The organism is Gordonia sp. (in: high G+C Gram-positive bacteria) (genome assembly GCF_020438995.1).
In the GTDB taxonomy this organism is placed as follows: domain Bacteria; phylum Actinomycetota; class Actinomycetes; order Mycobacteriales; family Mycobacteriaceae; genus Gordonia.
Genome location: NZ_JAGQTN010000068.1, coordinates 1 through 57,671, shown reverse-complemented (window position 1 = coordinate 57,671; position 57,671 = coordinate 1). Strand labels below are relative to the sequence as shown.

The window sequence follows — 57,671 nt, the reverse complement described above, 5'->3', positions numbered from 1 at the left end:
ACTACGAGTTCGCCACCGCGTTCGGCCTGCCGATCATCGAGGTCATCGGCTCCGAGCAGGGCGTCGAATCCGAGGCGTTCACCGGCGACGGCCCGCTGATCAACTCCGGCTTCCTCGACGGCCTGCGCGTCGACGAGGCCAAGGCGAAGGTCGTGGAGAAGCTGGAGGCCGACGGAGTCGCCACCGGCACAGTGCAATACAAGCTGCGCGACTGGCTGTTCGCGCGTCAGCGGTATTGGGGCGAGCCGTTCCCCATCGTCTACGACGATGCCGGGCGCGCCCACGCACTGCCCGAATCGATGCTGCCGGTGGAACTTCCGGAGGTCGAGGATTACGCACCGGTCTCGTTCGATCCCGATGACGCCGACTCGGAGCCGTCGCCGCCGCTGGCGAAGGCAGGCGAATGGGTTGAGGTGGAACTGGATCTGGGCGACGGCCCACGAAAGTACCGCCGCGACACCAACGTGATGCCGCAGTGGGCGGGCAGCTCCTGGTACCAACTGCGCTACATTGACCCCACCAACGAAGAAGCGTTGTGCGCCAAGGAGAACGAGGCGTACTGGATGGGTCCGCGGCCCGCCCTGCATGGCGACAACGATCCGGGCGGTCTGGACCTGTACATCGGCGGCGTCGAGCACGCGGTGCTGCATCTGCTGTATTCGCGGTTCTGGCACAAGGTGCTGTTCGACCTGGGCTACGTCACCAGCGCCGAGCCGTACCGGAAGCTGTTCAACCAGGGCATGATTCAGGCCTTCGCCTACACCGACTCCCGCGGCGTCTACGTGCCGGCCGAGGAGGTCACCGAGTCCGGCGGTAAGTTCTTCTACAACGGTGAGCAGGTCAACCAGGAATACGGAAAGATGGGCAAGTCGCTCAAGAATTCCGTTGCCCCCGACGACATCTGCCGCGACTACGGCGCCGACACCCTGCGCGTGTACGAGATGTTCATGGGCCCGCTCGATCAGTCCCGGCCGTGGGCCACCAAGGACGTCATCGGCTCCCAGCGTTTCCTGCAGCGGGTGTGGCGTCTGGTCGTCGACGAGGAGTCCGGCGCGGTCCGCGTCTCCGACGCCGAGCCCTCGCAGGACACCGTCAAGCTGCTGCACAAGACGATCGCCGGTGTGCGCGAAGACTTCTCGGAGCTGCGAGACAACACCGCCGTCGCCAAGCTGATGGAACTCACGGGCCACCTCACCAAGTTCTACGCCGACGGAGCCCCGCGCAGCGTCGTCGAACAACTGGTGACGATGCTCGCCCCGCTGGCCCCGCACATCGCCGAAGAACTGTGGCACCGCCTCGGCCACGACGGCCTGCTGGTGCGCGGCCCGTTCCCCGAAGCCGACCCGGCCCTGCTCGTCGAGGACACCATCGAGATCCCGGTCCAGGTGAAAGGCAAGGTGCGCAGCCGCATTCAGGTCCCCGCCGACGCCGACGAAACCACCCTCCGCGAAGCCGCCCTGGCCGACGACAAGATCGCCGCCCTCCTCGACGGCGAACCCCGCAAGGTCATCATCGTCCCCGGCCGCCTGGTCAACATCGTCCCGTAGATGCGGGCTCTGGTTTTGGGCCCTGCCCGACATCAACCTCGCTGAACACAGGTAAGACCGGGCTCGGTGCGCGATGATGACCGGCATGGAGAATTGTGTGTTCTGTGGCATCGTCAGCGGGCATGTGCCCGGCACCAAGGTGGCCGAGGACGATCTGACGCTGACGTTCATGGATATCAACCCCGCCGCCGACGGCCACATGCTGGTGATCCCCAAGTTCCACTCCGAGGATCTGCTGGAGATCGACGCCGAGGACCTCACCGCGGTCACCCTGTCCGCGCAGCGCGTCGCGAAGGCCGCGATGTCCGAACTCGGCGCCGACGGGGTCAATCTGCTCAACTGCTGCAAGGCCCCCGCCTGGCAGACGGTGTTCCACTTTCACCTGCACGTCATCCCACGCTACGCCGACAAGACCAAGGACCGCCTCACCCTCCCCTGGCGCCCCGGAATCGGCGAACGCCCCGCTGTCCTCGCCGAACTAGGCGCCCGCCTACGCTCAGGCCTGAACTGACCCGACAAAAACCGCCCTCATGCGGGGGACCGATGCAGATATGGAGTAAGTCCCCGCACGAGGGAGGTTCTTGTTCGCGGCTACTTGGGTGGCAGAGTGCCGGCGTGGTCCCAGCCCAGCCGGACCCACTTTCCGAGCCCCTTTCCGGCCAGGCCGGCCTTGTCGACGTGGACCCAACCCTTGATCTCCCGGCCCGACATCACCATCGGTTCCACGTGGTCACAGCCGAGGATCTCCTCGGTCTGCTCCCGTGGAACCCGCACCATGATGTGCCCTTCGCGGTTGGCGGCAACTGCCATGTTGCCGTTGCGCAGAAAGGCGAGACCGCCGAACATCGCCTTCTCGCTGACGCCGGTCTCCCCGGTCAGCACGTCGCGGATGCGGTCGGCGAGATCCTCGTCGTAGGCCATGCCCAACGCTAGCGCCGGATAAGTACGCCAGAAGGGTTGGCAAGTAACTTACTCAGCAGTAAGATGACGGCCATGTCGATCAACCTTGAGCTCCCCACGAAGCTGGCTGCGGCCGTGGAGCAGTCCCACGCGGTGGGCGAGCACATCTTCCGGCCCGTGTCCCGTAAGTACGACAAGGCCGAGCACGAAAACCCCACCGAGCTCGATGACCTGGGCAAACTCATCAAGGAATCCAAGAAGAAGCGCGCCGAGACCGCCGGCAAGCCCGACGAGGGGCCGTCCAAGAACGGCGTCAACATGATCTCGGTGCTCAACACGCTCGAGACCAGCTGGGGCGACGTCGGCCTGACCCTGTCGATCCCTTACAACGGTCTGGGCAACGCCGCGATCGCCGCCGTCGCCGACAAGGAGCAGCTCGAGCGCTTCGCCGACGTGTGGGCGTCGATGGCCATCACCGAACCCAGCTTCGGCTCGGACTCGGCGGCCGTCTCCACCACCGCCGTCCTCGACGGCGACGACTACGTCATCAACGGCGAGAAGATCTTCGTGACCGCCGGTTCGCGCGCCGACCACGTCGTCGTATGGGCCACGCTCGACCGCAGCGTCGGCCGCGCCGCCATCAAGAGCTTCGTCGTGCCGATGGACACCGAGGGCGTCACCGTCGCCCGCCTTGAGCACAAGCTCGGCATCAAGGCGTCGGACACCGCGGTGCTGCGGTTCGAGAACGCCCGCGTCCCCAAGGAGAACCTGCTCGGCTCGCCGGAGATCGACACCAAGAAGGGTTTCGGCGGGGTCATGCAGACCTTCGACAACACCCGCCCGGTGGTCGCCGCGATGGCCGTCGGCCTCGGCCGCGCCGCTCTCGAAGAGCTCCGCAGCATCCTCGAAGCGGCTGGTCACACCATCGACTACGACAAGCCCGCAGCTGCCCAGCATGCCGCGGTCAGTGAGTTCATCCGCCTCGAATCCGATTGGGAGGCTTCGTGGTTGCTGACCATCCGCGCCGCGTGGATGGCCGATAACAAGCAGCCCAACTCCACCGAGGCGTCGATGTCCAAGGCCAAGGCCGGCCGCTCGGTCAACGATCTCACCAACAAAGCGGTGGAACTCGCTGCGACGGCGGGCTTCTCGGAGACCAGCCTGCTGGAGAAGTGGGCCCGCGACGCCAAGATCCTCGACATCTTCGAGGGCACCCAGCAGATCCAGCAACTCATCATCGCCCGCCGACTGCTCGGCAAGTCCAGCGCCGAGCTCAAGTAATACCTCGGAACAAGAACCGCCCCGGAGCACGGATCAGACGCATATACGCGTCAGTTCCGCTCTCGGGGGCGGTTTTTGTTCTGCTACGACGATTGCGCGGCCAATACTCTCGCGGCCTCGCGGACTGCGGCGGTATTGGCTTTGCCCTGCCTGGATCCGGCCAGTTTGGCTTTGATGTGGTCGCGGACGAGGATCGGTTCGTAGGCCAGGCCGTCGTCGGCGTCGAGGTGGCTGGGCAGGGTTTCGATGACGGCGTCGACGTTGCCGTCGCAGAAGAAGGCGACGGACCGGCGACGCTTGATGGTGCCGTCGACGATGGGCGGTTTGACCCGGTGCAGCGTCGACATCCAGCGGTCGTTGGTCAGGCGGGCGGTGAGGTCGCCGAGGTTGATCAGCAGGGCGCCGTCGACGGGGCTGACGTCGTGCCAGATACCGTCGGTACCGAGTACCTGCAGCCCGGCGACCTGATCGGCCCACAGCACGGTGACGATGCCGTAGTCGGTGTGTTCGCCCATGCCGGTGAGGTCGCCGTCGAGTGTGACGGTGCCTTCGGGGAGGGCGTAGTTGTTCATGCGCAGCACTTCGATGGCGTGGTCGGTGAGAGCTGCGAAGAAGTCGTGATCGAGGCCGAGGGCGTCGGCGAAGACGCCGGTGAGCGTGTGGGCAACGCGGGCCGCTTCGGCATAGTAGGCCTCCACGCGGTCCTGGAACGCGTCGAGATCCGGCCACACGTTGAGGCCGTAGTCGTCCTCGGACAGGTCCAGGCCGGGAAAGGACCGGGCTTCGGCGCCCACGTTGAACGCCTCGAAGAAGTCGTTCATGCGGGACGACGATTCGACGCCGAGGCTCAGCGACAGTGATTCGCTCTTGGGTGGGGAGTAGCCGCGATTGCCGGGGGCGAGGTATTTCTTCTTCTCGGCGAGAGATTGGTTGAAGAAGGCGTCGGAGGCGTCGCCGAGCCCGTCCCAGATGCCGGCGGGAATGCCGTGCCCGACCACCTGAACGAATCCGACTGTGGCACAAGCATTGTCCATCGCCTTGGCGACGGCTGCGCGTTCATCGGTGCTGCCCTCGCCGACGTACGCGGAGATATCGACGACGGGGACCACGAACTCCGTCGGCCGGGAATCTGATTGTGACATGGGGAACCTCCGGGGGCTGGGCGACTTCTCCATTGTGTGCGTCGTCGGTTGATCACCCGAGTCAGCCGTGTGACACCCGTGTTTCCCGTGCGGTTCAGCTCAGCAACCGCTGTCTCAGCCGATTCTCGCGTCCGATCCGTACGGTGTCGCGGCGCCGACGCTCGGCCAGGACCGCCGCCAGCAGGTACTCGCCCGGTGTTCCCGGCGGCGGCAACGGAGCCACATACCGGGACGTTTCGACGACCAGCCGGTCCAGCACGATCGCCCGCGACGACGGCGTGAGCTTGAGCCGTCGCGCGAAATACTGCCGGATAGCCAGCGTGAGCTGTGGCGGCAGGGTCGCGATATCGGCCGAACGCGCCCACGGTTCCAGATAACCCGGCATGGGCACCGGCTGCGGCATCCGCAGCTTGTACCGGTCCCGGATCACATATGTTCCGGCCAGCAGATCCCCGAGCCGTTTGCCCTTTCTGTTCACCACACTGGCGACTAGCGCCGGAAAACCCATGCAGCTGTACAGTTCCACGCTGCCGACCAGAGCCCGGGTCAGCGCGTGCCGAAAGCTGATCGGACCGGCGTCGTCGCGGACGGTGCGCAGCCCCAGCGCCAGATGGCCGAGCGTCTTGCCGCGGGTCGCGGTTTCGATCGCCGTCGGGAACGCCACGATCGCCAGAATCGTCGCCACCGTCAGGGTCGCGATCAGCATCGCGTCGTCGGTGTCCCCGGCCAGCGCCGTCCCGATGTAACGAAGCGCGAACCATAACGACATCCCGGCGACGATGTCGATCAGACCCGACAGCACCCGCAGCCCGATGTTCGCCGGCGGCAGATCCAGCGCGACGGCCTCCCCGGACACCAGATCGTCGGCGCCCACACCGATGGTCCCGTCCGCTGGGACTCCGGATCCGTACATAGCCATCGAGCCTAGTGCGTGGCGAATTGACCGTCGCGTGAACGACCGACAGCCCTCCCCGAGGCATACCCTGGCCTCATGGATCTCGACGCGTATGTGACCGAGCACCTGCCGTCCTGGCAGCGGCTCGACGCGCTCTCCCGCAACCGACGGCTCACCGGTGAAGAGGCCGACGAGCTCATCGACCTGTACCAGCGCGTCGCCACCCATCTGTCGGTGATCCGCTCGGCCACCCCCGACGCCGAACTGGTCGGATACCTGTCGGCGTTGCTGGCGCGGGCCCGATCACGCGCGGCCGGGACGCGGTCGGCGTCGTGGTCGGATCTGGGCCGGTTCCTCGCCCGGTCGTTTCCGGCGGCGATGTACCGGATGCGCTGGTGGTGGATCGGGGTGATGGCGGCGAGCACCGTCGCAGCGGTGGTGATGACGTGGTGGATGCTGGAACATCCGAGCATCGAGTCGTCGCTGGCCTCGCCCGCGCAGATCGAGGAGATGGTCAACCACGACTTCGAGGACTACTACTCCGAGTACGCGGCGCAGTCGTTCGCGTTCCGGGTGTGGACCAACAACTTCTGGCTCGCCGCAACATGTATCGCGCTCGGCGTGTTCGGCCTTCCGGTCGTATACATGCTGTATTTGAACGTCGTCAACCTGGCGGTGGTCGCGGCGATCATGATCAACCACGGGCGCGGCGACTTGTTCTTCGGCCTCATCACCCCGCACGGCCTGCTCGAGCTGACGTGTCTGTTCGTGGCAGCCGGAGTGGGTTTGCGGCTGTTCTGGGCGTGGGTGTCACCGGGGGACCGGACACGGGTACAGGCCCTCGGTGAGGAGGGCCGTGCGGCGATCGGGGTGTCGCTGGGTCTGGTTGTGCTGCTGCTGATCTGCGGCATCATCGAGGCATTCGTCACCCCGTCGGGACTGCCGACGTGGGCGCGCATCGGGATAGGTGTGGTCGTCTGGGCAGGCTTCTGGGTGTATGTGTTCACGGCCGGTCGCTGGGCGCACAATGCTTCGGAGACAGGCGATGTTGAGGAGTTCGAGCGCGGCTATTCGGTGCCGGTCGCGTAGGAGGCTGGGGTACATGCAGCTGGGGCACATGCAAATTGACCTGAACAGCGATCTCGGCGAACACTACGGTGCCTGGCGCATGGGTGACGACGACGCGATGCTCGCGATCGTGACCAGCGCGAACGTCGCGTGCGGATTCCATGCCGGCGACCCGGTGTCGGTGCTGGCGACGGTCCGTGCCGCCGCGAAACTCGGGGTGGCGGTCGGCGCGCACATCGCCTATCCCGATCTCGTCGGTTTCGGGCGCCGCCCGATGACGCCGTCGGCAGCCGAACTCGAAGCGGACGTGATCTATCAGATCGGTGCGCTGCAGGCGCTGGCCCGGGTGGCCGGAACCGAGGTCAGCTACGTCAAACCTCATGGGGCGCTGTACAATACGATCGCATTCGACGAGCAGCAGGCGGCCGCGGTGATCGGTGCGGTCGAGGCCGTCGACCCCGATCTCGCGCTCGTGTGTCTGGCCTCCTCACCGATCGTCGACCAGATCAGGGCAGCCGGTCTGCGGGCCGTACCGGAGGCGTTCGCCGACCGGGCCTACGAGCCGAACGGCGCGCTGGTGTCCCGGCGCGAGGCCGGCGCCGTGCTCGAGGATCCGGACCTCATCGCCGAACGCATGCTCACCCTCGTCCGCGACGGTGTGGTGGTGGCCCGCGACGGCAGCGAGGTGGCGATCGAGGCCGATTCGATCTGCGTCCACGGCGACAGCCCCGGAGCCGTGCACATCGCGACGGTGGTCCGGGACCGGCTCACCGAAGCCGGTGTGACGCTGCGCCCGTTCGCGGCGAGATCCTGATCAGAGCAGACCGCGGGACTTGAGCATCAGGTAGTGATCGGCCAGCGCCGCGGGCAGCGACTCCGGATCAGCCGCCACAACGTCGACACCCAGACGCCCGACGGCCGCGACGGTGCGTTCACGCAGCAGACCGGTGCGGACTGCGGCTGCGGCGTCGTACACCTGCCGCAGATCCTCACGCTGATCGACCATCGCCGTGATCGCGGGATCGGCGACCGAGGCGATCACCACCCGGTAGCGTTGCGCGAGCACCGACAGCGGCGCCAGCAGCGACTCCTCGATCGCCGCCGGTTCCAGGGCCGTCAACAGCACCAGCAGCGCCCGATGGCGGCTGATCTTGGTCACTTCGGCGCTCAACAACGGCCAATCAGCCTCCAGCAGAGCCGGTTCCAGCGGTGCCATCCCGTTGACCAGGTCGTTCAGGAGCGTCGACCGCGACGCGTTGATCACGCGTTGGCGCACCCGCCGGTCACCGGCGATCAGGTCCACCCGGTCACCGGCGTGGGACGCGAGGGCGGCCAGCAGCAGCGCGGCGTCCATCGATGCGTCGAGCCGGGGTGCATCGCCCACGCGGGCCGCGCTCGTACGCGAGGTGTCGAGCACCATGACGATGTGCCGGTCGCGTTCGGGCTGCCACGTGCGCACCACCGTCGACCGGCGCCGCGCGGTGGCCCGCCAGTCGATGCTGCGGACGTCGTCTCCCTCGACATAGTCGCGCAGCGAGTCGAATTCGGTGCCCTGCCCGCGGATCCGGACGGCCGAGCGGCCGTCGAGCTGACGCAGCCGGGCCAGCCGCGACGGCAGGTGTTTACGCGATCCGAACGGCGGCAGGGCGCGGACGCCGCCGCCGACGGCGACCGACCGCTGCCGGCCACCGAGCCCCAGCAATCCGGGGCGGCGCACTGTGACCCGGATGGCTAGCCTGTCACCGCGGCGCGTCGGATGCAGCGTGGTGACGACGGCGCGGCGCTCGCCCGCGGGCACATCCAGCTGATGGACTGGCGAACCGGCTCCCGCCGACGGCTGCCACGAATCCTTCAGCGCGCCACGGAATCGGCGGGGTCCGGGATTGGTCACCAGCAGTGTCGAGGTGGTCTGCTCGCCGAGCCGGATCGGGGCGATGGGCAGCCTTGTCAGCTCCACCGCCAGCGGCTTGCCCGCCGCCACGATGTCGGCGACCAGCAGTATCAGCGCGACGAGCATCCACCACAGCACCGTCGCATGCGAGGGCGACAGGATGACCGGCACGGCCCCGAGCAGGACCAGGCCGAAGAACCGTCCGGTGATGAACATCAGCGTGGCACGGGAACGGAACCGATGGCGCTCTCGAGCACGGCCGCGACCGACACACCTTCCAGTTCGGCTTCGGCCCGAAGTGAAAGCCTGTGCGCCAGTGTTGATTGCGCGAGCGCCTTCACATCGTCGGGGGTGACGTAATCGCGACCGTTGAGCCACGCCCACGCCCGGCTCGTCGACAGCAGCGCCGTCGCGCCACGCGGGCTGACTCCCAGCGACAGTGACGGGGAAATTCTTGTGGCGCGGGCGATGTCGACGATATACGCCAGCACCGCCGGGGCGACGGCCACCCGTCGGACGGCGTCCGCGCCCACCTCGATGTCGGCCGCCGAGGCCACCGCGGAAAGCCCTGCCGCACTTAGATTCCGGGGATCGAAACCGGCGGCGTGCCGGGCCAGGATGTTGATCTCGTCGTCGCGCGGCGGGACCGGCAGTACCACTTTGAGCAGGAAGCGGTCCAACTGTGCCTCGGGCAGCGGATAGGTGCCCTCGTACTCGACGGGATTCTGGGTGGCCGCCACCAGGAACGGCTTCGGCAGTGGACGGGGCCGTCCGTCGATCGACACCTGCCGTTCCTCCATCGCCTCCAGCAACGACGCCTGTGTCTTCGGCGGGGTGCGGTTGATCTCGTCGGCCAGCAGCAGATTGGTGAACACCGGACCCTCACGGAAAGTGAATTCCGATGTGGCGGCATCGAAGACGAGCGATCCGGTGATGTCGCCGGGCATCAGATCGGGGGTGAACTGAACCCGCTTGGTGTCGACGGCGAGGGTATTCGCCAGGGTCCGCACAAGCAGCGTCTTGGCAACGCCTGGAACACCTTCGAGCAGGATATGGCCGCGGCACAGCAGCGCGATCAGGATTCCGGCGACCGCGGCATCCTGTCCGACAACGGCTTTGGCGACCTCGGCGCGCACCGCGCCGAGCGCCGCGCGGGCCGCGTGTTCACCGGGGTGACTGAATTCAGATGTCATGGCGTGAAACGGACTTCCTTCTCGAGGTCGGACAGGGCGCGGGCGAACAGGACCAGACCGTCGTCGTCGACGGGTAGCGGACCGGCCAGCAGTGGATGGATCTGACTCGGATCCCAGCCCGACGCGGCGGATGCGGCATCGACGATGGCGTCGACCGGGCCGGCCGAACGCGGATCGTACGGCAAACCGACTGTGACACTGATCTTCTGGAGGGTATGCACGCGCAGGGCGGCAGCGGACCGGGTGATGGCGCGCGAGCGGTGATACAGCCGGCCGCGGGCGCGGGTGGTTTCGTCGGATTTGACCACCACCGGCAGCGGTTCGGTCACCAGCGCGCCGAATCGCCTGCCCCGCCACAGCATTGCTGCGAGCAGGCCGAAACCGGCGAGTAGCACCAGAGGTCTTACGGCGTCGGGGATGTCGTCGCCGGAACTGACATCTGAACCGTCGGTGAGGGTGTCGGTCCAGTCGGGTACATACCAGACGACCTTGTCGGTCGGGGCGAGCGTACGGATGGCCACGCCGGCGTTGTCGACGCGGGTGATCGTGTCGTTGCGCAGCAGATCACCGGTCAGCACCACCGTCTCCGGGTGCTCGGCGGACCTGGGCAACACCACCAGCTGGGCTGCCTCGCCGTCGATGAAGCATTCGACCGCGGAATCGAGCCGGAACGGGCGAAAGCCGTTCTTTGCGACGCTGACGGTGTCAGTGGGGGAGACGAATTCCGTGGAACACCGGGCGGGTACCGTATCCCGGACACCGGTCGCCTGCGTGGTGCCCACCGGAAGATTCAGCGACCCCAGCTGTGGGCTGGTCGGGTCGATCAGCACCAGCCGATGCGCTTCCCGGACCGCGGCGAGCAGGCGTGGCGCCCACTTGTCACCGACATCGATGATGCTACTCACCACCACGGTGGTGTTCGCGTCGACTCCTGCCCGCTCCAGGCCGCGACCGCTGCGGATCACCCGCACGTCGGCGCCGTGGGAGTCGATCACCGCCGCGAGGGCGGCGGCACCCTCCGGCCGCGGATTGCCGGGGTCGAGCCACCCGTTGTGGATGGACTGCCTGCTTGTGATGAGCACGACCGCACCCACGACCACCGCCACCAGCACTGTGACGCCGAGATACCACCATCGTCGGCCCCGTTTGGTGGGCGAGGCCGGAACCGTCACGGCCGGCGCGGTCATGACACCGCCTCCGTGACGCCGGCGACGGCGGTGAGTCTGTGGGGTGCGGTGCGGTCGAGAGTCTTCTCCAGAGCGATCGCGCGGCGGGCGTCGGCGGGTGCTGCGTGGGCCGATCCGTACACGACGGCATCGAAAACACCTGCCAACCAAGATGTTTCCGCGACATGATCGGGAAAGTACCGGGCCAGTGCGGAGCTCACCTCGTGGGCGGTCATCGTCGCCTCGCCGGGTACCAGTGTGCGTTCGCGGGCCCGGGCGGCGACGGCCCGCATGGCCAGGTGCACCACCTCGTCATGGTCACCGGCGGCCAGCGCCCGCCCGGCCAACGTGCGCAGTTCGGCTGCGCTCAGCGTGCCCGGGCCGAGCGCACCCGGATCGGTGCTGCCGCGGACCCGGCGAGTGCGGCGCACGAATCTCATCGAGTAGGCGATGCCGCCGATGAGCGCGAGAATCACCAGCACCACCACGACATTCGGAAGATGTGGCGACGAATTACCGAGCGCATCGGTCAGTGACGCGATCTTGTCAAATATCCAGTCCGAGATACGTTCGACCAGACCGGGTTTGGACTCCCGATAGCGGGCTTTGCCGAGTTCGTCGACCAGCCAGCGGCGCGCCTGCTCGTTGTCGGGATCCGGTCCGGCGGCCAGGACGATGACGCCTACGGTCATGGCTGCTGGTAGGGCGGGTATTGGCCGGGGTACGGCCCGGGCTGTCCGTACTGGGGCTGTCCATAGGGAGACGGTGCTTGGCCGTACGGCATTTGGGTCTGTCCGTACGGCATTTGGGTCTGTCCGTACGGCACTTGGGTCTGTCCGTACGGCATTTGGGTCTGTCCGTACGGCACTTGGGTCTGTCCGTACGGCGTTTGGGGTTGCCCGTACGGAACTCCCGGACGGGAGTGTCGGGACAGGGGAGGCCAGCCACCGGTGTGTTGTCCGGCGGCCACCTCGGCCGCGACCTCCCCGAGATCCAGATCGAAACCGTCCTTGCGAGTACGTGAATCCAGGTGCAGCACGGCGGTGACGACGGCCATGAACGGTTGCGTCAGGATGATGGCCACGATCGTTCCCAACAGGTAGATGCTCATCGAGGCCAGCATCGCGCCGGTCGACTCGGAACCGGAGTCGGCGAGGATCACGGCGACGGAGATCATCTGAAAACCGAACTGGATGACCGACTGGATCACGGTGACGATCACATACATGAGCATCAGGTTGCCCAGGGTCCGCCAGAACAACCCGTCGGTCAGCGTCCACGAGCGGCGCAGTGCCGCGACCGGCCCGAGGTTTTCGGTGAACAGTGCGGGCAGCGTCAGTGACACCCGCACGGCGAGCCACACCATCGGCACCAGTGTCGTAAGGGCCACCACGACCGCGGCGATCGCCAACGCGGGAGTCTGCGCGGCGATCGCCCCCGCGAGCATCGCGAACGCGGGCACCAACAGCGCGACGGACCCCACCGCGATCAGGAAGAACGCACCGAGGAACGCCGGAATGCGGCGCCGCGTCATCCGCCAGGTCTCGCCGATCCCGGGGCGGCGGCCCACGGCCTGCTGGTTCAGCGGATACGCCAAGATGCCGGCGCATATCCCGGACGCCGCGCTGGACACCAGCACGAACCCGCCCGCGCCGACGGCGATGAGAAGTTCGGCCAGGGAGTTCTCGAAGTCGGAACCGTATGCGATGGCAACGACGACCAGACCGATCACCGCGCACAGCAGTACGGTCGCCACCTGCATCAGCAAGACCAGCCCGAAGTAGACGCGGGGAGCGCCCCGGATCGCGGCGAATGTGACCGACAGGATGTCGCCGGCGCCGAGCGGACGTAGTGGCACGATGCCCGGCTTGTGCATCAGCATCGGATTGAGGTTTCCCCACCCGGGTCCGGGGTAGCCGGGCGACGGATATCCGGGAGCCGGCGGTGGCGCCGGATACGCAGAGGCTTGATCAGGTGCGGCGGACCAGCCCGCGGGCGGCACGACGTTCGCGTCCGGGGCCGAACCGGGCGCGACCCACTGGCCGCCACCCTGCCCGATCGGATCATTGCTGGTCACGTGTGTCATCCCTCCTGTCCGGCGACGGTACCAAACAGACAGATGGTGTCCGAGTTGTTTGTCGTCGGATCGACCGACGCCATGGTCACCGGTGAGCATGGTAACTTCTCGAATAGAACACGTTCTAGTTTTGGAGGCAGGAATGACCGTCGAACAAGAATCACCCGCCCAGGATTCGCTGGAAGACAAGATCGCAGTGGCCGTCGATGCCTACGTCGAACTCGTCGCCTCGGGCACCGGCGAACAGATCGCCGACCTCTTCGCCGCCGACGGCACGGTCGAGGACCCCATCGGCACCCCGGTGCGCACCACCCGCGACGAGATCGTCGAGTTCTACAACGTCATCGCGAACATGGACACCCGCACCACCGTCCTGAACTGGAAGAAGATCGCCGGTGACACCGCAGTCTTCGAGTTCGTGCTCACCACCGGCACCGCCGGCATGAACTTCGAGATCACCCCCGTCGACATCATGGTGTTCGATGCCGAGGGCAAGATCACCTCCATGCGAGCCGTCTGGCAACCCTCGGACCTCAAACAACTCTGAGCAGAACGTCTCAACCGGCGAAGGGCCCCGCCACAAGGCAGAATCCATTTGTGGCACGCTACGGATTCTCCCCGACGCAACTCTCGGCTCGAGCTGCCTACCTGCTCCGCGGCAACGACCTGGGCACGATGACGAGCGCGGCACCCAAGCTGTATCCGCACATGTGGAGCTGGGACGCCGCGTTCGTCACGGTCGGGCTGGCGCCGCTGTCCGTCGAGCGCGCCGTCACCGAGATGGACACCCTGCTGTCGGCGCAATGGACCAACGGGATGATCCCGCACATCGTGTTCGCGAACGGCAGGGACGGCTACTTTCCCGGGCCCGCGCGCTGGGAATGCGCCCGGCTGGCCGCGTGCGCCCCGCAGGGCCGGGACACCTCCGGCATCACCCAGCCGCCCGTGCACGCCATCGCCGTCGCCCGCATCCTCGACCATGCCCGACGCCACGGCCGCACCACCCGCGGCATCGCGAATGAGTTCATCGACCGCCGCTGGGGTGATCTGGTGCGCTGGCATCGCTGGCTGGCCACCGCCCGCGACCCGCACGGCCGCGGCCGCGTGACCATCTACCACGGCTGGGAATCGGGGATGGACAACTCGCCCCGCTGGGACTCCTCCTACGCCAATGTCGTTCCCGGACAAGATCTTCCCCCGTACGTACGCGCCGACCTCGATCATGTGGGCGGCGACGTGTCGATGCGCCCGTCCGATCTCGAATACGACCGGTACATCTGGCTCGTCGAGCAGATGAAACGCGCCAACTATGACGACGAGATCCTCTCCGACGTCATGGATTTCGCGGTCGAGGACGTATTCGTCAGTGCCATCCTGGCCGTCGCCTGCGACGTTCTCGCCGACATCGGCGAAGATCACGCCAAACCGCTGTCCGATGTTCGCGAACTCCGCGGCTGGGCCAATCGCTTCCGGTCCGGTGTCGTTTCCGCGACCAACGAACGCAACGGTGCAGCAAGGGATTTCGATGTCCGCGCCGGGACGTGGATCAACACCGAGACCATCGCCTGCTTCGCGCCGCTGCTGTGCGGCGGCCTGCCCCGCGAACGCGAACGCGCCCTCCTGCGGTTGTTCGAGGGCCCGCATTTCTGCGGTCACCCCGATCTGCGGTTCGCCGTACCGCCGTCCACCTCGCCGATCTCCCCGGACTTCCGCGCCCGCGAATACTGGCGCGGCCCCGTCTGGCCCGTCATGACCTGGCTGTTCAGTTGGGTCTTCGCCCACCGCGGCTGGCCCGAAAAGGCCTCCCGGCTACGTTCGGAAGGCCTCCGCCAGGTCACCGACGGCCACTTCGCCGAATACTACGAGCCTTTCACCGGCGAACCGCTCGGCAGCATGCAACAAAGCTGGACCGCCGCCTCGGTTCTCGACTGGCTCGATTAGCTTCGATTTGCCGATTCAAGAAGCTCCCGAAAGAGCCAGGCCAGTGGGATGCGTAGCACCGCCGAGGTGTAACTCTCGCTAGTGCAAGAGTTAACGCTAGAGTTAACGCTAGAGTTAACGCTAGAGTTGCAACCGACGGGAGCGCAGCGGTGAGCGACACAGCGGCACTGGTTGCCAGACTACGGACGTCTGCCGCAGAGACGACGGACATCGAAGTCAAAGCCGCGGCCGGAGGACTGCCGAAGAACGTAACAGAGACCTTGAGCGCGTTCGCCAACGGTCGTGGCGGCACTCTGCTCCTCGGACTCGATGAGGGCACCGGCTTTATCCCCGTCGCCGGATTCCGTCCGACGGCGATCCGCGACGCCCTGGTCACGGCGTGTTCCGAAGCCTTGGTGCCAGCCTTACGTGTACCGGTCGAGATCGAAGAGTTCGAGGGTGGGCACATCGTGCGGGCCGATATCCCGGAGATCGATCCGATCGACAAGCCTTGTCATATTGCGACACGGGGAGCATATCAAGGCTCGTTCATTCGCACAGGTGACAGTGATCTGCATCTTACCCACTACGAGGTCACGCAGTTGCTCTCCAACCGGACGCAACCCGTCTTCGACGCCGAACCTGTTCCGCGGGCAACGATGTCCGACCTTGACCCGGACCTCGTTGCCGCGTTGGTCACCCGTCTTCGACGACGTTCACCGCGCAGCTTTGCAGGGCTCGCCCCCGACGAAGCGCTCATCCGAGTGGGCGCGGCGGTCAACGATGATGGGATACTTTGTCCGACGCTGGCCGGGCTTGTCTGCCTCGGCGTCTACCCACAGCAGTTTTTCCCGCAATTGTTCGTGAGTTTTGTTGCCCTACCGTCAAATACGACGGGCGAGGCGACTCCGGATGGAACCCGTTTTCTCGACAATATCAGCCTTACCGGACCGATCCCGAACATCGTTGCGGATGCGACCGTGGCGCTGTTGCGGAATGTTCGTTCTGCGTCTGTTGTCCGGGGTGTCGGCCGCGAAGACAGATACGACTACCCCGTTGAGGTCTTCCGTGAGCTGATCGTCAACGCATTGATGCACAGGGACTACGGTCCTGAAGCTCGTGGCACCCAAGTTCAGGTGGAGCTGTTCCCCAGCCGACTCGTGATCAAGAGTCCGGGAGGCATCTACGGTGCCGTCCGAGTCGAGGATCTCGGTACGGCCGAACAAGTGTCGTCGTCTCGCAATGCGACACTCGCGCAGCTGCTCGCCGACGTTGAACTCGTGGATGAGCCCGGTCATGTGGTCAGCGAGAACCGAGGGTCGGGCCTGCCGAGAGTGGTTCGAAGTCTGCGGCAGGCCGGCATGAGCCCACCCGCATTCGATGTCCAACCCGGTCGCGTCAGCGTCACAGTGCCTCAGCATGCTCTGCTGTCGGTGGAAGTCATCGACTGGATCGGATCACTGGGGATCAACGATCTGACCGATGTCCAGCACCTGGCGCTGGCGATCATGAACTCCACCGGGCGGGTCACCAACGCGATGCTCCAGGCATGGGGCATCGATCGCATCTCCGCTGGGAATGCACTGCGTGATCTGGTTGAGCGGAATGTCGCGCTGCCGTCCGGAGGGCGGAGGTATGCGAGTTACCGCCTGGCACCGGGAATCAGAGAACACCTCAACGCCCAGAGTACGGAGACAGTATCGTCAATATCCGTTCCCCGCACGGAGCCAGAGTCGCCGAGAATTGGCCCGCGTAGAAGTGGAATCGCTGCGGATCATGATGCCATAAAACAGGCGATTCGCTCCGGGTATACCACGGCCCGGCAGATCGGGGAGGCACTGGCGATGGACTACCATGCGGTCCTTCGCCGGCTGCGCACACTACAGGATCGCGGCGAAGTAGTTCGAACACGACCGCAGCACAGCAGAAGCCAGACATATGCACTTATTCAAAAGGACGATGACCAATGAGTGCGCTTCGCAGCGAAGCGGGGGGAGTATCGGATCGCGGGCACCCGGTGGTGACCTTCCGTACCGACGATCTCTGAGAGTTGCACGATCAGAAGCGTCCGCCGACTCCGATCCTTCCCGAGCTCTGCGATCCGCCGAACGAACCCGGGCTGCGTCCGCCGCTGCTGAAACCGCCACCGCCGAAACCTCCGCCGCCGCGCATCGAGCCGCGCAGGAAGCTGTCGACGAGGACGCCGGCGAGGACGGCACCGGTTGTCGACCCGCCCGACGACCCTCGCGGGGCCTGACTCGACGACCATTGCGCGACATCACCCTGGGCGGCCATCAGCGCGTCGTCGGCGAGGCTGCCCGCACGCCGGGCGGTGTCGATGGCTGTGATCGGGTCGGTACCGGCGTCGGCGTTCGCGACGGCCAGCAGGCGCTGCGATTCGGACAGCCGGGTCCGGGCGGTGGCCTGCACCGCGCCGCGCCGGGTGCCGATGAAGTCTGCGGCCGCGTCCACCTTGGCCGACGCCGATGCCAGTGACGAGTTGAGCAGTTCGGTGCGGCGGGTGCGTTCGGCGGCGGCCGATCGGGCGGTGGCCAGGGCATCGTCGAGGTCGGCGTCGGCGTCGACGAGTGCGGTGAAGGTGCCGAGCGGATCGGCGGCGAAGTCGTTTTCGGCGCGGCCGAGGGCGTCGCGGGCGATCGACGCGGCGGCGGCCAGCTCGGGGCCCCCGTCGGCGATCAGCGCGTCGGCCTCGGTGAGTTCGTCGCGCACCTCCTCGATCAGTGCGGGCATCCGGACGCGCGCGACCCGCAGGTTCTCCTCGGCGCGGTCGATGGCGTCGAGAAGTGTCGATGCCTGCGTGATCGCACCTTCGGCGGAACGGATCGCGGCCACCGCCTGCCCCTGTTCGCCGACGGGGAGTTCGAGTGCTTCGCGGCCCTGGTCGCCACTGGATTCGGCGAAGGTGATCTGCTGCTCGGCCAGGTCCGGGTTGTCGGCGATCGACGCGAGCGTGGCCGCACCGTGTTTGCCGATCAGCTCGTCGAGTTTGGAGCGCGCGCCAGGCAGCCGGGTGCGCAGGGCGACCAGTTCTTGCGTGAGTTCGGCGAGCCGGGTGTCGGCGTTGATGAGGAGGTTGCGCATCGCGTCGAACTCCTCGACCTGCGCGTCGAGATCATTGTCGACGTCGGTGCAGGTGGTGATGATCTGGACCAGCATCGACCGGCGTTCGGAGTCGGTTTCGGGGATGTCGTCGTCGAGACGCTGACGCAGCGCGAACGATGCCGCGACCCCCTTCTTGGCGGCTTCCAGCGCGCGGGTGAACGGTTCGGTCTCGGCGACCCCGAACTCGCTGACCGCCAGCTGCAGTTCCTCCTCGCTGGTGCGGATGGCGTTGTCGGTGTCGGTGAGCACCTCGCGCGACCACGGGTCGAGGACGTCGAGCGGCTGCGACGCCAGCTGGCCGCCGGTCAATTCCTGCTCGCGGACGGTGTCGAGGCAGTCGTCGATTCGCTTGCGTCGCTGCCTGCGCGAGTACAGCAGCGCGCCGCCGCCGAGCACTGCCACGCCACCGACGACGCCGGCGATCGTCCCGGCATTCGAGCTGTGGTCGGTCCCGGCCAGTCCGTCGACGGCACCCATACCGGCGCCCAACCACTCGTCCTTGCGCAGCGCGGGCACGATCTTGTCGCTCGCGATGGACTTGAGGTCGTCGCGGGTGATGTCGTCGATCGCCTCGGGCGAGTCGAAGTAGTACGACCGGGACCCGGTGGCCACGGCCAGCAGCACATCCCGGAAACCGAGATCACTGCTGATGATGGTCTGCTGCGCCCACTTTTCGGCGGTCAGGTCGTCGAAGGTGCTGACGTAGGCCACCCACAGGGTGACGTCGTGGTCTTCCTGCAGTTTGTCGATCGCGTTCTGAAGCTGTTCGGCCTGCGCGGTGTTGAGCACGTCCGCCGGGTCGTACACCTGGTTGGGCAGCCGTGACGGCGGTTCGGCCTGAGCGGGGCCGGCCAGCAGCATGGCGAGCGCCGAGACGACTGCGACCACGAACGCGAGTGTGGTCAGGCCCAGAGCGGTCACACGGAGGACGGGAGAACGCATGCCTTAAACAGTAGTGGTCGTCGGCGCGAACGTACGACAGGTCGCAGGTCCCGGGACCGTGTTTCACCCCCTCCAGCGGCACAGCGCCTCAAGTGCGGAGAGATCGTAGTCGGGACCACCGATGCCGATGGTGATCACCGACAGGCCCAGTTCTGCCAGCTCCTGCGCCTGCCGGACCGCGTCGTCGGCGGACGCCCCGTGCTTGATCGCTGCCGAGTGTTCGATGTTCGCGGGGTCGCGGCCGACGTCGGCGCAGTGGGCCGCGAGAATCTCGGCCTTGCGCGGGTAGGAGTCCTTGTCGGCGAAGCTGTGCCACAGGTCGGCGTGCCCGGCCACATGTCGCAGTGTCTTCTTCTCACCGCCACCGCCGATCAGGATCGGGATGTCGCGGGTGGGTGCCGGGTTCAGCTTCGCCAGCCGCGCGTCGATGCGGGGCAGCGCCGCACCCAGGTCGTTCAGCCGCGATCCGGCGGTACCGAACTCGTAGCCGTACTCGTCGTAGTCCCGCTGAAACCAGCCCGACCCGATGCCCAGGATCAGCCGGCCGCCGCTGATGTGATCGACGGTGCGGGCCATGTCGGCGACCAGTTCCGGGTTGCGGTACGAGTTGCAGGTCACCAGCGCGCCGATCTCGATCCGCGACGTCTGTTCGGCCCACGCGCCGAGCATCGTCCAGCATTCGAAGTGCGCACCGTCCCGACCGCCGTACAGCGGATAGAAGTGATCCCAGTTGAACGCGATGTCGGCGCCCAGATCCTCGGCGCGGCGCACCGCATCCCGGATCAGCGCATAGTCGGGCGCGTGTTGCGGCTGCAGTTGCACGCCGATGCGGACAGGAAACCCACGAGACTCAAGTGTCATGCGTCCAGTCCTAGCACCAACGGGCCCCCTTCGTTGCTTGAGGTGTGGTCCGGTATCCCTACTTGATCCCTGAGGGCGAAGCGAGGGACGAGCGAGCGTCTCGAAGGGTCCGGCGACCCGAGGCACATGGCGAAACCACCACCTTCGATCCACCCCGGAGTATCAAGGGATGGTGACACTTCCATCCACCCCGACAGCACCCTCCCTCGACGACCTGCGCCGCCGCACCAGCGAGAAATGGAGCACCTACCCCGACGACGTCCTCCCGCTGTTCGTCGCCGAAATGGACTTCACCATCGCCGATGTGGTCGCCGACGCCATCACCAGGCAGGTGCGCACCTCCGACATCGGGTACGCGGGCAGCCCCGGCCGGGTGGGCGAGGTGTTCTCGGGATTCGCGCAACGCCGCTGGGCCTGGCGACCCGACCCGGCCGGGGTGCGCCTGACCACCGACGTCAGCGTCGTCATCGTCGAGGCATTGCGGGTGCTGATCGAACCGGGTGACACGGTGATCATCAACCCACCCGTCTATCCACCGTTCTTCGACATGATCCCCGAGGCGGGTGGCCGGGTCGTCGAAGTACCCCTGACCAGCGACGACACCGGCTACCGCCTCGACCTCGACGGCATCGGGCAGGCTTTCGCCGACGGTGCGAAGGCATTGCTGCTGTGCAGCCCGCACAATCCGGTCGGCCGCGTGCACACCGCCGACGAACTGTCCCGCATCGCCGACCTGGCCGCCCAGTACGGCGCGTTCGTGATCAGCGACGAGATCCACGCCCCACTCGTCCACGATCCGGGTACGTTCACCCCGTTCCTGTCGGTGAGTGACGCCGCCCGTGAGGTGGGTGTCGCCGCGCATTCGGCGAGTAAGGGTTTCAACATCGCGGGCGCCAAGTGCGCGCTCACCGTCTCGGCGAGCGACCGCATCGGCACCCTTCTCGACCGCCAACCCGAGGAGGTCGGTTTCCGCACCAGCATCTTCGGCAGGGCCGCCACCGAAGCCGCCTTCGAATACGGCGACCCCTGGCTGAACTACGCCCTCGAGCTCATCAAGGCCAATCTGACACTCCTGGAAACCGAACTGGCCCAAAAGATTCCCTCCGTCACGATGCGACGCCCCGCCGCGTCGTACCTGGCCTGGCTCGACTTCCGATCCACCGGCCTCGGCGACAACCCGGGCGTGCCGATCCTCGAACACGGCCGCGTCGCCCTGCACTACGGTCCCGCATTCGGCACGCAGGGAACGGGTTTCGCCCGCCTCAACGCTGCCTGCTCCCCGGAGGTCCTCGCCGAGGCCATCGACCGCATAGCCGGCGTCGTCGATGCCACTGGGTGAGTGATGAGGTGGTGACGTCATGCGCTAGCCTCGCCTGACCCTTCGCGACCCTCGCTCCTACGTCGCTTCGGCCTCAGGGATCAAGATGTCTGGTCGCGTCTGTTGCTTGATTGATGAGGCCGTCGTGGTGGATGTCGTTTTGGTGCGGCAACCTTCTTGATCCCCGAGGGTGATGCGACACTCATACGATGCGGCAACCTTCTTGATCCCTGAGGGCGATGCGACACTCATGCGACGCGGCAACCTTCTTGATCCCTGAGGGTGATGCGGCACTCATGCGACGCGGCAACCTTCTTGATCCCTGAGGGCGATGCGACGAAGGAGCGAGCGTCTCGAAGGGTCCGGTGACCTGGCCACATGACGTAACCATATGCGAACATATGTTCTATGACCGGAATCCCCGCGGCGACGATCCTGCATGCTGACCTCGACTCGTTCTATGCGTCGGTGGAACAGCGCGACAACCCGGTATTGCGGGGCAGGCCGGTGATTGTCGGGGGCGGGGTGGTGCTCGCGGCCAGCTACGAGGCCAAGGCGTTCGGCGTCCGCACACCGATGCCCGGCCACGAGGCCCGCGCACTTTGCCCGCGCGCTGTCGTCGTCCGGCCCAGGTTTGAGGCGTATTCCGAGGCAAGCAAAGCCGTGTTCGAGATCTTCCGCGACACCACTCCGATCGTCGAGGGCATCTCCGTCGATGAGGCATTTCTCGACGTCAGCGGCCTGCGCATGATCGCCGGCGACCCCGAGGATATCGCCCGCAGGCTGCGCGAGCGGGTCCGCGACGAGGTCGGGTTGCCGATCTCGGTCGGCGGTGCACGGTCCAAGTTCCTGGCGAAGGTGGCCAGTGCGGCCTGCAAACCCGACGGCCTGCGGATCGTCGCCCCCGGCACCGAACTCGCGTTCCTGCATCCGCTGCCGGTACGCCGACTGTGGGGCGTCGGCGCGGTCACCGAACGCAGACTCGCCGACGCCGGGATATCGACAGTCGGTGATCTTGCGGCACTGGGCGAATCGCGACTGTGCTCATTGCTCGGGAGGGGAGCGGGCCGGCATCTGTTCGCGTTGTCGATGGGCGTCGATCCACGTCGCGTCGAGGTGGGCAGGCGTCGTGGGTCGATCGGTGCCCAACGCGCGCTGGGCCGGCGTCCGAAAACCCGGGCCGATCTCGACACCACGGTCATCGCGATCGTCGACGGTCTCGGCAAACGTCTCCGCAAGGCCGAAAGACTCTGCCGCACAGTGGTGTTACGAATCAGGTTCGACGATTTCAGCCGCGCCACCCGATCCCGCACCCTATGGGAACCGACCGACCGCACCGACGTCATCATGTCGACCGCCCGAACCCTGCTCGACGACGCGGCCGGGCTGCTCACCGACCGCGGCTGCACGCTCGTCGGTGTCTCCCTGACCAACCTCGACGACACCGACGCCGTCCAACTCACCCTCCCTTTCGACGCCGATCACGGTGCCGAACTCGACACCACGATGGACAGCCTGCGCGAACGCTTCGGCCGCGACGCCGTCACCCGCGCGGTGCTGGTGGGCCATCACCACGGCGCCGACGCCCCCATGCTCCCCGACTGACCGATCACCCCAATTCTGCTGGTCAAGGTGGGACGGACCTCTGGGCTCCGATGACTGCGGATCAACCGATTTGGCGACATCTCAATTCGCGCTGGTTGATGTGCGACGAGCCCCAGGGCGAGGAGCCTCGAAACCTGGCGAGACGACAATGTCCGCACCCGTCGTCATTCCTAGAGACGCACATCACATTATGGTGATTGCATGACTGTGCAAGACGACGCCATCACCCCCGATCTGATCCCGTCCCAGGTGCCGACACACTGGTACAACCTGGCCGCCGAACTCGATGAGCCGATCCCGCCGCACCTGCATCCGGGCACCAAAGAACCGGTCGGTCCCGACGACCTGGCCGCGCTGTTCCCGGCCGGTCTGATCGCGCAGGAGGTCTCGCCCGATCCGTACATCGAGATCCCGGAGCCGGTGCGGGAGATCTACAAGATGTGGCGGCCATCGCCGTTGATCCGGGCGCGCAGGTTCGAGGGGTCCCTCAACACCAAGGCGCGGATCTACGTCAAGTACGAGGGCGTGAGCCCGGTCGGCAGCCACAAGACCAATTCTGCTGTGGCACAGGCCTACTACAACAGCATCGACGGCGTGAAGCGACTTACCACCGAGACCGGCGCCGGACAGTGGGGCAGTGCGCTGGCATTCGCCGGTGCCCAATTCGGCATCGACATCGAGGTGTGGCAGGTGCGGGCCTCGTACGACTCGAAGCCCTACCGCGGCTTCCTGATCCGCACCTACGGCGGCACTCTGCACCCGAGCCCGTCGGATCTGACCGAGTCGGGCCGGGCGATGCTCGCCAAGGACCCGAACACCACCGGCAGCCTGGGGATGGCGGTCAGTGAGGCCGTTGAGGTGGCCGCGCAGAACCCCGACACCCGCTACGCGCTGGGCTCTGTGCTCAATCATGTTGTGCTGCACCAGAGTGTGATCGGCCAGGAGGCCGTGGTGCAGCTCGCGCAGGTGGAGGCCGGCGCCGACGTCGTGTTCGGTTGTGCCGGTGGCGGTTCCAACCTGGCCGGGCTGTCGTTCCCGTTCCTGCGGGAGAAGCTCCATGGCCGCGGCAACGCGAAGATCGTGGCCGCCGAACCCTCGGCATGCCCGTCGATCACCGAGGGCGAATACCGCTACGACCACGGCGACGTCGCCGGCCTCACCCCGCTGCTCAAGATGCACACGCTCGGAATGGATTTCGTGCCCGACCCGATCCACGCCGGCGGCCTGCGCTACCACGGCATGGCACCCGCCCTCAGCCACACCGTCGAACTCGGCCTGGTACAGGGTGTCGCGATCACCCAGCACGACGCGTTCAGCGCCGGTGTGCAGTTCGCCCGTACCCAGGGCATCGTCCCCGCCCCGGAGTCGACCCACGCCATCGCCGCCTGCGCAAGACACGTCGCCAACAGCGACAAAGAAGAGGTGGTAGTGATCGGCCTCTCCGGCCACGGTCAACTCGACTTACCCGCCTACGCCGAATTCCTGGACGGCAAGTTCTGATCGAGTCGGCTAGGACACCGTTGCCGACGCGGCCAGACATCTTGATCGGCGACGGTGAATGTTCCCGTCAACACAGCGGCCCGCGCAGTGTTGCCGACGCGGCCAGACATCTTGACGAGTGGGAGCGCGAACGGTGACCGCACCACCACTCCGCCGCGCAGTGTTGCCGACGCGGCCAGACATCTTGATCCCTGAGGCCGAAGCGAGGTACGAGCGAGGGTCACGAAGGGTCCGGCGAGACGAGCACATGACCCAATCACCTCGGACGTCCTACTCGAGCAGCTTCTTCTGCACCTTGCCCATCGCGTTGCGCGGCAACGCATCGATATACCGGATCTCCCTGGGCCGCTTGTGATGTGACAGCTGCGACGCGACCAGGTCGATGAGCACGGACTCCTCGACCCTGTCCCCGACAACATACGCGACGATCCGCTGCCCGAGGTCATCGTCCGGAACCCCGATCACGGCCACCTCGCGCACCGAATCATGCCCGAGGAGAACGGTTTCGATCTCCCCGGCCCCGATGCGGAAGCCTCCGGATTTGATGAGGTCGGTGGATCGCCGCCCGACGATCCGGTGCATCCCGGAACCGTCGATCACCGCGACGTCGCCGGTGGCGAACCACCCGTCCCCGATCCACGATTCGGCGGTCGCCTCCGGCCGGTTCAGATACCGAGTACCGACCATTGGCCCCCGCACCAGCAGATCCCCGACGGATTCACCGTCGTGCGGAACGTCGGATTCCCCTTCCCGCAACCGCGTTTCGACACCGGTCAGCGGCAACCCCACCCAGCCGGGCCGTCGTTCACCGTCGGAGCGGGTGCTGACGGTGATGAGTGTTTCGGTCATACCGTAGCGTTCGACTATCTGGTGTCCGGTCAGCGACCGGATAGCGTCGAAGGTGGGTACCGGAAGCGGCGCGCTCCCCGAGATCAGCAACCGGGACGACGACAACGCCTGTGCCGCAGCGGTATCGGCGGCCACCCGCGACCATACCGTCGGCACCCCGAAGAACATCGTCGCACCGCGAGCGGCGGCACCGGCGTATAGAGAAGGCGTGGGGGAACCGGTGTGGATCACCGAGCTGCCCCGGCGCAGCGGCCCCAGGATCCCGAGGATCAGCCCGTGCACATGGAACAACGGAAGACCTTGTGCCAGAACATCATCGGTAGTCCACTGCCAGGCATCGGCGAGGGCGTCGAGTCCGGCGGCGATGGCGCGCCGGGTGATCGGTACGCCCTTGGGTAGTCCCGTCGTTCCCGAGGTGTACAGGATGAACGCGGCGTGATCGGCGGGCGGCTCGGGATGCCGATGCCACGACTTGGCGTACCGCCGTACCGGAACCACCGGCAAGGTGGCACCGTCGGGCGCCGTCCCGAGCCACCCCTGCGCGCCGGAGTCGGAGAGGATGTGCCCGATCTCCCGAGGCCCCGAATCCGGCGGCACCGGCACCACGGTGACCCCGGCTATCAGCCCCCCGAGCACCGCCAGCACCGTCTCGCTCGTCGGCCGCGCCAGCACCGCAACAACCCGAGCTCCGGCGATCCGTTCGGCGACGGCCGTCGCCACCCCGACGAGGTCCTCCCGCGACAGACTGTCGTCGCCGATGCGCAGGGCGTCGGCGGCGTCGGGTGCGGCGGGGTTCAGATACGGCAACAGCATGGTCTTCACTGTGCCACGCCCGGCGCAGCCGCCTGTGTCGTGCTCGCAAAACTCTGGGGAAACGGTCAAGAAGGCATGACCAGTGAATTAGTACGACCTCTGTATACGACGACACGGGCGGGCCTCGCGCACGCTATCGAGACTACCAACCGCGCGATACGCGATGTCCCGGCATACGCGGATTACCTTCGTGCGCAAGGTAATACCACCACCATGGTCGGTGGATCGGCCGAGTTCGAGGCCCTCCCGGCCACGACCAAGGCCGATTACCTGCGCGGCTACGAGGTGCAGGATCTGATGTGGCATGGCGATATCGCCGGATGCGGCACATGGTCGTCCACGTCCGGTTCGTCGGGTGTGCCGACGTTCGTCCCGCGTGACGAGGTCGCGCTCGACGATGCCGTCGATGCCCACGAACGGATTCTCCGCGACGGCTTCGGCGCCGATACCCGAACGACGCTCGTCATCGTGTGCTTTGCGATGGGCACCTGGATAGGCGGGACCTATACCTACCAGGCGATGCTGGGTCTGCGTGAGCGTGGGTACCGGCTGTCGATGGTCACCCCCGGCCTCCCGGTCGATATGGCGGTGCACACCTTGTCCGCCCTCGGACCGCGCTACGACCACGTGGTGCTGGCCGGTTATCCGCCGTCGATCAAGGATGTCCTCGATAAGGCACCCGAGAGTGCGCTTGATCAGGACATCAAGATCCTGTTGGCGGGTGAGGCGATCACCGAATCGTGGCGCGATCACGTGCTGAACCGGATCGGGCATCCCGGCGATCCCGGTCGGGTATGCCTGATTTACGGTACCGCCGAGGCGGGTGTGATGGGACATGAGACTGCGCTGACCACCGACATCCGCCGCCGTGCCGCCACCGACGCGGTGTTGAGCCTGGAACTGTTCGGGGGCAACCAGACTCGGCAGCCGACATTCGTCCGGTATGACCCGGAGCGGCGGTACGCCGAGGTCGATGACGACGGTTTCCTGCTGTTCACCCTCGATTCGTCGATCCCGATGATCCGCTACCGCATCAACGATCAGGGTGCGGTGTTCTCGGGCGCGGCCCTGCGAAGCATCGTGAATGGTTGCGGCCATGGGGATCTGGTTGATCGGATCGATCCCGCGGACGGCTTCCTGGTCCTCGCCGGGCGACCCGATGTCGTCGCGCAGTTCTACAGCCTCAACATCTATGCCGGTGACCTGCAGGAGGCGTTCGACGCCGACGAAGTGATCGACCACGTCACCGGCCGGTTCGTCATCGACCGGAAATTCGATGGCGATTTCAACCAGACTCTGACAATCTCAGTCGAAGTCGCGGAATCGGGAAAGGAAACCAGCGCCCTGAAAGAAGCGCTGGTCGGACGCTGCCTGGACGCACTCATCGCCAACAACTCTGAATTCCGGACGTTGCATGGCCAATACGGCGATCGCACCACCCCCCGAATCGACTTCCACGTTCATGGAACCGGTCCCTTCGTTCCGGGCGCACCCAAGAACGCGCATGTCCGCCCGGCCGTCTGATCAACCACAACCAAAGGAGCACAACATGATCGAGATCCTGCACCCCGTCGACGACCGCGACCGCATCGCCGAACTCGCCGACCAGTACGACGTCGTCGACGCATGGAACATCGCCCGCGAAGAACTCGTCGAACTGTTCCGGCTCGATCCCATCCGCGGATATCCCGGCACCGGCGACGCGGACCTGATCACCCGGTACATCGTGTACCCGTGGCGACAGGCGATGGTGCGTCTGCCCGATGCGGAGACGTTCTACCGGCTGCGCACCGCACGCAACCGCTACCTGATCACCGACGCCGAGCAGCGCCGCTGGTCGGGTGCGGTGGTCGCGGTCGCGGGGCTGAGCGTCGGGGCGTCGATCCTGCACGCGTGCGCGATGACCGGCGCGCGGACTCTACGGATCGCCGACCCCGACACCCTGGGCCTGACGAACCTGAACCGGCTCGCCGGCTCGGTGTGCGACCTGGGCAAGTCCAAGGCCGAGCTCGCCCGACGACGGATTCTGGAGGCCGACCCGTACACCGACGTCACCGTCTTCGGCGACGGGTACACCGCCGAGAATGCCCGCGCATTCCTCGGCGGACGCGGAACCCAGCCCGCCGACATCGTGCTGGAGGAGGTCGACGATCTGGCGACCAAGGTCGAGATCCGCCGCCACGCCAGGGCTTTGGGAGTTCCGGTGGTAATGGTCACCGACGACGGCGACAACGTCATCGTCGACGTCGAACGCTACGACCTGGACCCCGGCTACCCGCTGTTCCACGGCAACGCCGGGGACGTGACGGACCTGGACCCCGAGGCGCTGCGCGATCCGGCTCAGCGGGTGCGGATCGCCGGGGCCATCGTCGGCGACGACATCAGCCCCCGGATGACGGTCGCGCTCGGCCAGGTGGGCAAGACGATCCCGTCGTGGCCGCAACTGGGCAGCGCCTCCACGCTGGCCGGAGCCGTCGGCGCGGTGACCGCCCGGCGCATCGTCTGCGGCGCCGACGTCCCGTCGGGCCGCCATCGCATCCGGATCGATGACATCTAATCCAGACGACATCTAATCCAGATGCGGCTCAAGCACATCGGAGTGGTCGTGCCGCCGGCACCAGCTGACGATGTACCGCGCGTGCAGCCCGCACCAGCGGTATACCGACGGCTGGGTCAGCGGCAGCCGCTCGTCGTGTTCGTTGCGTGCGCGCATGAGCGGGCCGATGTAGTTGGTGGCGACCTTGTTGGCGGTGTTGATCGACACCTTGGTGACCGCGGCGAGGGTGGCGTTGTCGGCGGCGTTGCCTGACGCGATGGCCCCGGCCATCCGTGCGGCGGTGATGCCTTTGCGTCCCTGGAACTGGGTGAACAGCGACGGCCGACTGCTTCCGGTGACGGGGGCCCGCATTGGTTGCCCGAGCGCCACGGTCTGCATCGCGGTGGCCAGCGCCTGGAAGCCGTCGGCCTTGGCGACCACCCCGGCCACGTCGTTGCGGAGCCGGGCCTCGGCGAGGTGGTCTTCTTCCATCGAATGTCCTTGCGTGGCAAGCAGGACCGGTGCCGTCCGGTTGGCTTTTCGGAGCCCGTCGATGACGTCGAGGCCGTCGAACGTCCACTCCAGGTCGGCGCGGTTGAAGATGAGGTCGGCCGCCACGACGTCGAAGCGGACCTGTGCGTCGATGGCACGTTTGAACTCGGCCCGGTCCCGCGCGACGGTGATGGTCGCGTCGGCGAACTTGGCGTTCAGCGGAGCGGCGATGACGTCACCGAGGGGCGAGGCGATGAGGATGCGCATTCCCGAAGGCATATGCGTGATTATGCCTGAACAGTGTCGACTTGTGCGCGATAAGGGGTGCAACTCACTAGAACATCCCATCCTACGCGTGATTCGCACCCAAAGCTGTCGTCCAGAGTGCTGAACACCCGCTCCGAACAGATGAATCTGGAACAGCAGGAACAGCGGAACGACGCAGCGGCCGACGGGTGGGGCCAGCTGTGGCGACAACCGAACCGGAGCAGTCCCTTGACGGAGGAGCCGAACATGACCGCAGACATCAACGACGCCCTTGAGATCGCCGTCAACCCGCTACCCTCAGGACACGAGGTGGCGGTGGTCGCCGAACACGACCTGGCCGACGCCGCGTACGTCGCCCTGATCAGGGGTTTCGGACACGACTGCGCCTCGGTCGACCTCGACGAGTATCCCGCGGGCGCGATGCTGCTGCCCGGAACCAGGGCGGTCGTCGCGCGCAGTGCACGCGGCCTTGTCCGTGCGCGGGCCGCCGCTCCCGACGCACTTCTGGTCGGAATCGGGATCGCCGACGGCGCTGCGGGATCGAACGCCCTGATCCTTCCCGATGTCGCCGAGTCGGCACCACGGCTGCGTGCCGTCCTCGACTCCGGACGACAGGCGCCGACCCCGAAAAAGGGCAGGGTTCATCTCAGCGAACGGGAACTGGGAGTGCTGTCGACGTATGTGCTGGGGTCGACGGTCTACGAGACGGCCCGGCGGCACTACATCTCCGAGAGCACCGTCCGCACCCATTTCCGCCGCGTCGTCACCAGGTACAGCAACGCGGGCCGCGCGGTGAACAACAAGTCACAACTGCTCATCGAACTGATCGCCGACGGCTGGCTCGACGGCGACCAATTCAATCGCTGACAACACGGGGGGCGGGCAGCTTCCACAGCGCATCATGGGCGCGGCACAAGCGTCCGCTGTTACGGCATCGTCGGCAGGTGAGAAGCCCGGCGATGCTGTAACTGCCGGCGTGACCACCGCAATCCGGGCACGGAACCAGTGGCTCCGAGCACCGTTCGCACGCGTACATCGTTGTCCTCACCATCCCCATATCCGACCCGCTGGCGTGTGGTGCTCACGGTAGCCCGGCCAGGGGCGCCGGCACATCGTCCATTAAGGCGAATCTCAGGTGAATCTCATCGTGTTGCGGTGGGGAAACGGATATGCGGATGTAGCTATTTCACGGGACAAGGAGAACACCGAGATGACTGTGGCCACCGATCCGACCGACAGCAGCACCGGAACTACCAAGGACGCACCCGATTCGTTGATCCCGCTCGATGTTCTGCTGCGTCAACGGCTACCCGGCGCATTCAGCGACAACGACGTAGTCGAGATCGCGAGACTGGCCTACGAAGAACTTGAGCTTCGAGTGGGAACGCGCCTGTCCGAAAGCCTCACCGACGTACAGCTGGCAGAATTCGAGGCGCTCATCGACAGCGAAGACCACGAAGGCGCCCAACACTTCCTGGATACCCAGGTGCCGGGCTACAAGGACGTCGTTCGGCAGGAGTGCGACAAGGTGGTCGACGAGGTGGTCGCGCGGATCTTGAAAGGGTAGCCGGCGACCTCGTGCGGAGTCCGGTTACCAGAGCCGGACTTCGGGGCTGGCGGCGAGGACGTCGGCAAGCAGGGGATCGAGTCGGCCGGCCAGCTCGCGTTGGGGTCCGAGCAGCAACGTATTCGATGCGGCGATGAGCGCCGGCGGCGGGTTCATCGGGAGTGCGGCTGTGCTCAGCAGTCTCGCGGCCGCACTCAGCGTCTCCGCGGATTCATCGTCGTCAGGGGTTTCGAACCGCGGGGAACCGGATTCTGAATTATCGAATGGTGCAAGGGAATTCATGGAATCATCGGCGTGGCCGTTGTGTACGCCGGCGTTGATGCCGGATTCGATGAGATCGGCCACCAGATCGGGTCGCCCGAACTTGTGGGCCATATCGAAGGCGGTGGCCAGGCGGTCGGCGAATGTCGCTGTCCACTCTGCACGGCGCCTGCTGTCGGCGAACTGAAATCGTTGATAGTCGATTGCGATCACGGACGACACCGCAGTGTCGAGGGCTTCGGCGACCAGTTCGTCCTGCCGCGCCGGGTTCATGCCTGCTTCGGTCAGTAGGCGTTTGACTCTGTTCCACGAGAGATTGGGTATCTGATGGTGCATTCCAGCCTGGGCCAGGCCGTCGGCAGCGTGCTCGAATGCCAAATCGGAGGCTACAAAATCATTCTGGGAAAAATAGAAGATCGCGAGATTGTAGTCGCACACGGCCGCCTTGTCCGGTCGGCCGATGTCGGAAAACTCCTGTCGCACCTGGAGGAGCGTCGAAATGCCACTCGCCAGATCACCCGACATGGCGCGTGCGAAGGCGAGCGCCATGGTTGTGTCACGGACATCGTCGATGGCGCCGATAGCGGTGAAACCCTCGACAGCATCGGTCAATTCGCTGACTGCCTCGCTGAATCGGCAGGATTCGACATTCAGTGCACCCAACGACGCCGTGCAAAGGATGGACACGCGAGACGTTGCGGGAAGAGCGGATCGCACGGCGCGAAACTCGGACTCGGCCATCTCTCGGCGTCCGGCGCGCCGGTACAGATTTGCGAGATTGATTCGCGGGCCCAGAGCTTCGTCGGGAAGGCCGAGATCCTCGTACTCGGCGATCGCCATGAGCAAAGCCTGTTCGGCGATCTCGTAGTCGCCGGTGTGCGTCGCCATGCCTCCCACGTTGTTGCTCGCCTCGGCGTGCAGACGGCGTTCACCATGCTCGTCCCATTCGTCACAACTGATCGTGAACGCCTGCTGAGCGGTGTGGTAGTCGCCGACACTCTCCGCGATGAATCCGATGGTTAGCATGCAGCGTGTCGCCATCACGGTGTCGACCTGCTGATATGCCTCGCGGGCGGCCAGATACTCGTCGATCACGTCATCGTAGGGCGCGACCTGGAACATGTGGTCGGCAAGTTCGACATGTGCCGCACCGGCCGCGGCCAGATCGCCGCGTTCGGCCGCCGCTGTGGCGATCTCGTCGAGCTCGCAGGCCCGCCGGTCCCATTCCCGGAACTCGGCGTCGTCATCGTCGTCAGTCATCACCTGAGCGTAGTCGTATTCGGCGGTGGGGAAACGGTCAAAGATATGCGACCGCAAGAGGCGGCCGCCTGAGCAAGAGAAGGAGTGACGCCATGACGCGACACAATCCGCGTGCGGGCCGGTCGTCGGCTCGCCGCACCGTCGGCAGGAGGGTGCTGGTGGCGATGCTGGGCGTGGTGCTCGGCATCGTCGGGCTGGCCGGGGTCAGTTCTCCCGCCCACGCGAACGGCACGGTCGACGCATTCGTCAATCGGTGGAATGGCAGCTACGCCGACTACGACGGTGCCTACGGCGCGCAGTGTGTCGACCTGTTCAATTATTACAACCGGGACGTCGTCAAGGCGCCCAGGATCGCTGTCAATTACGCGGCACAGCTGTTTGGTGCCGCGCCGTCCAGCCACTACGAGAAGCTCTCACCGGGCGTCACGCCACGCAAAGGTGATGTGGCGGTGTGGGGTACGAGCTGGCCGTACACCAGCGCCGGGCATGTCGCCATCGTGCTCGGCGATCAGGGCGGCAACATCTCGGTGCTGTCGCAGAATCCCGGTGCCGCCAAGATCATGTCGATCACCAAAGCTCACCTGAGCGGGTATCTGCGGCCGCGCAATCTCGGACCGTCGGGAGCCAATCCCGTCGGAAACATCGACGAGGTGTCGGTACCGGGAACCGGCCGGGTACGCGTGCGGGGCTGGGCATTCGACTCGGACAACTCAGGAGCGTCGATCGACGTCCACGTCTACGTCGGTGGTCCGGCCGGTTCAGCAGGTGCACAGGGCTATCCGCTTCGCGCGCAGGGGTCGCGTCCCGACGTGAACAATGTGCACCGGATCGGCGGCAACCACGGATTCGACGCGGTTCTCAACACCGGCAAGGTCGGTTCGACGCAGGTCTGCCTGTACGCGATCAATATCGGTGGCGGCGGCAACGTGCACCTCGGTTGCCGCACGGTCACCATCAGCAGTCCGCAGCCCGGTGGCGTTGTCGACGAAGTGACCGCGCTCGGCGGTGGCAAGGTGCGGGTGCGCGGGTGGACCTACGACCCCGACGACAGCTCGGCCTCGCTGACGGTGCACGTCTACATCGGCCCGCAGCCCGGACAGCCCGGATCCTGGGCTCTGGTCTTCCCGGCGAATGTGAGCCGTCCGGATGTGAACCGCGCGTTCGGGATCGGTGGTCAGCACGGTTTCGACCGGGTGCTGACGACCTCGGCGCGCGGCCCGCAGACGGTGTGCGCTTACGCGATCAACATCGGCAACGGCAACCACAACCCGCAGGTCGGGTGCAAGACGGTGACCGTGAGGTAGTGGCGTGACCGCGAGATGTCGCCGGTCGCGACCGGTTCCGGGGCGGCCGGCGACATCTTCGCTCGTATTCGGGCGGCGACATGTTCGCCGTATCCGTGGGGAAAAGGATCCACAGGTACGTAGCGAGGAAAGGGACAGATATGAGACGGCAGAATCTCAACGCGGTCGACGCTATCGCCGATCGTGAGGCCGCCGAACGCGGCGACCTGTTGATCGTCGGTGTGCGACCGGCCACCGGCACGAGGGTCCGGACCGACGTGCTCGATTCGATCACGTCGATGATCGGGATGGTTCCCGATGCGGTGCTGCATCTGTCGGTGGGCCGTGCCGCCGACGGCGTCACCGGATCACCCACCACCAGTGTGCGAGTGCACGTCACCGGACCCGCTGGGTCCGGTGAGCTTCTCGACGAACTCGCGACCGTGCTCGATCCGTATGTGGAGACCACGTCCTCCCGGAAAGACGTACCTGCGGTTGCTCGGTTGGCCGAGCACCGGTGGATTCTGCGCCCGGACGTCAGCCGTTTCGGTTTCATCACCGGCGAGAACGGCGGGGCCGGGGAAACCACCATCCGCGCCTACGAGTGGACGGCTGAAAATCCTGTCGCACAAGATGACTACCACCGGCTGTGGCGGGCACTGTCGACCTGGCCGGACGGTCGAGTCGACGTGACGGTGCGTGCGGGTGCACAATCGTCGTTCCGGGTGACGATCACGCTCGTCGGTGCCGCGCAGCCGCCGTTGAGTGTGCGTGCCGCCGCCGAGAACTGGTTTCCCGGATTGCGCGCGGTGCCGGCGACCGGCGAGATCGCCGAACTGCGTTGCGTAGCAGCGGACACCCAACTGGCATTGCTCCTCCCGCTGCCCGTCAGCGACGTCGTGCCCGTTGGCTTCCTGTCGGGATCGCCCGCGCCGCTTCCGGTTTCGATGACGTCCGAGGCGTTCGGGACGTACGCCGACGAATCGGATACGGTGAGAATCGGTTTCGCCCGTACCGACGCCCACGAGACGATCGATGCCGCATTGGAGGACGAGGAACTGCGCCGGCATGTGCATGTCGTGGGAGCCACGGGAACCGGTAAGAGCACTCTGCTGGCCGACATGGTGCACCAGATCGCACACAGCGGTCACGGCGCGCTGGTCCTTGATCCGCACGGCACGCTCGTCGACCGGATCATCGAAGAGTTGCCCGAGTGCGCGGCGGACCGTGTCCAGGTGGTCCGCGCCGACGACCTCGAGCATGTCGTTCCGCTCAATCCTCTTGCCGGTGGCGATGAAACGCAGCTCGACACCGCGATCGCCGACATGTGCGAGATGTTCTACGAACTGTACGACCCCAAACGCACCGGCATTGTCGGACCCCGATTCGAGGAGCGTCTGGGATATGCGCTGCGTGGTCTGGCGCTGCTGCGCGGAAACCGGGCCAGCCTGCTGGATGTCCCGATCATCCTGGACCACAAGGGTATGCGCAGGGCGCTGTTCAAGAAGCTGACCGACCCGCGGGTCAAGCAGTGGTGGTACAACGACGACCGGCACACGAAGTCGAACGAGTACGCCGATCTGGTGTCCTGGACGACGTGCAAGTTCGAACGGTTCTCGGCCAGCCCGGCATTGCGGGCGATCCTCGGGTCCGGTGCCGACGCCTACGACCCCGTCGGGGCGATGGACGACGGCCGGATCATCCTGGTGGACTTGGCGAAAGGCCAGATCGGTTCGACCGGTGCCCGGATGCTGGGATACCTGCTGCTCAACAGATTCTGGGTGGCAGCGATGAACCGCAACACCGATCGCCGATTCCACGTCATCGTCGACGAAGCCCACGCGGTGATGGCCGGATCACTGGTCAACATGCTTTCGGAGGGAAGGAAGTTCGGTCTGTCGGTGACAGTCGCACACCAGTATCTCGACCAGCTCGCCCCCGACATCCGCAACGGTCTATCGGGAAACGTCGGCACCACCGTGATGTTCCGCGTCGGCGGTCGGCACGCCGACGAACAGGCCGCCGTCATGGGAAGGCAGATCGATACCACCACGCTGGCGAACCTGCCGACCTTCAACGCCATGGTGGTGCGGACCGCCTCGGAGTCGGTGAGCTCGTGCCCACACACCGTCATAGTGGGTGGACAGACCCACCCGTGCCGGCATGCGGATGCCGATACCGTCGTGCGCGCAAGCCGGGGTCGTGTCGCGGAATTCAACGGACGGATCAAGCAGTTCGATCCTGACGTCGAGTACCCGGAGGACGGTTCCCGGCCGCGGCCCGTCCCAGGCAAGAAGGAGGAACCGTCATTCCTCGATGAGTGGCTGGAAAAGCGCAGGCAGACAGCCAAATCTGATGAAGCTGCCGGGAGCGGGGACGCCGGATCGGCCGGTCGTCAATAGCCCCAGTTCAGGGGGCATACCGATTCATCGTTTACGACGAACTTCTCAGTTGGGAGCCGCTATCGCGGACCTGATTCGGTATATTGATGAGCTTGCGGACCGTGGGGAAACGGCTATTCCTATGTCAGCAGAGGGCGTCAGGAGAGGTCCGGAAATGATACTCGACTCCGATCTGGACGGCGCCTGCACGCGCGTTGCCGGTGCCCAGAATGAAAGGACGAAAACATGTATGTGACACAGGATCCACTCGTACGGCATCCCGACGGAGTCAGCATCGGTGAGCACAGGGCCGCCGGGCGACGCCGGCTGCTGGCGGCTCCGCTGTGGATATCTTTGCAGCTGATGATGATTGCTGTCATTGTGATGGGCCTGCTGGTGCAGGGCGAGTACGTCATGATGCGACTGGTTATCGACGAACTCCTCCCCGGCGCCACAGCCGATCAGCGGACAGCGGTCGGCATCGTCGTCACCCTCGCCTATCTGATTGTCTGGGCCTCTGTGGGCTTCTGCGTGGCTCGGGCAAGTGCAGTCATCCACGAAGTGGGCGTACCGGGTGGGAAAGTCCCGCGGATGGCCGCAATACGGCAGTTCGGAGTCGTTGGTGCGATCGCGGTGATCTTCGGGCTTGCGGTGATGGCCGGAGCAGCATACAGCAGAGCCGATGCGCTCGCCACAACTGCGGGACGCGACGCGCGCAGTGCCGAGATTCTGTCGAATAGTGAGGCCGACGAGGCCGTGCTTGATGCGGTGGCAAAGGAGGCGTACGACAATGTTTTCGGCCGCGACCTGCTGTGGACGCTGCTCACGCTCGGTGTGTTGGCAATCGCTGCGCTGGTGGCCGGCCTGGCGGTGCACTCGCTTGCCAAGTCGGCGGGTGTCGGCATCGCCGAGGCCCGGATCGGACGGGCGCGTCGGCAGGCCGACCGCGCCAGGGCCGATATGGTCAAGGCTCAAGCGGAAGTCGAAGCACTCCAAGCCGCGAAACAGGCCCGGGCCGAAGGCGCTCGCAAGGCTGAGGCGGCATTGACGGAGCGCTACCACAATCACGGGCCGGCGCACGCGCGTGTGTACCTCGTGGCGCGCAAGGGCAATCCGGAGTTCACCGACTATCTGATCCCGGCCCCCGGACCGGAAAGCTGATCGCGCGGCAGTAAGGAGAAGATCATGCATTTACCTTTTGGACGGCCGAGCCTGCGGCCGTCGAAACCCAACAGCGACGGCGACGATGACCGTCCGATCCGTTGGTCGGAGGCATCTCGGGAGCACGAGCGCAGGGTCCGCCGAGACGGCAGACTCGACGGTAAGAGTGGTCTATTTCCAGATGCCGCGACCGGACACACTCCCGCGACCGAGCAGATCCAGGCCAAGTATCGCAACTCCAGTGCCAACAACGAGAAGATCCTCGCAGCGGACTTGTTGGAGATCGACGTCAACGATCAGGCCCTGGCCGCTGAGCAGCGTCGAGTGCAGACGGACCTGGATGGCTTCGAGATCCCCGAACAAGTGGCTCGCAACCGCGACGAGGAAGATGTCGCGGCCCGCAGGGGGAGGCGTAAGGCCAACGCGGTTCGGGCGGCGAAGGTCAGCGAGCAGGCGGCCCTTCGCGCGCGGCTTGGCGAGATCAAGAAGGAACGGGCCGCACTGGCCGAGCGTCGTGCGAACGCCATCAGCGATGCCCTGCAGCACCGTGAGGCCGCGCGACAGTTGTGGGCGCAGCTCGTAGCCCTCTACTGGACGCGCTATCTGCGCTTTCATCCCGACTCCGACGAGGTGCGCCAGGCGTATTCGGTCCCGGAACTGACGCTGGCCGCCGGCGCCCCACAGGTTACTGACCACGTTCCTGGTTCTACTGCGAAAGGACTTTGACGATGCGCTGGTTCAGCCGTAAGCCAAAACCGATCACCCCGACGACCACCGATCCGTGGACGACCGGTTTCACCCGGCGCGACTTTGGTCCCGAAGCCATCGATGCCCCTATGGCGCAGCCACTTCCACAGGAAGTGATGGGCGAGTCCGGGCAATTGCATCGGCTGATCGAAGGGCAGATCGAGCGGATGCTGCCCGGTCTGGAAGACAATCACGGCCATGTCCTCGACGAATGGTTGGCCACCCAACTGGCCTCGGCGGTGAATGCTCTCCACGAGCAAGTAGCGCGCCAGGACGCCATCGCGGACGGGCTGATCAGGTCCGCCCAGGATCGGGCAGAGCGTGCCCGCGACCGTCATAGGCAGCACGCCGAGCGGATGCATAGACTTACCGCACAATTGGCTGAACTGCGCCACGATCTGGCACCCCAACGGACTACGGCGCCGGATGCCCTGGTGCCCGGCGAGACTACGTCCGCTGCGCGCGACACACCAGCCCAGAGTCCGGCCGAACTACCCCACAAGGAGTTGCAGTGAATTACTCTCGTCCGGCCCGTATGTCAGCCGCGGCTCTGATCATGGGATCAGCGATATTGGCGTCTGGCTGCATAGTGGGGCCTGGCGATGATGATGGCGAACTGGTCACAGTGCCCTGCGCCATCGCCGCAGACGCGACTACGAGCGACGACTTTCTCACCCCGAAGACCACGGCGCTGGTGCACGGATTCCTCAGCGAGGTAGCCTGTTCGAAGGTATCTGTGCGGCCGATCAGTATGAACTCGATCGGCGAGGACTGCACCGTTCCCGATGTCGCGGTCGACCTACGGGCCTCCGATGACAATGCCGTGGCCCGCAAGGCAGAGATCCAGTCCCGGATCGTTCCTTTGGTTACCAAGAACATCGCCAAGGTCACCGAGTGTGTCCAGCAGGAGGGGCGTGGCCGGGGGACCGATGTCGTCGGAGTCTTCAACGCGATCGCTTCACTCGTCAACGGCAGTACCGTGCATGTCCTGGTGGTGTCGGACATGGTCCAGAACGTCGGTGTCGATCTGCAACACCGCGACCTGGCCGCCAAGGATGTTGCGACAGCTGCTACTCGTGAACTTGCCGCGGCGCTTCCCTCGATGAACGGGTGGAAGACGAGGGTCGGTGGCCTCGGGACCGGAACCACTGATATGTCACCGGCACATTCCGCTGCGTTGCACCAGGTTTGGCGAGATGCGCTGACCCAGAAGGGTGCTGCGGTGGAGTCGGTCGGTGTGTAGTCAGCTGCGATAGCGAGGCGGGTGGACCTCGCGCGGTGGACATACATGGCATGCGGCGGCAGCCCAGGTCAGCGGCGAGGTAGCCGGACCTGGGTTGTCGCGCCATACTGCCAGCTTGCGGCGCTGCCATTGTGCCAGCGCCTGCACAGGGTCGGCCGCTTCATGTGTCTCGTCGACGGCGAGCGCGAGTTCCGTTGTGGGGCCGGGTATCGCGGTGTGTGACGCATACTTCTCGAAAGCCGAGTCGGACGGCAGCGTCCACCGGGTGGTGGTGACAAGTTCGGCTCCGGAATTGAACATTGCCATCACGAGACCGAATGTTTCCGAACTCCGGTAGTCGACACCACCCTCGCAGGCGATAATCGCCACCCGCGGTGGCATCGGCCAGATGACATGCCCCGGACCGGATTCCGGTGCCTCACCGACTTCATCGAAGGCGGTGCCGAGCATCAGGTCCAGAGCTGAAAGCGGGCGGTGCGCCTGATTGACGGTATCGGTGTAGCCGGGTTCGTTCGCGTCGTCGGACAGGTGCAACGACGCCGATCCGGGCTCATCCAGCGTCGACGACACATGGCCGAAGTAGACCAACCGCCCCGGATCGTCGCGGAGGTCGTCGCTGAGGTCCCAGCGGTCCACGACCTTTCCGACTCCCGAAAACGAGGTTCTCGGCCGACTTCGGATGCGTTCGACGAATGCCTCGGCGTTGGTGGGCAGACCGTACGGATTTATCCGTCCGAGGACCTGGCCGAGTCCGGAAGAGGTCGGAAGTTTCGGATCGATCATATACACGGTGGGGCGCGCAGCGCGAGAACTGTTCCAGCGCGCAGGAATACGTGCCCTGCCGACGTGTATGGTCGCCGGTGGCTCATAACAGACATCCACGACCTCGATCAGTCGTCGCGGGTCATCGATCACCGCCAGCTCGAACGGCATACGCGCAAGCATCCGGCTGGGCGTGATCCGGACGGTCACCCGGCCCCGGGCGGCCCGTTCGACGATCTCTCGCCGGACATCTTGCGGGAACACCATATCCGCGAGCCGAGCGTTCAGGGAGAACTCACTCAGCGGACGAACCAGTGCCCCGGTCAGCGCTGACCGCACCGGGTCTGCGTCATCACCGGTTGTTGTGATCAGCGCACTGTCTAGCGTGACGAGTCCGCGGTCACGCGTCGCCGACGAAATACGATGCACCGTTGGTGAATCAGGGCGATCGAGCCACCGGAACGACACGTAGGTGTCACCTGAATCGAAGGCCCGTAACAGCAGGGTGCTGTCGTCCGGTGATTCGGCCACTACCTATTCCCCACAGCAAGGAGTTCGGTCAGCGTCGGACCTTGTGGGCCGTCCGTGGCCGGTGGTCCATCGAGACTCGCGACAAACGAACCAACCGCATCTACATAACGGGCGACGGACTCCGTGTCGGGGGTGTTCCTCGTTCGTCGCGCGAGTTGCCGGGTCAACCCTTGGACGGTGGCGACAACCTCGTCCCGTTCATGACCGATTCTGTTCGCGTTCTGCTGAATCCGGGTCAGAACCGATTCAGCGGTGGTTGCGCCGGCTCCGGCGAGGATGGCGCCCGCTTCCCGATGCAACGACCACGCGTAGCGGCAGTGACGATCGATGCGGGTCATCGCGATGCCCAGTGGATCCAGCCGAATCGACTCCAGTGGTGTGTCCGCCGAGATCAAGGCGAATCGCAACCCAGATGGATCGCTTGTACCGGGGTATAATTCGGCGCTGATCTGACCGCCGGACGCTGAACATGGTGCCACCGCCAGAATTTCGCCTGTCGACGAGTCAGCGGCGACCGCCATCGTTTCTTGTATCTCTTGGGATTCGGGAATCACCTCGTCCCGCAATCGGGCCCGCACCGAGATCGAGCCGTCGGTCGTGGTGATCTCGAGATCGGGAGCGTCAGGTCCGGTGAATCGCAGCGCCCGCGCCGGAAATGGCCGAAGATCGTTGAGCTGACCGGTCACTGTAGAGAAATCACCGAGCGAGGTAGCCAACTCGTCCTGGCCTATTAATCGGCTCAAACCAGTCTGCCACCCGATGTCGTCGGCGAGCAGATGGGTCCGCAGGATGCCGGCGAGGCGATCTCGGGAAGGCGTATCAAGGGCGTCAGGCGGACACGAGTCGATAATGCTGGACAGCATGCGCACCGTTGCCGGGCTGTGGTCGCCGTTGTCGATCTCGTCAACAAGCCGTTCGGCAGCCGTTGCCCCCAGCACGTAATAGCGCAGAGCCGGTTCGAAGGAACCGAGCTTCCTGTGCGCGAAAGCTTGGTCGAGCAGTAGCGCCGCCTCATCGAGATCACCCAGATGTATCCGGTCGACGGCGCGTACCGTCGCGAGGCGGGCGAATGACTCGGCGAGGGTTGGGCCGTCGATCCGGGCACCGTCCGGTGCCGCGGACAGACGCTGCGTGAAGTCGACCTCTGTGAACAGCGCACGGGTTGACCGCACAATCGTCGAATCCACGATCACGTCGATGACGACGTCGGGGAATGCCGCGTCGATGACGACTCCGACGCCGCCGATCTCGATGTGTACCGGTTCGAGCACGATTGCCGTATCGGCGTGCCATGACACGAGTGTTGAGCTGTCACGGGTGACGATGCCGCTCAGACTGCCGGTCATCAGAGGTCTCCCCGCTGTGTGGTGGTGCCGTCCCGAAGCTCGCGTATTGCCCGGTTGACCGCACCTTCGATAAGGGCCGCAACATATCCGGCGGCTCCCGCAGCGGTACTGAACCGGCATTCCGCGGCGATGTCAGGAGACCAGAGCGATTGTATCTCCCGCCGGAACAATCGGGGACCCGACGCCGACGTCGTTCTGCCGAGCAGGAAGTCGATTGCCAACGAGGCCTCCCAGCACAATTCACCGCTGCTCGACAAGCGTGCGGCAGGATCGGTTCGAACGAAGTCTGCTGCGATGCTCATCATATCGGTGGGCTCTGCCTGCGCGGGCGGTGCAACCGCAACGGCGTTGTCACGAGTTCCTGAGTCGTCAGGGTCGTCACGTTGTGTCAGGGGTGTTTCGTGTTCGAGTTGCTTGCTGTGACGTATGTACTTGTCCTTGCGGGCATCCTCGATTCTGCTCCGGAACATCCACTCGGTGCCGGCCAGAGTCATGCCTTTCGACAGCCGATTCACATAGGTGGTGAGTACCCGCTCGTATGCCTCGCCGGCCAGCGGACTGTTTCGTTCCCGCTCAACCACCTGCTTGTCGATGATCGCGTCGAGGAACTCCTTGGCCAGTCGCCGCAGCTCGGCAAGTTCGTTTTCGGACAGCTCGTCAGCCGGTTCGACACCGTAATCACGGACGAGGCTGCTGAACCGCTCGGACAGGGTAGCTTTCTCATCATCGGCCAGTTCGCGGGGAATACCGTTACCCGTCAACCGAATCCGGCGAAGATGATGGAGGTACGCCTGAAGCGAGGTGCGGGTGTCCTGTCTGTGCCGGCGTGTCTGGTCGCGGACGAAGTCCCCGGCCGAGTTCTGCGTGGCGATCACACCGTCGACAACCATCAGCTCGCGCACGGCTCCGGGGGCCTTGCGCGCGCCCTCCCGGACGGCCAGCAGAACATCTTTCGGCCAGCCGACAGGATTCAGGACCATCAGGGTGTCGCACCATCCGACGCTGTACCGGCTCAACGGCTCGACCAGATCGGCGCACGCGGCCAGCCCCGCGGTGAGCGTAGCTCGATCGGCGACAGGAAGGCGTTGTTTACGCATGAAGACGGTCAGACTGGGATAGTAGGCGGGACCGAACCAATCACACGCACCGAGCTTGCCCGCCCAGCCATGCAATTCGTCGGGCAGCTTTCCCGCAGTCGGCCTCGGCATCGTCATCTGGCCGCGCCACTGCTTGAGCAGTTCGTTGCGGCCGATACCTTCCGGACCGACGATGAACCGGTCGATCGACGGCGGTGGTTCGGGTGCGGGTATCACCGGTGGTTCAAGACGTTCCACGGGGCGCTCCTGTCGGTGTCGGATGCGAATTCTAGACGGTTACGTGTCGCATGTGTTGATATACAACCGTTTCCCCACATCACAGGAGGTGACGGCAGTCATCGCCGTCGCATTCTCGACATTGCCCACAGGGAGAAGAACAGGACTATCAGGTAGGTCAGCATGAGCATGATAGCCGAATCGGTGTGCAGGTTCTCGCAGTTCGCAACGGGGGCAACGAAGTCCATAAGGGCTGCCAGTCCGAGAGCGGTGCCGATCACGGCCATGCCGATGACAGGCCGAATTCCTACGAGCAGCCCACACACGATCGCGGCACCTATCGCGACGAACATACTCACCTGGTAGTCACCGAGCGCGGTCCACGGTTGAGGCCGGCTCCAGAACTGGATGGCCTCGATGATCCCGACCCAACTCAGCGGGAGATAGCGAAAGTCCGACACGCTCCAGCGGAAGGCCAAGGTCTTGGCGGTGACCACCAACCACGTGAGTGCGAATGCCCCCGTCAGCGAGTACTGCTGCCCACTGCCGAATCCATCGCCACAACCGGAGCCGTTCAGTCCCAGCAGCGCTGGGAGCAGCGCGATCAGCCCGATACCGCTGTAGCACCATCCTGCGACGTCTGCGATCGGCCCGCCCATGCGGTAGGCAACTGCGGTGACGACAGCCAGGAACCCACCCATCGACGCGGCCATTTGCCAACCATCACCGGCGAGCATGCCCAGAGCGATAGAGGCGAGCAGACCTTCGAGGATGATCAGCGACGGGTTTTCCTTCGGGTCCGAACTCACACATACCTCGCGGGGAGGCCCATTGATCCGATCATCCGCGACATGTATCACCTCCGGTGCGTAGTCGTCGCCGCCGCCAACGATGTTCATCAGAAGTAACTAATCGGCATGCCCCCAAAAGTAGGGTATTGACATTGAGCCGAATCGAAGGCTGAGGTCGAGAACGGCGTGTCTGTATGGCGGCGAAGGTGATTCATCCCTTTGGGCGACACGCGATGGCGACTCGGATCCGTAGGATGCGTTAGCGACAACTCCTTGTCGTGGCGTACTCACGGTGCATGAATTGGGTCATTCCGCGACCCGGACAGCAGGGTCGGCAGTTCGGAAATCAGAGAGGCTACCGAGTTGATTCACGATGACGGCTACGGGGATGTGCCCGTGACCGGTGCGCGTCCGCCGGGAACGCCCCCAGACCCGGCACAGCAAAGCGCTGAGCGATTCCGGCAGTCGCCGCCCCCGCCGCAATCGCCTCCGCCGTACGTGGAGGCGTCGGCAGGCCGTCGTAACCCGCCGCCGATGGGCACTGGCGGTCCGCCGCCGGCACCGGGGCCGTCGTTCCCGGTACCTCCCGCGGGTCATGGGCATCCGCAGCCGGGTTACCAGGTCGGCGCCAACCACAGTGCGGCTTATGGTCCGGGCACGTCGCCCGAGTCCCGGGAACCTCAACCCGGTGCTCCGGCAGCCGAACTCATGGCTATCGGGGAGCGACTCGATAGCATCGACGGCTCGGTGCGAGGCTTTCATGTGCGCGCCGAACAGTACGAGACGATCATCCGCAAGATGCAGTCAAAAATCGAGGACCTGCAAAGTGATCAGGTCAGGACTCTTCTCAAGCCGGTGATCAGTCGTCTGGCGAACCTGTACACCGAGGCTATGACGGCTGCCGAGCGCGCGGCTGGGCGTGGAGATACCCAGGCCCAGAAAGATTTCGGCTATTTCGCGGATGAGATCGAGGAGGGCCTGGAACTTCTCGACATCGAGTCGCTCGGTACCCGGGTGGGCGACGACTTCAACGCGAAGATTCAAGCGGCGAGCGGTACGGTCACTACCGATGATCCCAATCTTGATCGCAAAGTTGCGCAGGTAATCCGCCAGGGTTTCAGCTATACCGGAGCTGATCGGGCGCTGTTGCTGTCCAAGGTAAGGGTCTACCGCTACTCGGGCCGAGTCACTGAGTCCGCCGTACCGAGTGCGACACCGCTGACCGACGACCATGTCAATTCTGAAGGAGAAGGACACTGATGGGCGAAGTATTCGGTATTGACCTGGGCACCACATACTCTGCGGTGGCCAAGATCGACGAACTCGACCAGGCCGTCGTCGTCAAGAACGCCAATGGGCAGGACACCACGCCTTCGGTGGTCTTCTTCGAAGAGGGCGGTAACGTCATCGTCGGTGCCGAGGCGAAATCTGAGCTGATCGCGGCCCCCGATGACGGTGTGGCACTGATCAAACGCGAGATGGGCAACGAGCACAGCCTCGATTTCTTCGGCACGACCTACACCCCGGAATCGCTGTCCGCGGTTATTCTCAAGGAACTGGTGCAGGCGGCGAACACCGAGGGAGACACCGATATTCGCAATGCCGTGATCACCGTTCCTGCCTATTTTGGTGTGCGGGAAAAGGAAGCAACCAAGCAGGCGGGGGAGATCGCCGGCCTGAAAGTAGTTGGCATCCTTGCCGAACCGATAGCGGCGGCACTGTCGGTGGGCGTACGTGGCGAACGCAAGGAGACCTTGCTGGTGTACGACCTCGGCGGCGGCACCTTCGACACGACGGTGATGATCGTTGAGCCCGGAAACGTCGAGGTGGTGGCGGTTGACGGAAACCGTGTCCTCGGCGGAGCCGACTGGGACACCGCGCTGGCGCAGCTCGTCGTGGACAGGTTCATCCAGCAGGCCGGGATCTCCGATGACCCATCTGACGATCCCGAGTTCATGATCGAACTCTTGCAGGCAGTGGAAGAAAAAAAGATTCTTCTGACGAAGAAATCGGAAACAACCGTACGGTGTCGGTTTCAGGACTATGACGAGAAGATAGCTGTTACTCGCGCGGATTTTGAAGCCGTCACCAAGCATCTCATCGATCAGACCGTGGATATCGCGGAGCGGACGATTACCACCGCCAAAGGAATCAGACCGGGACTGGAGATCGACAAGCTGATTCTTGTGGGTGGGTCATCACGGATGCCGATGGTCGATGGGGCTCTGCGTGCCAAGGGGTGGGATCCGAAGCCGACAGAGTTTGATCTAGCTGTGGCCAAGGGCGCGGCGATCTATGGTGAAGCACTGCTGAGCGGAGCCGTGCCCTTCCCGGGGCCGGATGGTGGCAACGGTGACGGTGGCACGGCCGAGGCGGTGCCTGCGAATACGACACCGAGGCCATTCCTTCCTTCGGGGACGCTGAGTATCCAGAACGTGCTGTCCCGTGGTCTCGGAGTCAAATTTGTCAAGAACGATAGCGCGCACACCCCGTACATCGGGTTCTTGGTCCATGCGAACGACAGCCTGCCCGTCGTTGACTTCACCCTAGAGGCCGGCACGGTGGTCGACGGTCAGAGCGTCGTGGCCGTTGAGCTCTATGAGCAGGGCGGTGAGGTCGAATCAGAAGAACCGGTCAACAACGCATTCCTGAAGAAGAGCGAAATCACAGGTCTTCCGTCGCTGCCAAAGGGCTCACCGATCCACCTCCTGCTGAACGTCAGCAATGAGGGCCTTGTTCGGCTGTCCGCGCGCGAACCCCAGTCGGGCCAGTACCTGGAACTCGAGGCGACGGTCTCCCTGCTCGACCCGAAAGAGGTTAACGAGGCGAAGGAACTCGTGTCCGGTCTGATGACACGATCATGACCTTCGACAAGAACTCTTACATCGCCGATGTCCTGAAGAAGCGGGTGCCGGCGCAGAAATCGGAACTCCTGACCGCGATCCGGAAACTCCGGGAGACCGGTGACGTCATTGCGGTCGGCGCGGTCGATGTGGCCGGCCTGCTCGCCGTGACCACCGACGTTGCGGACATCCCGGCGCACCTGTCGCAGCTGAAGCAGAGCGTGCTGAACAAGCGGCGGAAGAACGATGGCAATGCTGAACTGGTGGCAATGCTCCTTGAAGCGTTGGAAGAGAAGGGGTTTGACCTAGCTGATCCTTCCTGGTGGAACACGCTGCGGTCTGCCAAAGCAGAGGCGTTCAAAGGTCGGATCACCGAGTTCGCCAAGGCCGTGGCCTTGGAATGTCAGGCACTGAAGGTCGTCACCGAGGAGCACATCAAGGAGAGGGCGCAATCGCTTCCTGGTGTTGATGTGAACGATCTCCGAAAGGCTGTGGAGAAGAACGGGATCGCGGTGCGCGCCGCGATCGAGCCGCCCACGGTGCCGACGCCAAGGGTGTTCCAGGATGCCTTGAAGCATGTCGACTTCCGGAGCGTTGTCGACGTGCTCCTCCTCGCCGAGAAACCCGCCTCGGACATCAAGGTCATCGATGAACTGAGTTACAGCGGTGGTCGGTCGATCGGCGCCGCGCAGGTCGCCGACGCACAGAGGAAGGCCACTTCGGCTGCCGACTCGAATGCGATGCAAGCGGCCCAGAAGGTGCTGACGCTGGTCAAGAACGATTACGCGTCTCCGCGCGACCTGCATCAGGTGTTGTTCGCAAGCGTGATCAGTCAGGCGAACGTGTTGCTGGCACAGAAGCTGCCCGCTGCGGTGGCGGCCGAGCGGCTGGCGAGCACAGGTCTCGACCCTATCGACGCGGCCCGCATTATCGCTCATCTCGTAGAATCGGGTTCGTCCGTACGCGGACTCGGCGAGATCACGAATATGCTGGCATCGGGCAACCTCGCGGAGGCCCGGCGTCTGTTGGATGCGATCAACACAGATCAGTACGATCCGGCGGAGTTGGCGAGCGTCACCAAGTCGGTTGACGACGCGGAGGCCAAGAAGGAGCGCCTGGTCGGCGAGTACCAGGCTGCGGCCGCGCGGCGCGACTACTCAGCGGCCGAGACGGCGCTGGTGCAGGCAGCCCGCATTGACACGGACGATCAGCGCCTGACGGTATGGCTCAAACAGCTTCCGCCACCTGCGCCTGGTGCGTTGAGCGCGGAGGTCACCTCCTCCGGAAGTGTCAGACTCACCTGGCAGTTCAGTGGTGGCGAGGACTGTCGGTTCGCCGTCGTCCGGGCGGACAGTCACGCGCCCGTAAATCCGCATGACGGGACGATGCTGGGCACCGTTGAACCCCGGAGCTTCGACGACACGAAAGTGCCCGTCGGGCGCAGGGCGCACTATTCTGTGTTCGCAGTGCGGGACGGTGTGGCGTCGGCGCCGGTGTCGGCCGAGGTCGTCGTGGTACCCGCACCCAGCGAGGTTTCCGCAGTGGCGGGCCTTACCGAGGCGACGGTCAGTTGGCGTCTTCCCGCCGAAGCGGTCGGGGTGCGCTGCACTATGATTGACGGCTCCGGGAACAGCCGCGGACTCGATTGCGGTGGAGCATCTCAGGTCACCGTCAACCGGCTGGTGACGGGACAACGCTATCGGTTCACCGTCGAGGCGATGTACGTGCTCGCCGACGGCGGCCGGGTGTACTCGGCACCGGTCACCGCGTCCGTGACCCCCCGCGGATCCATCGCGCCGGTGGAACGGATGACCCTCGCTGAAGGAAGACTGTCCAACGGTCGCAACGGGATTACCGCCTCGTGGCCTACGATCGGCGGATTCCCGGTGGAGTTGTGGTCCGTACCGATCGACGAGAAGCTTCCCGCGGTCGGATCGGAGGTGGCGGTCGATGACTTCGATGACGTCGGCGGCCGCAAACTCCAGGGCGTCGCACGGGAATCGGTCGGCACGTCGATCCTCGAGTTCGCCGCACTTTCCGATATCCGCTGGATTGTGCCGCTCACCGTAGACGGCGAGCGCGCCGTGGTCGGAGCACCCCAGGTCACCGGATCAGCCCAGGCACCGACCGATGCTCGTGCCGACCGGTTCGGCGATGAGCTGGTGGTGTCCTGGAAACTGCCGCATGGTGACTACGCCGCCTCAGTCACGTGGACAGCGGGCGGTGTCCCACAGCACGTGGTGGTGACCAGAGCCGACTATCGTCGCGACGGCGGATTCCGCATTCCCTCCGCAAGCATCGTGCGCGACCTGGCTGTGGCAACCGTCGCTTTCGGCAACGGCAAGGAATGGCGTTCGGCCGCTGCGCCGATCACCTTCGACATCCCGAAGCCGGTGATCGATTATCAGCTGGTGATCCCGCCCAGTCGATTTGGCAAACGAAAGCCGGCCCGGCTGACAGTGCGCGCGACGGCTGGTGTCGGCCCGATCTCGCTGATTGTCGTGATCCGTACCGGGTCGATCATGCCGACCCGAGTGGAACACGACGACATCCAGTTCCCGGTGGTGGTGGACTTTTCCGGTGCTCCGACGGCGGAGAAGGAGTTCGACATACCGAAACTACCCAGCCCATTCTGGGTCAGGCTCTTTCCCGCCGCAGGATCCGACTTCATCCTGCGTGATCCTCCGACAGATTCGCTGAAAGGCTGACGATGGCACTGTTCAACAGCACCGCTCCGTGCCCATACTGCTACGAGAAGATCAATCCAAATGCTCTTGCTGTTCGATGTTCTGGTCGGCCATCTCCGGGCAAGACGGCATGCGCGGAAGTACCGGACAAGCGCCGAAACGCGTGCTTTGGGGATGCCACGCCGGTCCGGCCAGTTATCGTCGATGTCAACGGCAAGGAGAAACTCAGCCGTAACGAGGCAACCTGTGGGAACTGCGGATCGGTCAGTGCCATCAGAGTGTGCCCGGCGTGTCATTCACGACTGCCCCGGAACTTTGATTCCGATTCTCCGCTCTTCGGCCTGGTTGGTGTCCGTAACTCTGGAAAGACCGTGACCTTGGCGGTGTTGCAGCGTGAGCTCTATACGACCATCGCGCGTAGGTTCAATGCGTCGATCGATTCCCCTGGTGGGAAGTCAGGCCTGTCGGCCGACCTGGAGAATCTGCTCAAGACAATGGAGGATACCGCGGGTGTCTTGCCCCCTCAGACCGCGGCCAACGCTTCCGGAGTCAGCATTCCTGCAGTATTCGAATGGCGCTACTCGAAGAAGGGTCTGGCCAACAGATCACGCGATGTCTCAACAATCTTCTCGTTCTATGACACAGCCGGCGAAGACCTGGCGACCCAGGATCGCGCACTCGGACAACACTACCTTGATGCCACGAACGGGGTCATCCTCCTTCTGGACCCGTTCGGATTTCCCGGCAACCACGATAAAGCGATTGCACGAGGCGTGGATCCGGCGAGTCTGGAAACCACGCCGGAGACAGTGCTCCGTTCGATCATCACTGTCCTGCAGAATGCCGAACGCACCAAAAGGAACAAGAAGATCAAGCAGCCAGTGGCGGTCGTCGTCTCGAAGATCGACGCGTTCTTCGATGATGTGCCGCCGGATCATCCGATGCGTCGTCCGGCCCAGCGATTACCCTACTTCGATGACACCGAATCTCGCAGCATCCACGACCATGTCGCGGCGATGGTTGACAGCTGGGGCGGTGATCCACTGCTGCGGCTCCTTGACACCAACTTTGAAAAATATCGGCTGTTCGGTGCATCTGCGCTCGGCGCGGAGCCCGAATACGGCACCAAGCGTGTCAACAGCCGTGGCTTGCTGCCGCATCGGGTTGCCGATCCCTTGCTGTGGTTGATGGCGGACAGAGGATTTCTGCCGAAGGAGAGCTAGACGATGTTCGACGTAGCAATCTTTACCGATAGCACCCCCGAGGAATCATTGCATGGTCAGGGCGGATTCCAGTTTCAGAGCGCATCACCAGGTATTACCCCAACCCACGAACACGCCATCATGGCCGCGGGTCTGATTCATGTGGTCGATCCCACCTGGGTGCGCCAACCGGACCCACTGACGCACCCCCCCTCGTGCCACTACCGCGTCATCGGGGATGCCTCTTACCTCTCTCGTGGACAGTCCACCGGGGACACCTACACCGGTCGACCAGGAAACCAGCTGACGCAGACTCTGGTGAGCTCGGACGGTGTCGACTTCGTTCCTTATCGTCCGGCCCAGGTGTTCGGTGCCGCACGGTGGACGATTCAGAAGGCGGGCAGCAAGCTCCTGGACGCCTGGGCGACTCCGCTTGAGATTGATGGTGAGTTCGAGGTGGCGGAGCTCAAACGGACTCTGCTGACTGACAGCTGGGCGCACCGGTCGTTCGCGGCATATCTGACTATGGTTGAACAGAGTCTGGGTCAACCGGTCAAGAAGCTGGTGATCGTTGGTGACGATCTCGGTACGGTGATGAAATGGATCGCTCTCGGAACGCTGTTTCTGGAACCTGAAGTCGCCAGGTCGGTGACATTCTCGGCACTCGTCAAGGACTGGCTGCCGGCCAACGTGAACATTGTGGCCACCGATCCCGTGTTCGGTACGGCGCCCTCGATTGCGCCGGGCACTCCGTACAATATCTTTGACCTGATCAAGCGAGATCACAGTCCCATTGAAGCCTCATCGTCGGCGGTTCAACAGTCGGAATGGTTTCTCAACCTGGACCCGGACGATGCACTCGCGGCTGTATCGCTCGCTCGATCGTGGGAGCCGGTGGTCGGACCGTCAGCTGCGACCTATGCGTCGCAGATCGTCTACCTGGGAGGCTCGGCCGACAAGGTCGCCGACAGGGACACAGCGCTGGAAGTCCTTGCGCAGGCATCCGCGAGCGACATCAGCGACGACATCGTGATGTACGCGGATGAACTGCTCAGCGCCGCCACCGGTGCTCCGCTCACTGATGGAGGATCGGCCGAGCGGGCCGCCGAAGCCGGCTGGCGGCTACTCGACTCCGAAGCCGCCGACCACGGCGTGCAGTTCCTGGAATGGTCGACCGAGTGCTTCCAGCGTCAACCGCAGCTCGTCGTGCCCTGGTCCCATACGAGCGTTTCGGCAGTGCTGCCCGCCGACCGTACACCTCCCGGTTCTACTGCGCATAGTCGCGTCACGCAGGTCCTTGTTCGTCTATTGTCAATTGCCCCGACGGACGCGCTGGCGGATACCTTCACTATTGCTGGCATTATTGGCGTTCAGGTACCGCCAGGGCAGGTCGCGACGGCCATCAACCGGTTCGCCGACCTGTGCGTACGAAACCCGGACCTTCTCGATCAGTCACGGGACTATGCGTTTGGCCGCGAAATCCGATCGGCAACCTTCGCCGATTTGACCAAGCTGCTGGCGGCCGATAACGCCCAAGCCACTGCGGATGTCATCGAGGGACGCTGGGACTGGGCGGCACCATCAGGTGGTGCTCTCGCATGCTGGCTCGCGGCGGCGGCACTCGGAAGGCGAAGTCCCGACGATCGTCTCTCGTTACTGCATGCTGCTCGTGGCGGTGACTATCCGCCAGAAGCATGGGGTCTGATCCTCTCCGGCGTTGTACTCCCGAAGAACGCTCAACTCGTCGCGGACTGGATCAAGTACAGCGGACAGATCGGGCCGGAGATGGGCCAGTGGCTGTCCGACAATATTGAGGACGGACTGCGGCTGCCGCCGGCGGAAGCAGCGCAGTACCGGCCGATATCAGCGGCACTAGTCACACTCTGTCAGGCGCGTCGACCAATCCTTGATCCCAAAATGGAACAACTCGCGAACGATATCAGTTGGCTGCATACCGCACGTCTGGACGCCTATAAGAGCATTGATAGTCAGAGAAACAGCGCACTGCGGGACTTCGCGAAGTACCTGAATGACCTCGGCCCGTTGTTCATACCGGAGATCGGTGAATTGCTTATTGAGGCATCCGATGCTCAGGGTGTGCGAGATCTGACCAGTTCGGCGGACACCATCGCAGTACCCGCGATGGTGCACCACCTCCGTAGGCTCTTCGAGGGACGAGATTCTGGTCATAGGAGATACGCGTTCACCCAGGCAATGGATCTGTTGGCCGACGGTACGGGCAAGCAGAAGCGTTCCGCCGCAGAATTCCTGACGGGAGTTGCCGACAGTCGAGAAGGTCGATCTACCGTCGATTCGTTCCGCAGGAAGTTGGATCCCAAAATTCTCGAAGAGTGGGACGAGTTCTCCGCCCAGAAGAAGAAGGGCAGAATGACGCGGAATCTTGTCCGCGGCAGTAAACGACTCCTCGGAAAGGAAGACTGACCATGGATGGTGGTGACGGCCTTGGGTTCTTCGCGATGGTGGTCGCAGGGATAGCCGCGGCCATCTTCGCGATATGGGTCGCGGTCGCAGTGCTCATGCGAGTGCTGGCATATTTGGTCCTCTACTGGATCATCGCGTTCGCGGTATCGGTTGTAGTCGGTCTTGTCGCCGGCCTCCTCATTCCCCTCCGCGTGCTAAGTGGAAAGGCATCAGTCAAGCCTGCGATCGCAGACCCGGGTAAAGTCGTCGCCAATAAGGTAATGAAAATTCCTGCCCGTGGAATGCAGAAGCACTTCGGGTGGGATAACGCCTGGCCGGTATACAACCCGTACCAGGCCCGACTCGACGCGCTGGCGGTGACGGCGGAGACACGCCACCTGATCGGCGCGGTGTGGCAGGGGATCAGCCCGCGGCGATTTGTCGAACCAAAATCGGCCTCATCACCGGCAGGGCCTGGAGGCGCTTCGAAGAAGCGCGGTCAGACGATGCTGCGAGTCCTGACCGAGATTCCGGGCCTCCTGTGGCTGACCGTCGCCGGGGTCCCCACAGCTGGCTTCTTCGGTGCGGTGTGGGTATCGATCGGGATCTGGCTGGTCGTGATGCTGCTCGTGGGCGGGATCACCTATCTCGTCCAGGTTGTGTGGGTGACCACCTACAGGTGGATCGAAAAGGGTGAGCGCAAGCGTAGAAAGGCCTCGCTCAAGTGCCCGACATGTTATGAGGTCACCGAGACCCCCAGTTACCGATGCAACGGACCCGGATGTGCGACCATGCATCGCGATATCTCGCCCGGGCCGCTCGGCATGATCCAGCGTCGCTGCAATTGCGGCCAAGCGTTGCCGACGACCGTGGGCCGTGCCGCCAAGACATTGGAGGCATTCTGCCCATACTGCAACAATGCAATGACGGAGGGAGCCGGAACCCGGCGAACCATTCAGATCCCGGTGATCGGCACCTCCAACGCGGGCAAGACACGCATGTTCGTCGCCGGGACTGCGGCGGCAGAGGCCCATCTCGTGGCACATGGCGGAGCGATCGAGCCACTGACCCAACGAGCCACCGAATTCATCGAGGTCGCTCGCGACACAATGAACACGATGCAGAACACGTGGCAGACGCCAAACTCGAACAGACCTGAGGGGCTGCCATTCAAGCTCACGGTTGGTGAGCGGGTCGTCGAATTGCAGATGATGGATGTCTCCGGTGAGGCATTCAAGAGCATGGACAACACGCAGAGCCTTGCATATATGGACAGTTCCGAAGTGCTGGTTCTGGTTATTGATCCACTCGCATTCGGTGCGGTTAATGAGGGAGCTCGGAGAATGCGTATCAATCGTAAGGTCGAAATTACCGATCGAGATCAGGAAGACGCCTACGCCACCGTCGTCGACCGGCTTCGCTCCGAGAATGTCAACTTACGACGCAAATCGTTAGCGGTGGTCTTAACCAAATACGATATGCTCAGCACCCTCCGGGCAGGTTACGGCCTGACGCCCGGTGACTCCACTGGAATACGGCAGTGGCTCAACAATAGCGATGAGGACGGATTCGTCCGCCGCATCGAGGACGACTTCGACAAAGTCGAATACTTCGTGGTCGACTCGATGGGACAGTTGGACGCCGCAAACCCGTGTAGCCCGGTCCGAGTATTGCAGTGGGTCTTGGACGTATCCAACACAAAGATGCCCATAGTTGCTCCGTCCCCGCAGCCGGCAAAGAGGTAGAGACCCATGCTTCACGGTATTCCCCGCATTTACTGGACGTTTCGCTACATCTGGAGTGCCATACACGTTTCGCTCGTTGCGATCTTCGCCATGTGGCTGACCCTGTACTTGGTAAACGATGGTCGTGGTGAGCAACTTTTCGACGACTGGTGGATCTGGGCGCAGGATATTCACTACCAACTCGCCAATCTGATCCCCTTCCCCTGGAGCTGACCCATGCCCGCTATCGGAATCGACCTGGGTACCACCTATTCGTGTGTCTTCGCGGTGCAGCCGAACGGTGACCTGGAGCTTGTCGAGACACCGGAAGGCAACGAGCTAACCCCATCCGTTGTTCACTTCTCAGGTAGTGCCGTATCGGTCGGCGCAGACGCCAAGAAGCAGATGGCCGACGACCCCGATAATGTTGTCGTGGGAATCAAACGCTACATGGGCAAGGACTATCCGCAGGAATATGGCGGAGTGTCCTACACACCCGAGTCCATTTCGGCGATCATCCTGCGGCGACTGGCGGAGGATGCCGCGCAGCAATTGCGGACGGGAACCGACAGCCTCGAACTGGTCATCACCGTGCCCGCCTACTTCGGTGTCGCGGAGAAGGAGGCGACGTTCGCGGCGGCCGAGATTGCCGGCGTGAAATGTCTGGAACTTCTTGCCGAACCGGTGGCAGCCGCGTACGCGTACGGTGCCGCCGACAGTGCGGGATCATCATTGGTTTTCGACCTTGGTGGCGGGACGTTCGATGTCGCGGTAGTGGCTGCGACACCTGGCGGTGCGCCGCGTGTGTGGGCGGTTGACGGCGAGTCGCAGCTCGGCGGCCTCGACTGGGACCGCCGGATGACCGCACTCATGTGGGACAAGATCGAGGCAGTAGTCGATGATATCGATGACTGCCGGTACGACGACGAGTTCGTGGCACTGGTGGAATCGGAGGCCGAACGGGTCAAACGAGAGTTGAGTGTCAAGGAATCCGCCACGGCCCGTTTGAAATTCGGTCCCAAACGATTCAGTATCACGATGACGCGACCCGAGTTCGAGGCCGCATCCCGCGATCTCGTCCTGCAATGTCACGCATCGGTGGAACGAGTGGTCCAGGCCGCGCAGCGGCTTGGCGCACCTACGGTGGCCCGGATTCTTCTGGTCGGTGGATCGACCCGACTTCCGATGATCAGGGAGGAACTGGCGAACATGCTCAACGTTCCCGTCATGATCAACGACCCGGACAAGATCGTCGCCAAAGGTGCGGCAACGCTGGCGGCCAAACTGGTGAGCGCAGGATCGCAACGCCGTCTCCTCGGGGCCGGTGAACGCATCACCTCCGTTTTGCCCCGGTCAATTGGCGTACTCATCTACTCGAGCCGCACCCCGTGGCGTGAGGAGCCTTACGTGCAGCATGTACTCCGGGCCAACACCCCGCTTCCGATCGTCGACGCCAAGTTCACCGTGTCCGCGATCTTCGACGGCCAGGAGAAGGCCCGCATTCAGCTGTACGAGCAGGCCGGTGCGGTCGAGAGCGACAATGCGGCCGACAATCGAATGGTCTTCGACTGCGAAGTGTCGGGTATGCGAAAAGTCAAAGCCGGATCGGAAATCTATCTGCTGGTATCGGTCGCCGCGGACGGACGGATATCGGTGAAGGCATCGGACTTCAAGAACCACGAGCTGGAAATGCAGGCATTCATCGAGGGCACACTCGACAACGCGGAAGTGCAGCAGCAGCGTAACGCCGTCGCCGGCCTGGCATTGAGGAGTTGACCGTCATGGCCACCTGGACCAAGAAGCGATTCGAATCTCAGCCGGTAACCGAGACACCACCCGGAACGAACCTCGAACGGTTGCAGGCGAGCTTGAGCGGGTCGGTTGTCCTTGCCCTGGACGTCAGCGGCTCGATGTCGGGGAGCAGATTGTCGGAGGCGAAGGAAGGTTGCCGCAGGTTCTTCGACGAAGCAATCGAAGACGGCTATTCGGTCGGGGCCCTGCTGTGGACGACGCAAGTCGAGGGCCGCGCCGCCATCAGTCGTGACGGTCAGGACGCTCGCCGACTCATCGCGGATTCGTGCGCGGGCGGAGGGAACGGAGTGGTTCCCGCGCTACGCGAAGCGCGAGACATGCTTATGGCGCAGAACGCCGGCGACCGGGTGATCGCGATATTCGGTGACGGTGACCTCGGCGATCCGGCAGCCGCGATACGCGTTGCCGCCGAGCTGCGAGCGGAAGACATTCGCATCATCACCTGTGGTCTGGGCCTTGGCAGCGCGGAGATGCTGGCGGTGATCTCCTCAGAAGCGAACGCGGCCGACGCACCCCGGACCGCGGAACAGGGCAGGATCGCCGACGCGATCGCCGACATGTCCTCCGGCCTCAAACGAGTGACACGATAGTTGACGGATGCATAACAATAGGAGGTATCTCAGATGAAATGTAAGAATCCTATCGGCATGAGGAAAGGGCAGGTCGATTGAGTATCGCAGCTGGATTCACTCACCTGTAGGAACTGGCTCTACAACGGCCTGGACCGACTATCGGGGACCTGCCACGTGCAATTGAGCGCGTGGATTTTCCGGGTCGCTATGGCTACGGCGGCAGCGGAAGTCGTCAGCTGACGGAACCGCGCTCTGACCTAGATCCGCGAGTAGTGGTGGCGTATCGGGTTTGGCTCCGAATTTGACTGTTGTGCAAGCTGTTTAGTGGTGTTGGGCGTGCCGGTGTTCCCGAGGTCCGTTCGGGTGGGCGGGGTTTCG

Annotated in this window: 47 protein-coding genes (1 of these 47 running past the window's edge); 30 read left to right on the top strand and 17 right to left on the bottom strand. The window is 64.5% G+C overall.

The window, feature by feature from the left end; all coding sequences use genetic code 11:
* Both leuS and KDB67_RS06160 read left to right on the top strand, forming a co-directional pair.
* Positions 1 to 1,547: the 3' portion of a leucine--tRNA ligase gene (gene leuS / locus KDB67_RS06165; RefSeq protein ID WP_291013710.1), read on the top strand. The gene continues 1,327 nt to the left of window position 1, outside the view; only the last 1,547 of its 2,874 coding nucleotides appear in the window; its start codon lies beyond the left edge, outside the window; its stop codon occupies positions 1,545 to 1,547.
* 85 nt (positions 1,548 to 1,632) lie between these two features.
* The gene (locus KDB67_RS06160) at positions 1,633 to 2,058 is read left to right on the top strand and encodes an HIT family protein (RefSeq protein ID WP_291013708.1); all 426 of its coding nucleotides are present in this window, start codon (positions 1,633 to 1,635) and stop codon (positions 2,056 to 2,058) included.
* 80 nt (positions 2,059 to 2,138) lie between these two features.
* Here the strand turns inward: KDB67_RS06160 and KDB67_RS06155 are convergent, their stop codons facing one another.
* Positions 2,139 to 2,468 carry a TfoX/Sxy family protein gene (locus KDB67_RS06155; RefSeq protein ID WP_291013706.1) on the bottom strand — a complete coding sequence of 110 codons (330 nt, stop codon included), beginning with the start codon at positions 2,466 to 2,468 and terminating at the stop codon, positions 2,139 to 2,141.
* 72 nt (positions 2,469 to 2,540) lie between these two features.
* Between KDB67_RS06155 and KDB67_RS06150 the strand changes: the two genes are divergently transcribed.
* On the top strand, positions 2,541 to 3,728 hold the full coding sequence (locus KDB67_RS06150) for an acyl-CoA dehydrogenase family protein (RefSeq protein ID WP_291013704.1): 1,188 nt from the start codon (positions 2,541 to 2,543) through the stop codon (positions 3,726 to 3,728).
* Positions 3,729 to 3,811: 83 nt separating this feature from the next.
* Here KDB67_RS06150 and KDB67_RS06145 read toward each other — a convergent pair whose 3' ends face one another.
* Positions 3,812 to 4,870: a 2-oxoglutarate and iron-dependent oxygenase domain-containing protein gene (locus KDB67_RS06145; RefSeq protein ID WP_291013702.1), complete on the bottom strand. Its 1,059-nt coding sequence runs from the start codon at positions 4,868 to 4,870 to the stop codon at positions 3,812 to 3,814.
* Between the two features lie 94 nt (positions 4,871 to 4,964).
* Positions 4,965 to 5,783 (bottom strand): RDD family protein, encoded by an 819-nt coding sequence (locus tag KDB67_RS06140; RefSeq protein WP_291013700.1) that lies wholly within the window; start codon positions 5,781 to 5,783, stop codon positions 4,965 to 4,967.
* 78 nt (positions 5,784 to 5,861) lie between these two features.
* On the opposite strand from KDB67_RS06140, the gene KDB67_RS06135 reads away from it, so the two are divergent.
* Together KDB67_RS06135 and KDB67_RS06130 are read left to right on the top strand one after the other, a co-directional pair.
* Entirely contained in the window at positions 5,862 to 6,854 is a 993-nt protein-coding gene (locus KDB67_RS06135; RefSeq protein WP_291013698.1) for a stage II sporulation protein M, read from the top strand.
* A gap of 28 nt (positions 6,855 to 6,882) precedes the next feature.
* Positions 6,883 to 7,647, top strand: a complete 765-nt coding sequence (locus KDB67_RS06130) for a 5-oxoprolinase subunit PxpA (protein WP_291013696.1) — start codon at positions 6,883 to 6,885, stop codon at positions 7,645 to 7,647.
* On the opposite strand, the gene KDB67_RS06125 is transcribed toward KDB67_RS06130, so the two are convergent.
* Genes KDB67_RS06125 through KDB67_RS06105 form a run of 5 tightly spaced genes read right to left on the bottom strand, consistent with a single transcriptional unit; the run spans position 7,648 to position 13,160 of the window.
* Positions 7,648 to 8,940 (bottom strand): DUF58 domain-containing protein, encoded by a 1,293-nt coding sequence (locus KDB67_RS06125; protein ID WP_291013694.1) that lies wholly within the window; start codon positions 8,938 to 8,940, stop codon positions 7,648 to 7,650.
* Positions 8,940 to 9,917: a MoxR family ATPase gene (locus KDB67_RS06120; RefSeq protein ID WP_291013692.1), complete on the bottom strand. Its 978-nt coding sequence runs from the start codon at positions 9,915 to 9,917 to the stop codon at positions 8,940 to 8,942. The genes KDB67_RS06125 and KDB67_RS06120 overlap by 1 nt, the downstream gene beginning before the upstream one ends.
* Positions 9,914 to 11,104 (bottom strand): DUF4350 domain-containing protein, encoded by a 1,191-nt coding sequence (locus tag KDB67_RS06115; protein ID WP_291013690.1) that lies wholly within the window; start codon positions 11,102 to 11,104, stop codon positions 9,914 to 9,916. Before KDB67_RS06115 ends, KDB67_RS06120 begins: the two co-directional genes overlap by 4 nt.
* Positions 11,101 to 11,775 carry a DUF4129 domain-containing protein gene (locus tag KDB67_RS06110; protein ID WP_291013688.1) on the bottom strand — a complete coding sequence of 225 codons (675 nt, stop codon included), beginning with the start codon at positions 11,773 to 11,775 and terminating at the stop codon, positions 11,101 to 11,103. The genes KDB67_RS06115 and KDB67_RS06110 overlap by 4 nt, the downstream gene beginning before the upstream one ends.
* Entirely contained in the window at positions 11,772 to 13,160 is a 1,389-nt protein-coding gene (locus tag KDB67_RS06105; RefSeq protein ID WP_291013686.1) for a glycerophosphoryl diester phosphodiesterase membrane domain-containing protein, read from the bottom strand. The genes KDB67_RS06110 and KDB67_RS06105 overlap by 4 nt, the downstream gene beginning before the upstream one ends.
* A gap of 142 nt (positions 13,161 to 13,302) precedes the next feature.
* Between KDB67_RS06105 and KDB67_RS06100 the strand changes: the two genes are divergently transcribed.
* From KDB67_RS06100 to KDB67_RS06090, 3 genes are all read left to right on the top strand, one after another.
* The gene (locus KDB67_RS06100; RefSeq protein WP_291013684.1) at positions 13,303 to 13,707 is read left to right on the top strand and encodes a nuclear transport factor 2 family protein; all 405 of its coding nucleotides are present in this window, start codon (positions 13,303 to 13,305) and stop codon (positions 13,705 to 13,707) included.
* Between the two features lie 50 nt (positions 13,708 to 13,757).
* On the top strand, positions 13,758 to 15,101 hold the full coding sequence (locus KDB67_RS06095; protein ID WP_291013682.1) for a glycogen debranching protein: 1,344 nt from the start codon (positions 13,758 to 13,760) through the stop codon (positions 15,099 to 15,101).
* A 149-nt stretch (positions 15,102 to 15,250) separates the two neighbouring features.
* Complete coding sequence (locus tag KDB67_RS06090; protein ID WP_291013680.1) at positions 15,251 to 17,050, top strand: ATP-binding protein; 1,800 nt, start codon at positions 15,251 to 15,253, stop codon at positions 17,048 to 17,050.
* An 88-nt stretch (positions 17,051 to 17,138) separates the two neighbouring features.
* On the opposite strand, the gene KDB67_RS06085 is transcribed toward KDB67_RS06090, so the two are convergent.
* Positions 17,139 to 19,145, bottom strand: coding sequence for a TPM domain-containing protein (locus tag KDB67_RS06085; protein WP_291013678.1), 2,007 nt, complete (start codon positions 19,143 to 19,145; stop codon positions 17,139 to 17,141).
* A 63-nt stretch (positions 19,146 to 19,208) separates the two neighbouring features.
* Positions 19,209 to 20,006 carry an LLM class F420-dependent oxidoreductase gene (locus KDB67_RS06080; RefSeq protein ID WP_291013676.1) on the bottom strand — a complete coding sequence of 266 codons (798 nt, stop codon included), beginning with the start codon at positions 20,004 to 20,006 and terminating at the stop codon, positions 19,209 to 19,211.
* 169 nt (positions 20,007 to 20,175) lie between these two features.
* Here KDB67_RS06080 and KDB67_RS06075 point away from each other — a divergent pair, with 169 nt between their 5' ends.
* The 3 genes from KDB67_RS06075 to KDB67_RS06065 all read left to right on the top strand — a co-directional run bounded on the left by KDB67_RS06075 (position 20,176) and on the right by KDB67_RS06065 (position 24,429).
* Positions 20,176 to 21,345, top strand: coding sequence for an aminotransferase class I/II-fold pyridoxal phosphate-dependent enzyme (locus KDB67_RS06075; protein ID WP_291013673.1), 1,170 nt, complete (start codon positions 20,176 to 20,178; stop codon positions 21,343 to 21,345).
* A gap of 387 nt (positions 21,346 to 21,732) precedes the next feature.
* Positions 21,733 to 22,929, top strand: coding sequence for a DNA polymerase IV (dinB, locus tag KDB67_RS06070; protein WP_291013670.1), 1,197 nt, complete (start codon positions 21,733 to 21,735; stop codon positions 22,927 to 22,929).
* Positions 22,930 to 23,130: 201 nt separating this feature from the next.
* On the top strand, positions 23,131 to 24,429 hold the full coding sequence (locus tag KDB67_RS06065; protein WP_291013668.1) for a TrpB-like pyridoxal phosphate-dependent enzyme: 1,299 nt from the start codon (positions 23,131 to 23,133) through the stop codon (positions 24,427 to 24,429).
* Between the two features lie 270 nt (positions 24,430 to 24,699).
* Here KDB67_RS06065 and KDB67_RS06060 read toward each other — a convergent pair whose 3' ends face one another.
* On the bottom strand, positions 24,700 to 26,091 hold the full coding sequence (locus KDB67_RS06060; RefSeq protein ID WP_291013665.1) for an acyl-CoA synthetase: 1,392 nt from the start codon (positions 26,089 to 26,091) through the stop codon (positions 24,700 to 24,702).
* A gap of 213 nt (positions 26,092 to 26,304) precedes the next feature.
* Between KDB67_RS06060 and KDB67_RS06055 the strand changes: the two genes are divergently transcribed.
* Both KDB67_RS06055 and KDB67_RS06050 read left to right on the top strand, forming a co-directional pair.
* On the top strand, positions 26,305 to 27,615 hold the full coding sequence (locus tag KDB67_RS06055; RefSeq protein ID WP_291013662.1) for a hypothetical protein: 1,311 nt from the start codon (positions 26,305 to 26,307) through the stop codon (positions 27,613 to 27,615).
* Between the two features lie 25 nt (positions 27,616 to 27,640).
* Entirely contained in the window at positions 27,641 to 28,648 is a 1,008-nt protein-coding gene (locus KDB67_RS06050; protein WP_291013661.1) for a ThiF family adenylyltransferase, read from the top strand.
* A gap of 12 nt (positions 28,649 to 28,660) precedes the next feature.
* Here KDB67_RS06050 and KDB67_RS06045 read toward each other — a convergent pair whose 3' ends face one another.
* Positions 28,661 to 29,398, bottom strand: a complete 738-nt coding sequence (locus KDB67_RS06045) for a response regulator (RefSeq protein WP_291013659.1) — start codon at positions 29,396 to 29,398, stop codon at positions 28,661 to 28,663.
* A 234-nt stretch (positions 29,399 to 29,632) separates the two neighbouring features.
* On the opposite strand from KDB67_RS06045, the gene KDB67_RS06040 reads away from it, so the two are divergent.
* The gene (locus tag KDB67_RS06040) at positions 29,633 to 30,253 is read left to right on the top strand and encodes a LuxR C-terminal-related transcriptional regulator (RefSeq protein ID WP_291013657.1); all 621 of its coding nucleotides are present in this window, start codon (positions 29,633 to 29,635) and stop codon (positions 30,251 to 30,253) included.
* 343 nt (positions 30,254 to 30,596) lie between these two features.
* Positions 30,597 to 30,953 (top strand): DUF5663 domain-containing protein, encoded by a 357-nt coding sequence (locus KDB67_RS06035; protein ID WP_291013655.1) that lies wholly within the window; start codon positions 30,597 to 30,599, stop codon positions 30,951 to 30,953.
* A 24-nt stretch (positions 30,954 to 30,977) separates the two neighbouring features.
* On the opposite strand, the gene KDB67_RS06030 is transcribed toward KDB67_RS06035, so the two are convergent.
* Positions 30,978 to 32,474: a tetratricopeptide repeat protein gene (locus tag KDB67_RS06030; RefSeq protein WP_291013653.1), complete on the bottom strand. Its 1,497-nt coding sequence runs from the start codon at positions 32,472 to 32,474 to the stop codon at positions 30,978 to 30,980.
* Positions 32,475 to 32,566: 92 nt separating this feature from the next.
* Here KDB67_RS06030 and KDB67_RS06025 point away from each other — a divergent pair, with 92 nt between their 5' ends.
* The 6 genes from KDB67_RS06025 to KDB67_RS06000 all read left to right on the top strand — a co-directional run bounded on the left by KDB67_RS06025 (position 32,567) and on the right by KDB67_RS06000 (position 39,289).
* Complete coding sequence (locus KDB67_RS06025) at positions 32,567 to 33,778, top strand: CHAP domain-containing protein (protein WP_291013651.1); 1,212 nt, start codon at positions 32,567 to 32,569, stop codon at positions 33,776 to 33,778.
* Between the two features lie 140 nt (positions 33,779 to 33,918).
* Positions 33,919 to 36,159, top strand: coding sequence for a type IV secretion system DNA-binding domain-containing protein (locus KDB67_RS06020; RefSeq protein ID WP_291013649.1), 2,241 nt, complete (start codon positions 33,919 to 33,921; stop codon positions 36,157 to 36,159).
* A gap of 342 nt (positions 36,160 to 36,501) precedes the next feature.
* Positions 36,502 to 37,299, top strand: coding sequence for a hypothetical protein (locus tag KDB67_RS06015; protein ID WP_291013647.1), 798 nt, complete (start codon positions 36,502 to 36,504; stop codon positions 37,297 to 37,299).
* Positions 37,300 to 37,323: 24 nt separating this feature from the next.
* On the top strand, positions 37,324 to 38,025 hold the full coding sequence (locus KDB67_RS06010; RefSeq protein ID WP_291013645.1) for a hypothetical protein: 702 nt from the start codon (positions 37,324 to 37,326) through the stop codon (positions 38,023 to 38,025).
* A gap of 2 nt (positions 38,026 to 38,027) precedes the next feature.
* Positions 38,028 to 38,561, top strand: a complete 534-nt coding sequence (locus tag KDB67_RS06005; protein ID WP_291013643.1) for a hypothetical protein — start codon at positions 38,028 to 38,030, stop codon at positions 38,559 to 38,561.
* 221 nt (positions 38,562 to 38,782) lie between these two features.
* Positions 38,783 to 39,289 carry a hypothetical protein gene (locus KDB67_RS06000; RefSeq protein ID WP_291013641.1) on the top strand — a complete coding sequence of 169 codons (507 nt, stop codon included), beginning with the start codon at positions 38,783 to 38,785 and terminating at the stop codon, positions 39,287 to 39,289.
* On the opposite strand, the gene KDB67_RS05995 is transcribed toward KDB67_RS06000, so the two are convergent.
* From KDB67_RS05995 to KDB67_RS05980, 4 genes are all read right to left on the bottom strand, one after another.
* Positions 39,290 to 40,582, bottom strand: a complete 1,293-nt coding sequence (locus KDB67_RS05995) for a CHAT domain-containing protein (protein WP_291013639.1) — start codon at positions 40,580 to 40,582, stop codon at positions 39,290 to 39,292.
* Positions 40,582 to 41,928 carry a hypothetical protein gene (locus KDB67_RS05990; RefSeq protein ID WP_291013637.1) on the bottom strand — a complete coding sequence of 449 codons (1,347 nt, stop codon included), beginning with the start codon at positions 41,926 to 41,928 and terminating at the stop codon, positions 40,582 to 40,584. Before KDB67_RS05990 ends, KDB67_RS05995 begins: the two co-directional genes overlap by 1 nt.
* Positions 41,928 to 43,262 (bottom strand): hypothetical protein, encoded by a 1,335-nt coding sequence (locus KDB67_RS05985; RefSeq protein ID WP_291013636.1) that lies wholly within the window; start codon positions 43,260 to 43,262, stop codon positions 41,928 to 41,930. The genes KDB67_RS05990 and KDB67_RS05985 overlap by 1 nt, the downstream gene beginning before the upstream one ends.
* A gap of 98 nt (positions 43,263 to 43,360) precedes the next feature.
* On the bottom strand, positions 43,361 to 44,140 hold the full coding sequence (locus tag KDB67_RS05980) for a hypothetical protein (RefSeq protein ID WP_291013633.1): 780 nt from the start codon (positions 44,138 to 44,140) through the stop codon (positions 43,361 to 43,363).
* A 600-nt stretch (positions 44,141 to 44,740) separates the two neighbouring features.
* Between KDB67_RS05980 and grpE the strand changes: the two genes are divergently transcribed.
* From grpE to KDB67_RS05935, 9 genes are read left to right on the top strand one after another with little or no spacing between them, the layout of a single operon-like run.
* Positions 44,741 to 45,292 (top strand): nucleotide exchange factor GrpE, encoded by a 552-nt coding sequence (grpE, locus tag KDB67_RS05975; protein WP_291013630.1) that lies wholly within the window; start codon positions 44,741 to 44,743, stop codon positions 45,290 to 45,292.
* Complete coding sequence (locus KDB67_RS05970; RefSeq protein ID WP_291013627.1) at positions 45,292 to 46,896, top strand: Hsp70 family protein; 1,605 nt, start codon at positions 45,292 to 45,294, stop codon at positions 46,894 to 46,896. Before grpE ends, KDB67_RS05970 begins: the two co-directional genes overlap by 1 nt.
* A complete protein-coding gene (locus tag KDB67_RS05965) occupies positions 46,893 to 49,583 on the top strand; it encodes a hypothetical protein (protein WP_291013624.1) in 2,691 nt (896 codons plus the stop codon). The genes KDB67_RS05970 and KDB67_RS05965 overlap by 4 nt, the downstream gene beginning before the upstream one ends.
* A 2-nt stretch (positions 49,584 to 49,585) precedes the next feature.
* Positions 49,586 to 50,785: a hypothetical protein gene (locus KDB67_RS05960; protein WP_291013621.1), complete on the top strand. Its 1,200-nt coding sequence runs from the start codon at positions 49,586 to 49,588 to the stop codon at positions 50,783 to 50,785.
* A 3-nt stretch (positions 50,786 to 50,788) separates the two neighbouring features.
* Entirely contained in the window at positions 50,789 to 53,206 is a 2,418-nt protein-coding gene (locus KDB67_RS05955) for a hypothetical protein (protein WP_291013619.1), read from the top strand.
* A gap of 2 nt (positions 53,207 to 53,208) precedes the next feature.
* Entirely contained in the window at positions 53,209 to 54,930 is a 1,722-nt protein-coding gene (locus tag KDB67_RS05950) for a hypothetical protein (protein WP_291013616.1), read from the top strand.
* A gap of 6 nt (positions 54,931 to 54,936) precedes the next feature.
* Complete coding sequence (locus KDB67_RS05945; RefSeq protein WP_291013613.1) at positions 54,937 to 55,143, top strand: hypothetical protein; 207 nt, start codon at positions 54,937 to 54,939, stop codon at positions 55,141 to 55,143.
* A 3-nt stretch (positions 55,144 to 55,146) separates the two neighbouring features.
* Positions 55,147 to 56,685 carry an Hsp70 family protein gene (locus KDB67_RS05940; protein WP_291013610.1) on the top strand — a complete coding sequence of 513 codons (1,539 nt, stop codon included), beginning with the start codon at positions 55,147 to 55,149 and terminating at the stop codon, positions 56,683 to 56,685.
* A 5-nt stretch (positions 56,686 to 56,690) separates the two neighbouring features.
* Positions 56,691 to 57,311, top strand: a complete 621-nt coding sequence (locus KDB67_RS05935; RefSeq protein ID WP_291013607.1) for a vWA domain-containing protein — start codon at positions 56,691 to 56,693, stop codon at positions 57,309 to 57,311.
* Positions 57,312 to 57,671: the final 360 nt, after the last annotated feature.

Excerpts from the sequence above, each read along its gene's own strand:
- KDB67_RS06160 (WP_291013708.1), top strand. The coding sequence starts at position 1,633 with ATGGAGAATTGTGTGTTCTGTGGCATCGTCAGCGGGCATGTGCCCGGC.
- KDB67_RS06155 (WP_291013706.1), bottom strand. The coding sequence starts at position 2,468 with ATGGCCTACGACGAGGATCTCGCCGACCGCATCCGCGACGTGCTGACC.
- KDB67_RS06150 (WP_291013704.1), top strand. The coding sequence starts at position 2,541 with ATGTCGATCAACCTTGAGCTCCCCACGAAGCTGGCTGCGGCCGTGGAG.
- KDB67_RS06145 (WP_291013702.1), bottom strand. The coding sequence starts at position 4,870 with ATGTCACAATCAGATTCCCGGCCGACGGAGTTCGTGGTCCCCGTCGTC.
- KDB67_RS06140 (WP_291013700.1), bottom strand. The coding sequence starts at position 5,783 with ATGTACGGATCCGGAGTCCCAGCGGACGGGACCATCGGTGTGGGCGCC.
- KDB67_RS06135 (WP_291013698.1), top strand. The coding sequence starts at position 5,862 with ATGGATCTCGACGCGTATGTGACCGAGCACCTGCCGTCCTGGCAGCGG.
- KDB67_RS06130 (WP_291013696.1), top strand. The coding sequence starts at position 6,883 with ATGCAAATTGACCTGAACAGCGATCTCGGCGAACACTACGGTGCCTGG.
- KDB67_RS06125 (WP_291013694.1), bottom strand. The coding sequence starts at position 8,940 with ATGTTCATCACCGGACGGTTCTTCGGCCTGGTCCTGCTCGGGGCCGTG.
- KDB67_RS06120 (WP_291013692.1), bottom strand. The coding sequence starts at position 9,917 with ATGACATCTGAATTCAGTCACCCCGGTGAACACGCGGCCCGCGCGGCG.
- KDB67_RS06115 (WP_291013690.1), bottom strand. The coding sequence starts at position 11,104 with ATGACCGCGCCGGCCGTGACGGTTCCGGCCTCGCCCACCAAACGGGGC.
- KDB67_RS06110 (WP_291013688.1), bottom strand. The coding sequence starts at position 11,775 with ATGACCGTAGGCGTCATCGTCCTGGCCGCCGGACCGGATCCCGACAAC.
- KDB67_RS06100 (WP_291013684.1), top strand. The coding sequence starts at position 13,303 with ATGACCGTCGAACAAGAATCACCCGCCCAGGATTCGCTGGAAGACAAG.
- KDB67_RS06085 (WP_291013678.1), bottom strand. The coding sequence starts at position 19,145 with ATGCGTTCTCCCGTCCTCCGTGTGACCGCTCTGGGCCTGACCACACTC.
- KDB67_RS06080 (WP_291013676.1), bottom strand. The coding sequence starts at position 20,006 with ATGACACTTGAGTCTCGTGGGTTTCCTGTCCGCATCGGCGTGCAACTG.
- KDB67_RS06075 (WP_291013673.1), top strand. The coding sequence starts at position 20,176 with ATGGTGACACTTCCATCCACCCCGACAGCACCCTCCCTCGACGACCTG.
- dinB (WP_291013670.1), top strand. The coding sequence starts at position 21,733 with ATGACCGGAATCCCCGCGGCGACGATCCTGCATGCTGACCTCGACTCG.
- KDB67_RS06065 (WP_291013668.1), top strand. The coding sequence starts at position 23,131 with ATGACTGTGCAAGACGACGCCATCACCCCCGATCTGATCCCGTCCCAG.
- KDB67_RS06060 (WP_291013665.1), bottom strand. The coding sequence starts at position 26,091 with ATGCTGTTGCCGTATCTGAACCCCGCCGCACCCGACGCCGCCGACGCC.
- KDB67_RS06055 (WP_291013662.1), top strand. The coding sequence starts at position 26,305 with ATGGTCGGTGGATCGGCCGAGTTCGAGGCCCTCCCGGCCACGACCAAG.
- KDB67_RS06050 (WP_291013661.1), top strand. The coding sequence starts at position 27,641 with ATGATCGAGATCCTGCACCCCGTCGACGACCGCGACCGCATCGCCGAA.
- KDB67_RS06045 (WP_291013659.1), bottom strand. The coding sequence starts at position 29,398 with ATGCCTTCGGGAATGCGCATCCTCATCGCCTCGCCCCTCGGTGACGTC.
- KDB67_RS06040 (WP_291013657.1), top strand. The coding sequence starts at position 29,633 with ATGACCGCAGACATCAACGACGCCCTTGAGATCGCCGTCAACCCGCTA.
- KDB67_RS06035 (WP_291013655.1), top strand. The coding sequence starts at position 30,597 with ATGACTGTGGCCACCGATCCGACCGACAGCAGCACCGGAACTACCAAG.
- KDB67_RS06030 (WP_291013653.1), bottom strand. The coding sequence starts at position 32,474 with ATGACTGACGACGATGACGACGCCGAGTTCCGGGAATGGGACCGGCGG.
- KDB67_RS06025 (WP_291013651.1), top strand. The coding sequence starts at position 32,567 with ATGACGCGACACAATCCGCGTGCGGGCCGGTCGTCGGCTCGCCGCACC.
- KDB67_RS06020 (WP_291013649.1), top strand. The coding sequence starts at position 33,919 with ATGAGACGGCAGAATCTCAACGCGGTCGACGCTATCGCCGATCGTGAG.
- KDB67_RS06015 (WP_291013647.1), top strand. The coding sequence starts at position 36,502 with ATGATGATTGCTGTCATTGTGATGGGCCTGCTGGTGCAGGGCGAGTAC.
- KDB67_RS06010 (WP_291013645.1), top strand. The coding sequence starts at position 37,324 with ATGCATTTACCTTTTGGACGGCCGAGCCTGCGGCCGTCGAAACCCAAC.
- KDB67_RS06005 (WP_291013643.1), top strand. The coding sequence starts at position 38,028 with ATGCGCTGGTTCAGCCGTAAGCCAAAACCGATCACCCCGACGACCACC.
- KDB67_RS05990 (WP_291013637.1), bottom strand. The coding sequence starts at position 41,928 with ATGACCGGCAGTCTGAGCGGCATCGTCACCCGTGACAGCTCAACACTC.
- KDB67_RS05980 (WP_291013633.1), bottom strand. The coding sequence starts at position 44,140 with ATGAACATCGTTGGCGGCGGCGACGACTACGCACCGGAGGTGATACAT.
- grpE (WP_291013630.1), top strand. The coding sequence starts at position 44,741 with ATGGCTATCGGGGAGCGACTCGATAGCATCGACGGCTCGGTGCGAGGC.
- KDB67_RS05970 (WP_291013627.1), top strand. The coding sequence starts at position 45,292 with ATGGGCGAAGTATTCGGTATTGACCTGGGCACCACATACTCTGCGGTG.
- KDB67_RS05965 (WP_291013624.1), top strand. The coding sequence starts at position 46,893 with ATGACCTTCGACAAGAACTCTTACATCGCCGATGTCCTGAAGAAGCGG.
- KDB67_RS05960 (WP_291013621.1), top strand. The coding sequence starts at position 49,586 with ATGGCACTGTTCAACAGCACCGCTCCGTGCCCATACTGCTACGAGAAG.
- KDB67_RS05955 (WP_291013619.1), top strand. The coding sequence starts at position 50,789 with ATGTTCGACGTAGCAATCTTTACCGATAGCACCCCCGAGGAATCATTG.
- KDB67_RS05950 (WP_291013616.1), top strand. The coding sequence starts at position 53,209 with ATGGATGGTGGTGACGGCCTTGGGTTCTTCGCGATGGTGGTCGCAGGG.
- KDB67_RS05945 (WP_291013613.1), top strand. The coding sequence starts at position 54,937 with ATGCTTCACGGTATTCCCCGCATTTACTGGACGTTTCGCTACATCTGG.
- KDB67_RS05940 (WP_291013610.1), top strand. The coding sequence starts at position 55,147 with ATGCCCGCTATCGGAATCGACCTGGGTACCACCTATTCGTGTGTCTTC.
- KDB67_RS05935 (WP_291013607.1), top strand. The coding sequence starts at position 56,691 with ATGGCCACCTGGACCAAGAAGCGATTCGAATCTCAGCCGGTAACCGAG.